This is a genomic window from Pseudomonas sp. 50_B (assembly GCF_017491625.1).
Classification (GTDB): domain Bacteria; phylum Pseudomonadota; class Gammaproteobacteria; order Pseudomonadales; family Pseudomonadaceae; genus Aquipseudomonas; species Aquipseudomonas danubii.
On sequence record NZ_JAFGYX010000007.1, the window covers coordinates 56,492 to 103,095 of the forward strand.

Annotated in this window: 46 protein-coding genes, 1 tRNA gene and 1 pseudogene; 7 read left to right on the forward strand and 41 right to left on the reverse strand. The window is 61.4% G+C overall.

Annotation, left to right across the window (positions count from 1 at the left end):
* Positions 1–39 precede the first annotated feature (39 nt).
* From J5M73_RS11900 to J5M73_RS11995, 20 genes are all read right to left on the reverse strand, one after another.
* Positions 40–957 (reverse strand): PfkB family carbohydrate kinase, encoded by a 918-nt coding sequence (locus J5M73_RS11900; protein ID WP_207815721.1) that lies wholly within the window; start codon positions 955–957, stop codon positions 40–42.
* Complete coding sequence (locus tag J5M73_RS11905) at positions 950–2,416, reverse strand: cytosine permease (protein WP_102863900.1); 1,467 nt, start codon at positions 2,414–2,416, stop codon at positions 950–952. The genes J5M73_RS11900 and J5M73_RS11905 overlap by 8 nt, the downstream gene beginning before the upstream one ends.
* Positions 2,417–2,539: 123 nt before the next feature.
* A complete protein-coding gene (locus tag J5M73_RS11910; RefSeq protein WP_102863901.1) occupies positions 2,540–3,538 on the reverse strand; it encodes an ADP-ribosylglycohydrolase family protein in 999 nt (332 codons plus the stop codon).
* Positions 3,535–4,248, reverse strand: coding sequence for a GntR family transcriptional regulator (locus tag J5M73_RS11915; RefSeq protein ID WP_102864106.1), 714 nt, complete (start codon positions 4,246–4,248; stop codon positions 3,535–3,537). The genes J5M73_RS11910 and J5M73_RS11915 overlap by 4 nt, the downstream gene beginning before the upstream one ends.
* Before the next feature lie 70 nt (positions 4,249–4,318).
* Complete coding sequence (locus J5M73_RS11920) at positions 4,319–4,882, reverse strand: DUF1285 domain-containing protein (protein ID WP_102863902.1); 564 nt, start codon at positions 4,880–4,882, stop codon at positions 4,319–4,321.
* 18 nt (positions 4,883–4,900) lie between these two features.
* On the reverse strand, positions 4,901–5,503 hold the full coding sequence (locus J5M73_RS11925; protein ID WP_102863903.1) for a DUF4823 domain-containing protein: 603 nt from the start codon (positions 5,501–5,503) through the stop codon (positions 4,901–4,903).
* 100 nt (positions 5,504–5,603) lie between these two features.
* Positions 5,604–6,572, reverse strand: coding sequence for a radical SAM protein (locus J5M73_RS11930; RefSeq protein ID WP_102863904.1), 969 nt, complete (start codon positions 6,570–6,572; stop codon positions 5,604–5,606).
* Positions 6,573–6,710: 138 nt separating this feature from the next.
* Entirely contained in the window at positions 6,711–7,349 is a 639-nt protein-coding gene (locus J5M73_RS11935; RefSeq protein WP_011060125.1) for a TetR/AcrR family transcriptional regulator, read from the reverse strand.
* 802 nt (positions 7,350–8,151) lie between these two features.
* Positions 8,152–8,943 carry a TatD family hydrolase gene (locus tag J5M73_RS11940; protein ID WP_102863905.1) on the reverse strand — a complete coding sequence of 264 codons (792 nt, stop codon included), beginning with the start codon at positions 8,941–8,943 and terminating at the stop codon, positions 8,152–8,154.
* Between the two features lie 84 nt (positions 8,944–9,027).
* Positions 9,028–10,014 carry a DNA polymerase III subunit delta' gene (locus tag J5M73_RS11945; RefSeq protein WP_102863906.1) on the reverse strand — a complete coding sequence of 329 codons (987 nt, stop codon included), beginning with the start codon at positions 10,012–10,014 and terminating at the stop codon, positions 9,028–9,030.
* Complete coding sequence (gene tmk, locus J5M73_RS11950; protein WP_102863907.1) at positions 10,007–10,639, reverse strand: dTMP kinase; 633 nt, start codon at positions 10,637–10,639, stop codon at positions 10,007–10,009. The genes J5M73_RS11945 and tmk overlap by 8 nt, the downstream gene beginning before the upstream one ends.
* 19 nt (positions 10,640–10,658) lie before the next feature.
* Complete coding sequence (gene mltG / locus J5M73_RS11955) at positions 10,659–11,834, reverse strand: endolytic transglycosylase MltG (protein ID WP_102863908.1); 1,176 nt, start codon at positions 11,832–11,834, stop codon at positions 10,659–10,661.
* A gap of 3 nt (positions 11,835–11,837) precedes the next feature.
* Positions 11,838–12,653: an aminodeoxychorismate lyase gene (gene pabC / locus J5M73_RS11960; RefSeq protein ID WP_102863909.1), complete on the reverse strand. Its 816-nt coding sequence runs from the start codon at positions 12,651–12,653 to the stop codon at positions 11,838–11,840.
* The gene (fabF, locus tag J5M73_RS11965; RefSeq protein ID WP_102863910.1) at positions 12,653–13,897 is read right to left on the reverse strand and encodes a beta-ketoacyl-ACP synthase II; all 1,245 of its coding nucleotides are present in this window, start codon (positions 13,895–13,897) and stop codon (positions 12,653–12,655) included. Before fabF ends, pabC begins: the two co-directional genes overlap by 1 nt.
* Positions 13,898–14,007: 110 nt before the next feature.
* Positions 14,008–14,244, reverse strand: a complete 237-nt coding sequence (gene acpP / locus J5M73_RS11970; RefSeq protein ID WP_003175607.1) for an acyl carrier protein — start codon at positions 14,242–14,244, stop codon at positions 14,008–14,010.
* Between the two features lie 196 nt (positions 14,245–14,440).
* A complete protein-coding gene (gene fabG / locus J5M73_RS11975) occupies positions 14,441–15,181 on the reverse strand; it encodes a 3-oxoacyl-ACP reductase FabG (protein ID WP_011060118.1) in 741 nt (246 codons plus the stop codon).
* Between the two features lie 16 nt (positions 15,182–15,197).
* Positions 15,198–16,136 (reverse strand): ACP S-malonyltransferase, encoded by a 939-nt coding sequence (gene fabD, locus J5M73_RS11980; protein ID WP_102863911.1) that lies wholly within the window; start codon positions 16,134–16,136, stop codon positions 15,198–15,200.
* A 126-nt stretch (positions 16,137–16,262) separates the two neighbouring features.
* Positions 16,263–17,273 carry a phosphate acyltransferase PlsX gene (gene plsX / locus J5M73_RS11985; RefSeq protein ID WP_102863912.1) on the reverse strand — a complete coding sequence of 337 codons (1,011 nt, stop codon included), beginning with the start codon at positions 17,271–17,273 and terminating at the stop codon, positions 16,263–16,265.
* A gap of 3 nt (positions 17,274–17,276) precedes the next feature.
* Positions 17,277–17,459, reverse strand: coding sequence for a 50S ribosomal protein L32 (rpmF, locus tag J5M73_RS11990; RefSeq protein ID WP_003179396.1), 183 nt, complete (start codon positions 17,457–17,459; stop codon positions 17,277–17,279).
* A gap of 13 nt (positions 17,460–17,472) precedes the next feature.
* Complete coding sequence (locus tag J5M73_RS11995; protein ID WP_011060115.1) at positions 17,473–18,000, reverse strand: YceD family protein; 528 nt, start codon at positions 17,998–18,000, stop codon at positions 17,473–17,475.
* A gap of 105 nt (positions 18,001–18,105) precedes the next feature.
* Between J5M73_RS11995 and J5M73_RS12000 the strand changes: the two genes are divergently transcribed.
* Entirely contained in the window at positions 18,106–18,684 is a 579-nt protein-coding gene (locus J5M73_RS12000) for a nucleoside triphosphate pyrophosphatase (RefSeq protein ID WP_102863913.1), read from the forward strand.
* 49 nt (positions 18,685–18,733) lie between these two features.
* Here J5M73_RS12000 and sppA read toward each other — a convergent pair whose 3' ends face one another.
* Genes sppA through rluC form a run of 3 tightly spaced genes read right to left on the reverse strand, consistent with a single transcriptional unit; the run spans position 18,734 to position 21,353 of the window.
* Positions 18,734–19,723 carry a signal peptide peptidase SppA gene (gene sppA / locus J5M73_RS12005; protein ID WP_102863914.1) on the reverse strand — a complete coding sequence of 330 codons (990 nt, stop codon included), beginning with the start codon at positions 19,721–19,723 and terminating at the stop codon, positions 18,734–18,736.
* A 21-nt stretch (positions 19,724–19,744) separates the two neighbouring features.
* Positions 19,745–20,407 (reverse strand): HAD-IA family hydrolase, encoded by a 663-nt coding sequence (locus tag J5M73_RS12010; protein WP_102863915.1) that lies wholly within the window; start codon positions 20,405–20,407, stop codon positions 19,745–19,747.
* The gene (gene rluC / locus J5M73_RS12015; protein ID WP_102863916.1) at positions 20,397–21,353 is read right to left on the reverse strand and encodes a 23S rRNA pseudouridine(955/2504/2580) synthase RluC; all 957 of its coding nucleotides are present in this window, start codon (positions 21,351–21,353) and stop codon (positions 20,397–20,399) included. The genes J5M73_RS12010 and rluC overlap by 11 nt, the downstream gene beginning before the upstream one ends.
* 715 nt (positions 21,354–22,068) lie before the next feature.
* On the opposite strand from rluC, the gene rne reads away from it, so the two are divergent.
* Positions 22,069–25,308, forward strand: coding sequence for a ribonuclease E (gene rne / locus J5M73_RS12020; protein ID WP_102863917.1), 3,240 nt, complete (start codon positions 22,069–22,071; stop codon positions 25,306–25,308).
* A gap of 62 nt (positions 25,309–25,370) precedes the next feature.
* Here the strand turns inward: rne and J5M73_RS12025 are convergent, their stop codons facing one another.
* The 12 genes from J5M73_RS12025 to J5M73_RS12080 form a co-directional block, all read right to left on the reverse strand.
* Entirely contained in the window at positions 25,371–25,967 is a 597-nt protein-coding gene (locus J5M73_RS12025) for a nucleotidyltransferase family protein (RefSeq protein ID WP_102863918.1), read from the reverse strand.
* Positions 25,964–26,959 carry an XdhC family protein gene (locus J5M73_RS12030; protein WP_207815723.1) on the reverse strand — a complete coding sequence of 332 codons (996 nt, stop codon included), beginning with the start codon at positions 26,957–26,959 and terminating at the stop codon, positions 25,964–25,966. The genes J5M73_RS12025 and J5M73_RS12030 overlap by 4 nt, the downstream gene beginning before the upstream one ends.
* Positions 26,959–29,274, reverse strand: a complete 2,316-nt coding sequence (locus tag J5M73_RS12035) for a xanthine dehydrogenase family protein molybdopterin-binding subunit (RefSeq protein ID WP_207815725.1) — start codon at positions 29,272–29,274, stop codon at positions 26,959–26,961. Before J5M73_RS12035 ends, J5M73_RS12030 begins: the two co-directional genes overlap by 1 nt.
* Positions 29,271–29,741, reverse strand: a complete 471-nt coding sequence (locus J5M73_RS12040; RefSeq protein ID WP_102863921.1) for a (2Fe-2S)-binding protein — start codon at positions 29,739–29,741, stop codon at positions 29,271–29,273. Before J5M73_RS12040 ends, J5M73_RS12035 begins: the two co-directional genes overlap by 4 nt.
* 251 nt (positions 29,742–29,992) lie before the next feature.
* On the reverse strand, positions 29,993–31,012 hold the full coding sequence (gene murB, locus J5M73_RS12045) for a UDP-N-acetylmuramate dehydrogenase (protein WP_102863922.1): 1,020 nt from the start codon (positions 31,010–31,012) through the stop codon (positions 29,993–29,995).
* Positions 31,009–31,473, reverse strand: a complete 465-nt coding sequence (locus J5M73_RS12050; protein ID WP_102863923.1) for a low molecular weight protein-tyrosine-phosphatase — start codon at positions 31,471–31,473, stop codon at positions 31,009–31,011. The genes murB and J5M73_RS12050 overlap by 4 nt, the downstream gene beginning before the upstream one ends.
* The gene (kdsB, locus tag J5M73_RS12055) at positions 31,473–32,237 is read right to left on the reverse strand and encodes a 3-deoxy-manno-octulosonate cytidylyltransferase (protein WP_102863924.1); all 765 of its coding nucleotides are present in this window, start codon (positions 32,235–32,237) and stop codon (positions 31,473–31,475) included. Before kdsB ends, J5M73_RS12050 begins: the two co-directional genes overlap by 1 nt.
* A complete protein-coding gene (locus tag J5M73_RS12060; RefSeq protein WP_011060103.1) occupies positions 32,234–32,419 on the reverse strand; it encodes a Trm112 family protein in 186 nt (61 codons plus the stop codon). Before J5M73_RS12060 ends, kdsB begins: the two co-directional genes overlap by 4 nt.
* 23 nt (positions 32,420–32,442) lie before the next feature.
* Positions 32,443–33,453 carry a tetraacyldisaccharide 4'-kinase gene (gene lpxK / locus J5M73_RS12065; RefSeq protein WP_102863925.1) on the reverse strand — a complete coding sequence of 337 codons (1,011 nt, stop codon included), beginning with the start codon at positions 33,451–33,453 and terminating at the stop codon, positions 32,443–32,445.
* The gene (locus tag J5M73_RS12070) at positions 33,453–33,881 is read right to left on the reverse strand and encodes a biopolymer transporter ExbD (protein ID WP_102863926.1); all 429 of its coding nucleotides are present in this window, start codon (positions 33,879–33,881) and stop codon (positions 33,453–33,455) included. The genes lpxK and J5M73_RS12070 overlap by 1 nt, the downstream gene beginning before the upstream one ends.
* Positions 33,878–34,513, reverse strand: coding sequence for a MotA/TolQ/ExbB proton channel family protein (locus tag J5M73_RS12075; protein ID WP_162884118.1), 636 nt, complete (start codon positions 34,511–34,513; stop codon positions 33,878–33,880). Before J5M73_RS12075 ends, J5M73_RS12070 begins: the two co-directional genes overlap by 4 nt.
* A 102-nt stretch (positions 34,514–34,615) precedes the next feature.
* Positions 34,616–36,847: a DNA internalization-related competence protein ComEC/Rec2 gene (locus J5M73_RS12080; protein ID WP_207815726.1), complete on the reverse strand. Its 2,232-nt coding sequence runs from the start codon at positions 36,845–36,847 to the stop codon at positions 34,616–34,618.
* A 139-nt stretch (positions 36,848–36,986) separates the two neighbouring features.
* Here J5M73_RS12080 and J5M73_RS12085 point away from each other — a divergent pair, with 139 nt between their 5' ends.
* Positions 36,987–37,502, forward strand: coding sequence for a DUF2062 domain-containing protein (locus tag J5M73_RS12085; protein ID WP_102863929.1), 516 nt, complete (start codon positions 36,987–36,989; stop codon positions 37,500–37,502).
* 53 nt (positions 37,503–37,555) lie between these two features.
* Here the strand turns inward: J5M73_RS12085 and J5M73_RS12090 are convergent, their stop codons facing one another.
* The 4 genes and pseudogenes from J5M73_RS12090 to J5M73_RS12105 form a co-directional block, all read right to left on the reverse strand.
* On the reverse strand, positions 37,556–38,335 hold the full coding sequence (locus J5M73_RS12090) for an ABC transporter permease (protein WP_102863930.1): 780 nt from the start codon (positions 38,333–38,335) through the stop codon (positions 37,556–37,558).
* Positions 38,332–39,264 carry an ABC transporter ATP-binding protein gene (locus J5M73_RS12095; protein WP_102863931.1) on the reverse strand — a complete coding sequence of 311 codons (933 nt, stop codon included), beginning with the start codon at positions 39,262–39,264 and terminating at the stop codon, positions 38,332–38,334. Before J5M73_RS12095 ends, J5M73_RS12090 begins: the two co-directional genes overlap by 4 nt.
* A 132-nt stretch (positions 39,265–39,396) precedes the next feature.
* Positions 39,397–40,020, reverse strand: a complete 624-nt coding sequence (locus J5M73_RS12100; protein WP_102863932.1) for a glutathione S-transferase — start codon at positions 40,018–40,020, stop codon at positions 39,397–39,399.
* 73 nt (positions 40,021–40,093) lie between these two features.
* A pseudogene (locus tag J5M73_RS12105) lies at positions 40,094–40,723 on the reverse strand (transglutaminase family protein); the annotation flags it as partial.
* 228 nt (positions 40,724–40,951) lie between these two features.
* Here J5M73_RS12105 and J5M73_RS12110 point away from each other — a divergent pair.
* Positions 40,952–43,399, forward strand: a complete 2,448-nt coding sequence (locus J5M73_RS12110) for an acyl-CoA dehydrogenase (protein ID WP_102863934.1) — start codon at positions 40,952–40,954, stop codon at positions 43,397–43,399.
* Positions 43,400–43,484: 85 nt separating this feature from the next.
* Complete coding sequence (locus J5M73_RS12115; RefSeq protein ID WP_016968255.1) at positions 43,485–43,892, forward strand: PA2817 family protein; 408 nt, start codon at positions 43,485–43,487, stop codon at positions 43,890–43,892.
* Between the two features lie 162 nt (positions 43,893–44,054).
* On the opposite strand, the gene J5M73_RS12120 is transcribed toward J5M73_RS12115, so the two are convergent.
* Entirely contained in the window at positions 44,055–45,008 is a 954-nt protein-coding gene (locus J5M73_RS12120; RefSeq protein WP_102863935.1) for a LysR family transcriptional regulator, read from the reverse strand.
* Positions 45,009–45,097: 89 nt separating this feature from the next.
* On the opposite strand from J5M73_RS12120, the gene J5M73_RS12125 reads away from it, so the two are divergent.
* Positions 45,098–45,724 (forward strand): hypothetical protein, encoded by a 627-nt coding sequence (locus tag J5M73_RS12125; protein ID WP_102863936.1) that lies wholly within the window; start codon positions 45,098–45,100, stop codon positions 45,722–45,724.
* 42 nt (positions 45,725–45,766) lie between these two features.
* On the forward strand, positions 45,767–46,399 hold the full coding sequence (locus tag J5M73_RS12130; protein ID WP_207815728.1) for a LysE family transporter: 633 nt from the start codon (positions 45,767–45,769) through the stop codon (positions 46,397–46,399).
* Positions 46,400–46,522: 123 nt separating this feature from the next.
* Here the strand turns inward: J5M73_RS12130 and J5M73_RS12135 are convergent.
* Positions 46,523–46,598 (reverse strand) — tRNA-Gly (locus tag J5M73_RS12135).
* Positions 46,599–46,604 lie beyond the last annotated feature (6 nt).

The window sequence follows — 46,604 nt, forward strand, 5'->3', positions numbered from 1 at the left end:
TCAATCCAGTTGGCGCTGCGCAAGGCTGGTGACGGTCCATCAGGCCCGCAACATTGCGTCCACTTCCGCGCTGCACGGTGCGGTGGCCGGGCCACGGCGGGTCGCCGCGATGGCCGCCGCCGCATTGGCCCGACGGGCCGCTGCCTGCGGCTCATGACCCGCAGCAAGCGCGGCGACAAAGACACCGGCATGGGCATCACCGGCACCATTGCTGTCCACTGCCTCGACCTTGAATCCCGGCACCAGCACAGCACGCCCCTCTTGATTGATCCAGCAACCTCGGGGACCGTCACGCAGTACCAGCATGGCCTTGGACGACAACATTGAGCCCAGCCGCTGCAAGGCTTCGACCATTTCCGAGCTGGCACTCAAGCGCAGGGCCTCGACCCGGTTACTGCTCCAGATGTCGATACGTGGCAACAAAGCCGCCATCAAGGGAGAATCCAGCGAGCCCACCAGCGGCCCCGGGTCGAACATCAGGGGCACCGAGACTGGCAACGCCAGCACCCAGTCGACCAGGGCCTTGGCCTTGCTCGCCTGAAGCAGGCTGTAGCCACTGACGTAAAGGTAATCCCCCGCTCTCACCTGGACCTGCGCCAAGTCTTCGACCGTCAGTTCGCCCTCGGCACCTATATGGGAAATGAAAGTGCGTTCGGCAGAGGCTTCGGTCAAGGCCACGCATAGACCCGTGTCGGCCCCGAGACTGGGTTCCAGGCTCATCTGGATGCCTTCGGCCTGCATCGCCTGCCGTGCCAGATCACCAAAGCGCCCCTGGCCGTGACGACCGAGATAGACCACCGGCAGGCCATTGCGCGCGGCCGCCGCCATGACATTGAAACCGCCACCCGCCTCGAAACTGGCCGACTGCGCCAGCACATCACCGCCAGACTCCGGCAGTCGATCAACGGCCATCACCAGATCGACGATCACCTGGCCACTGTGGAGCAATCTAGGCATTGGCATTCTCGACAAAAGCCCGACGCCGGTCACGGGCGCCGCCCAGCACGCCATAGACGCCGCCGGCCACCAGGAAGGTGATGATCCAGCCCAGGCCGTTATGCCCGAGCCAGGAATCGGCCAATGGTCCCGTGAACCAGACGTCCTCGACCGTGGTGCCAATGCTGGTGAAACAGAAGCCCAGGACGATGGCCAGCACCCAGGCACCAAAGGCCCGCCATTCGATGCCGCCCTGATACCAGTAGGCGCTGCTCGGGCCCACATTCAATAAATCATCGGCGCTGTAGTAGTGGCGATGGATCAAGTCCACCACGAAGATTCCCACCCAGGCCGTGATCGGCACCGCCAGCAGGGAAATGAAGCTGATGAAGGGGCCGTAGAAACTGTCAGCGATCAACATGAAGTAGATCGACCCCATGAAGATCGCCACGATGTCCACCAGTACTGCGTAGACCCGCTTGACCTTGAGGCCCAGGGTCAGCGCGGTGAGACCGGCGGAATACACCGACAGGTTGTTGGACAACAGCAGACCGCCGAAGGCAGCGATCAGGTAAGGCACGGCCATCCAGGTTGGCAGCATGTCGCGGATCGCAATGATCGGGTCCACCGCTGAGGCCAGATGATCGTTACCGACCGACAGCAAGCCTCCCAGAGTGATCAGCAGCACCAGCGGAATACCGGCACCGAAGGCCGCCGAGGCCACCAGGCGCCCGGCAGTGACCGAACGTTGCTGATAACGGGACATGTCCGCCCCAGAGCTGGCCCAGCCGATCCCGGTGCCTGCGGCCATGGTGCCGACGCCGATGATCATCGCGCTCATGGGCGCAGGGGAGGCATTGAACACTGCGGTCCAGTCGATGGTGGCACAGAGAAAGCCGCCCACCAGGACGTTCAGCGCGCCGAATCCGTAGGTGGCCCACTTCTGGATCACCAGCAACGTGGCGTGGCCCAGACCGGACACACTCAGCGTCATGAGCACAAAGATAGCGATGAACAGCAGGGTCAACAGTGGCGCGTCCTTGGCCGAGGCCGGGGTGTGGAACAGGATCGAACTCAAGGACAGGAGAACAAAGGCTGCGGTGGTGGTATTGACCGTTTCCCAACCGACTCGCGACAGCATGGACACCAGGGTGGGGCCGATATTGCCGCGCACACCGAAAATGGCCCGAGACAGGGTCAGGCTCGGCGCCCGGCCACGACGGCCGGCCACGGATATCAGCCCGACCACGGCGAACGATCCCACCGAGCCCAGGACCGCCACCAGCACCACCTGCCAGATCGACAGGCCGCGAAACGCCACCAGGGTCGCCCCCAGGGGCAACCCGAGGATGCTGATATTGGCCGCAAACCAGACCCAGAACAGCTGCAAAGGATGACCGTTGCACTCCGCTTCCGGGACCGGCTCGATGCCACGGGTTTCCAGTTGTCCGACACCTGACCCGGCGGTCGATGAACTCATGAATAAGGCTCCTGTTGCCATCGTTGTGGTTATTGGCAATTTCGGAAGTCGCTGAACATCCCGGCATTCCTGGCCGTGTTTTTTAGCTTTCCATAGCCATGGGTGTTTTCAGAGCAAGCTGGCTCAGCGCAGAGCCAGCAGCTCTTGTACCAGCGGCTGCAAATCCAGTTCATTGACTTGCTGCACCCGGTCGATCAAATCCCTGGGCCACGCCTCCAGCCCAAGGCAGGCGCCGAGCATGGCCCCGAGAATCGCGGCGATTGTGTCGGTATCGCCCCCCAGGCTGGCAGCCATGCACAAGGCCTCGAAGGCTTCCAGATGACCAAGCGCCACTTGCCAGGCCAGGGCAAAGCTCGTTACCACCGACTCTTGGGATGCCACCGAGGTCCCCACCAGCTCATAGAGCATCCGGGCAAACCCCTGCTTGTCGCCATCCACGCTCAGAGTGGCGGCCCACTCCAGGCGCGCAGCAATACTGGCACCGGCGACCCAGTAACCTTGCGCCTGTGCCTGCCAGGCAACCTGCCTCCCAAGGGGCAAAGCGTCCGCCAGGCAAGCGCCATTGACACCGGCGGACACGACTGCCGCCACCGCTGCCGCACTGGCAATGCCCAGGCTGGTGTTGTGGGTGACCTGGCAGGCCTGGACCACCGCCTGGATGAAACGATCGGGGTGGGCAACATCGCTGGCGATGCCCACTGGCGTGATACGCATCGCGGCGCCATTGGTGGTGCCGTAGCGGCCAGCCTCTTCCACCGAGTGACCGGCGAGGATCAGTTCAATCGCGTGCTTGGTGGAAGGCCCAAGCAGGTCCTGGGAGCCTTTGGCCTGCATCGCGGCCTCCCATTCAATCAGGCTGCTGGCCAGCGCGGTCGGAGCGATACGGCCTTGGCCCTGGACCAGCAGGCGGCCCACCAGGATCGCCTGTTCAGTGTCGTCGGTAATGGAGCCGGCAGGCATGTTCGCCGCGATCGGCTGGTCCGGGCCGGCATCTTCCAGGGTACCGATAGCGCCGAAGCGTTGCTGGATCTGTTCACGACTCAGGGACTGGGTCGGCATGCCCAAGGCGTCGCCCAAGGCCAATCCATAAAAAGCGCCAAGCGCTCGCCGGAGCTGGCTCACCCTGACTCTCCAAATTGCAGGTGCAGGCGAAAATGCTGCGGGTCCAACAGGCTCTCCACCTGTTCCATGAAGCGTCCCTGGCGGTCATAGGTAGTGCGCAGGGCCTTGAGGAACACTTCTCCGGGAGCACGGCCCAGCAGCTCGGCGTCTTCGGCATTCAAGGGTTCGGCGCCGATCCACTGATCGCCACGCTCGCCGATATAGCCGTAGGCGGCCAGGGTAATGGTCAGGGAATCATCGATCAGGCCAACCCGCGGCAGGCCTTCAAGCTCGCCGGATGCAGGGATCAGGGAGCGTTCAAGAGACAGCACCCGCCCCTCGGTGCTGCGGCGACGGCGGTCCAGGGCAATGAATTGGTCAGTGCCCAGGCGGTGCTTGAGCTCGGGACGGCAGATCGCCTCCAGGCGCAACACCTCGGTATTGACCAGCGCTCCACTGTCGGCCAGCGCCTGGGCCCAACCGTGATGCTGGTCCAGGGCCACGCCATCGAAGGTGACAATGGAGCCGACGCCACTCTGTGTGGCGATGTAGTTGCGACGCTTGAGCTCAGCCAGGGCCTCACGCAAGGTGCCGCGACTGACACCGAACTCTTCGGCCAACTGATGCTCCCCCGGAAGCTGGAAGCCGTCTTCCATGAGACCGCTTTCAATGCGCCGGATCAGCTCGTCGACCACTCTTGTTTTCTTATCGAATCGGACATGTTTGATCATGTCCGGTTGATACATGAAAGATCGGATCAAGAGCAAGAAATATCTTTTTACACCGGCTTGAAACGTCCGTCTAAGGCTCAAGACCTATGGGGAAAAACGTTCCGCCGCTCCACACTCCCAGCCAGTTCTGGCCTTCAAGGGTGCGCGTCTGAGCCAGTTCCACCAGTTGGTAGAAGACGTTGCGATGGATCAGCGCCTCAAGATTGTGTCGAACCAGGATATAGGGCGCAGGCTCCTGGGTCTGAGGATCGATCACCACGCGCAGGGGATGTTCAGCGCCGGCAACCACCTGTTCATCGACCTGGGTAGTGAAGCGCAACACCTGGTTTTCGCCCTGCCCTTCGACCTCCAGGGTCACGGCAACGAAAGGTGCGTCATCAACCTTGATCCCCACTTTCTCAACCGGAGTGATGAGAAAGTACTGGTCGCCATCACGGCGGATGATCGTGGAGAACAGCTTGACCATGGGCTTGCGGCCGATGGGTGTGCCCAGGTAATACCAGGTACCGTCACGAGCGATCCGCATGTCGATATCGCCGCAGAAATCGGGGTTCCACAAGTGGACCGGCGGCAGGCCCTTCTCAGCCTTGGGAATCTGCGCCAACAGGTCGTTGGCCTTGCCTGGACCACTCATACCGCTCTCCTCAATCAATCAGTCACTCAAGCCCAGCAAACCGCGCGCGTATTGCTGCAAGGGTGGGCCGAGCAGATCCTGGGGCTTGTTGTCGTGGAACGTCAGTAAACCGCCACGACTGCGAATACGTGCCGAATCGATCAGATACTGGGTACTGGTTTCGATCAGCATGATCTGGATGGTACTGGTATCGACCCCCAGGCGGTCCACGGCTTCCTGATCCAGCCACTCATCGGAGTTGCCGATGCGGTCATCCGCCTTGGCAAAACGGGCGTAAAGCAGATAGTGCGCTCCTAGCTCCCGGGCTTCGGCCATGGCTTCGTTGAGGCCTTCGGCTGCTCGGGCGCGACGCACCATGGGGAAATATTCGATAAAGCCGTTGAAGGCTTCCTCCGCCACCACGTTGGGCCGCGGGTACGCGCTGCCTGGAGGAGCGAAAGGCCCCTGGGCGATGAAAATGAACGAATCCGGCTGAATGCGGAATGAGCTGGTACGGCGGGTATCACTGTGATCGAGCACCCCGGCGTCACTCAGGTGATAACGCACCCCTTCGCCCATATCACTGACATTCATGCAGCCGCCAAGTGCCAAAAAGGCCAGCAGCAAAACCAGGCTACGCATCCTACCCTCCAAAATCCGGTGACGGAAAACCGGCGAATGGCCACGGGATGCAGCTTCCGCGCCAGCTACGCGATTGAAGGAAACTCACGGAAAATCAGCATCAGCCACCGATGATCTTCATCACCGTGGCTCCGCCGGAGAAGGCCACATCCTGCTTGTCTCCCAAGGCCTTGACCAACAGGCGCTGCAGGGCCGGCAAAGCTTGATGGCGCGGCTTGTCCAGCAGATCGCCAACATAGTGACGATTGCTCGAAGACAGGCAGCCGTGCAACCAGCCAGTGGAAGACAGTCGCAGGCGCGAGCAAGTCCGGCAGAACGGCACACTCTCGTTGGCAATCACTCCGAAATGGCCAAGCCCGGGAATCTCGTAGCGTACGGCCGTGGCATCCAGTGGCGCGTCGGCCTGCAGGTAGTCGTAGCGCTGGCCGATCAGGTCCAGCAACTGCTGCAGGCTGACAAACTGCTGCAGGAAAGCATTGCCGTCACTGGCCAGGTGGCCCATGCGCATCAACTCGATGAAACGCAATTCATAGCCCTGCTGCAGACAGTAATCGAGCAACGGCATGACCTGGTCCAGGTTCTGTCCGCGCAACGGCACCATGTTGACCTTGATCTTCAACCCCGCCGCACGGGCTTGCTGCATGCCATCGAGCACAGTGGCCAGATCCCCGCCGCGGGCGATGCTGCGAAAGGCCTTGGCATCCAGAGTGTCGAGAGAAACGTTGATTCGACGGATCCCTGCTTCCAGCAACAATGGCAGCTTGCGCGCCAGCAACTGACCGTTGGTGGTCAGACTGATGTCCTCCAGATCCATCCGCCCCACCGCCGTCATGAAAACTTCCAGCTTGGGGCTGACCAGGGGCTCACCGCCGGTGATGCGCAAACGCTCGATGCCGGCTGCTTCGATCAGATACGCCACGCCCCGGGCCATCGCCTGGGCCGACAACTCATCCTGGGCAGCCACCAGCCGCTTGCCGTTGGGCACGCAGTAGGTACAGGCGTAGTTGCAGGCAGACGTCAGGCTGATCCGCAAGTTGCGAAAGCGCCTGCCTTGACGATCAACGATCATGGATGACTCCGGCGTAAGAAGGGAGAACCGGCAAAACCTGACTCAAAAATCAGGTTTTAGCAAGTCCCATGCCTGAGTATATTCCTCGGACACCGCGCCATACAGTTACCCGATGGCGCAATACAACGGGCGAATGCCTCAGCTGTTGGAAGTGTCGGGGTCGCGCTTGCGCTTGTTGCCCATGCGCACGCCGATGTCCATCAGGAACTGGAAGAAACCTTCCTGATCCTCGAGCACATTGCTCCAGAATGGCGAGTGATAGAGCGCCACGGCACCGTGCACCAGCGCCCAGGAAGCGCAGTAGTGGAAGTAAGGCGGCACGTCTTCCAGCTTGCCTTCGCTGATTCGCCCCTTGATCAGCAGGGTCAGGCGCTCGAAGTTGGAAGCACGGATCTTGTGCAGTTCCTCGACCATCTCCGGCACCTGATTGCCCTTGACCACCTTCTCTTCCAGGCGGTCGAACAACCGGTAGCGCTGCGGATCGCGCATGCGGAACTCGAAGTAGGCCCGAGACAGAGCCTCCTTGTCCTTGTCGACATCGGCAGAGTGCAGCAACTCGTTCAGATCCCGCTCATAGTCGAGCATCAGGCGCAGGTAGATCTCCGCCTTGGACTTGAAATGCTTGTAGATGGTCCCTTTGCCGATACCCACGGCATCCGCAATCATCTCGACGGTGACACTGTCTTCACCTTGTTCGAGGAACAGCTTGAGCGCGGTATCGAGAATTTCTTGCTCACGGCGACGAAACTCACGGACCTTACGAGGTTCTTTTTGCATAAGAAAAGGTCTGTTCGGGGTCAAAATCGAAGCCGCGTATTATGCCTAACTTGCGCCAAAATGCACGGATCATCCGTCGTTGCCACTGTTTCTGACGTAAAAGCCCTCGAGACGAAAAGACACAGATGAGTCGCAAGCGTCCGGAAAATCCAGTGAATACGGGGCCGGCAAGCGGTTCAAATAGAAAACATCGACAGCTGTAAAGCCTCGTATCAGACCGTAAAGTCTCGATTTTTCTGTAATCGGGTCTCGATACCGACCTCAGCCCCACACTCGACGAAAATACCGCAATGAGTCGTAATTGCTTCACTGCTTCGCAGAAGTGTTGCCTTTATCATCATCAGGAAATGTTACCGATAAGCCTTGAAAGCTCCATCCAGGACAGGTGAAAGGTCTGAATGTATCGATACCATTGATGGGGATCAGGCTTCTCGGGAAACAAAACTGCAACAGCTTGTGTGTTTACCGAAGGGTGAAAACCGTCAAATTCGTGCAAATTTTGCGCAAACAGACTGATTTTTTTGGATTTTCAACGAAATAAGCCTCAAAACACCGCAAATGAGAACTCAACCGAAGCGCTCGTATTCCAAATTTGTTTAAAAAACGAACAGGAGCAACTGGACTGAATGCAATAGTGATCAATACTTGAACTGTCGGCGGGACATCTCCCCCAAGTGAAACGCCGATCAAGGTACCGAAGGACCGCGTGCCTTAGTTTTACTCCTAATGGTCTTAACCCGGATTCACCCCCCAGAACCCGGGTTTTTTTTGCCTGAAATTTGCTCTTCCACACACCGGCGACTCAGGCCTCGCCCTTGACTCGCGCCAGGGGAAACAGACGTTTGAAGTTGGCTGTGGTCTGTTCGGCAAAGGCGTCATAGGCTTCGCCCCGCAACATCGCCAGGAACTCCGCCACTTCACGTACGTACTGCGGCAGGTTGGGCTTGCCGCGATAGGGGATAGGCGCCAGATAAGGTGAATCGGTTTCCACCAGCAAGCGATCGGCAGGCACCTGCCGCGCCACATCGCGCAAAGCGTCGGCATTGCGGAAGGTGACAATGCCCGACAGAGAAATATAGAACCCCAGGTCCAGAGCCGCCTTGGCCATGTCCCAGTCCTCGGTGAAGCAATGCAACACGCCGGCATTGGGCAATGCAGCTTCACGCAACAGCTCCAGCGTATCGGCCCGGGCACCGCGGGTATGCACGACCACCGGCTTGCCAGTCTGCTGCGCGGCCTGCAGGTGCAAACGGAAGGACTCCTGCTGCAACTCGGCCGCTTCCGGCTCGTAGTGATAGTCCAGGCCGGTTTCGCCGATAGCCACCACTCGCGGATGGTTCAATTCATCCAGCAACCAGTCCAGCGCCGGAGCCGCCCCCGGCTGCACATCCAGCGGATGCACCCCCACCGAACAATCGACGTCGTCATAACGCTCGGCCAGCGCTTTGACGTCCGCCGCGTTGTCGGCACTGACGCCAATGCACAGAAAATGCCCGACACCGCGCTGACGGGCGGCATCGAGCGCGGCATCCAGTGAGCCGTCGTGGGCGGCAAGGTCGAGACGATCAAGGTGGCAATGGGAATCTACGAGCATAAGAGACTGCAACTACATCCGATAAATGAAAGGGCCGGACTGCACAGTCCGGCCGGATACAGGCTTGATTCTAGGCGCTGCCTGTCAGCGCTGGGTAGGCAACGCCGACCATTGCACCAACAGCGCTTCCAGCAGCAACACGCGATTGAGGTTGGCCTTGCTCAGAACCTTTTGCCGCTGGGCCAGGATCCAGTCCTGGATCGCCAGCACCTTGTCCTGGCCGGACTTTTGCGCCAGGTACTGCAGCACCTTGCGCATGTCCTGCAACCCCAGTCCGTCTTCGTCCTGGGTCAGTTGGTAGCGCAGGATCAGGTTCGACCAGTCACAGAACCAATCGAACAGCAGCAACAAGGGGACGGCATTCCAGGCCTCGGCCAACTGGGTTGGCGACTGTTGCTGCTTGAGCAACTTCTTCACCCCCTCTACCACCAACGCCCGCTGCTCACGCACCCCTTGGGCCTGCAAGCCGACGGCAGCCAGCGGCGATCCCGCCGCGAGGGTCAGCAGCTCCAACCGCTCCTCCTCGGTGCATTCAGGCAAGGCCTGGGACAGCCACTGCTGACTCATTGCCGCGCTGGGCAATGGGCACGCCTGCTGCACACAACGGCTCTTGATGGTCGGCAACAGCCGGCTGGGCTGATGGCTCACCAGCAACAGCACGGTGTCGCCTGAAGGCTCCTCAAGGCTTTTCAACAGGGCGTTGGAGGCGTTGATGTTCATCGACTCCACAGGCTCGATCAGCACCACCTTGCGTCCGCCCAGCTGCGCAGTCTGGACCACGAAACTCACCAGCTCGCGAACCTGGTCGACCTTGATCGCCTTGTCCGCCTCTTCGGGTTCCAGCACGTAATTGTCTGGATGACTACCCGCCTGCAACAACAGACAAGACTTGCACTGACCGCAGGCATCCAGCCCGTCGGGGCGCTGGCACAACAGGCGCGCCATCAGGCGCTCAGCCAGGGCCCGCTTGCCAATTCCCGCCGGGCCGTGCAGCAGGTAGGCGTGAGCATGCTGCGCGCGCCCCGCCAACTGTTGCCAGAGGCCGTCCTGCCAGGGAAAGACCTCAGCCACGGGCGCGCTCCAGCAATTGTGGCAGCAAGGCATCCAGGGACTGCTGGACCTGCGCCAGTGGCTGCGCCGCATCCACCAGGAAATAACGCTGCGGAGCAGCTTCAGCACGCTTCAGGTAAGCCTCACGCACCTTCTGGAAAAACGCCTGGCCTTCCTGCTCGAAGCGATCCAGCCGGCCACGGGCACTGGCCCGGGCCAGGCCAACGTCCACTGGCAGGTCAAACACCAGGGTCAGGTCCGGGCGCAGCTGGCCCTGGACGAAATCCTCAAGGGCAGCGATGCGCGCAAGGCTCAGGCCACGACCGGCCCCCTGATAGGCGTAGGTCGAGTCGGTGAAGCGGTCGCACAACACTACCGCGCCCCGGGCCAGTGCCGGGCGAATTACCGAGGCCAAGTGCTGGGCGCGGGCCGCGAACACCAACAGCAGCTCGGTATCGGCGCTCATGACCTCCTCCCCCGGAGTCAGCAACACTTCGCGAATCCGTTCAGCCAGGGGCGTGCCACCAGGCTCGCGGGTCAACAACACTTCGATGCCTGCAGCGCGCAAACGCTCGGCGAGGTACTCGCGGTTGGTGCTTTTGCCGGCACCTTCCGGGCCTTCCAGGGTAATAAACAAGCCAGTCACAGGCAGTCCTTAATCAAAGTCATTGCGGGCGTTTCGGCGCGGGTTCGGGCTCCACCGGAGCCGCAGCCGGCGCAGGTGACGCTGGTGGCGAGCTGTCCGGCACCGCCTGAGGCGCAACTGCCGGCGCCGAACTCTCGGCTTCGGGAGCGGCCGGAGCAGTTACTGGCGCCGGGCTGGAACGATAGTCGGCGCGACGCTTGAGCTGGAACTCGCGCACGGCGCTGTTATGGGCATCCAGATCATCGGAGAACACATGGCTGCCGTCACCTCGGGCAACAAAATACAGGCTCTTGCCCGGCACCGGATTGAGAGCGGCATGAATCGCCTCGCGCCCGACCATGGCAATCGGCGTGGGTGGCAACCCGGCAATCACATAGGTGTTATAGGGCGTGGCTTCCTTGAGATGTGCCCGGGTCAGCTTGCCGTTGTAGCGCTCACCTAGACCATAGATCACGGTAGGATCGGTCTGCAGCAGCATGCCGATCTGCATGCGCCGTACAAAGACCCCGGCGATCTGTCCACGCTCATGGGGCACGCCGGTTTCCTTTTCCACCAGCGACGCCATGATCAGCGCCTGATAGGGATCACTGTAAGGCGCATCATCAGCCCGCCTGCTCCACTCCTTGGCCAGTACATCGTCCAGGCGGTCATAGGCTTTTTCCAGAAGCTCGGCATCGGTCATGCCGCGCACAAAACGATAGGTATCGGGGAAGAAACGCCCCTCGGGGAACACGCCGCCGTGTCCGAGCTTCTCCATCACCTGGCTGTCGCTGAGACCGGTCAGGGTCTGTTGCAATTTGTCGCTCTTGGCCAGGGCACTGCGCACCTGACGGAAGGTCCAGCCCTCCACCAGGGTCAGGCTGTACTGCACCACCTCGCCTCGCTGCCAGAGACCGATCAGGCCTTCGGCAGTCATGCCCGGTGTCATGCGGTACTCGCCGCTGTGCAAAGGCTGCCCCGGCAAGTTGAAGCGCCAGTAAAGGCGCAGCCAGAACGCGTCCTGGATCACGCCATCAGCCTGCAGACGATTGAAGGTTCCGGTGGGCGTGGAACCGGCGGGAACATCGAGCAGTTGCTCCTGACTCAGGTTCAGCGGTTGTTCCAGGGCCGAGTGCAGTTTCCAGGCACTCGCGCCCAGCAGCAGACCTGCCAGGACCAGTCCGGTTTCCAGCAGGAGCAGTAATTTACGTCTCACGAATCAAGCATCCAGTAGTGCGCGGGTAATGCCCTGCAGTTTACGGGTGAGCGCACCCGCCGACCAGCTCATCCCGGCGCAGCCAAGCACTGGCCAAATGCCGTAGACACTGTTGCAGACGAAGACCTCGTCCGCCTGTTGCAGTTGATCAAGGCTGATATCCGTCACTTCAAAGGGGATGCCTTGTGACTCGGCCTGAAACAAAATTTCAGCGCGCATCACTCCAGCCACACCACAGCGACTCAGATCAGCCGTCAGCAGACGCCCTTGACTGACCAGAAACAGATTGCTGAATACACCTTCGATCACCCGTCCGGCACCGTCGAGCATCAAGCCTTCGGCGTGCTCGGGATCGCGCCATTCAGCGCGAGCCAGAACCTGTTCAAGGCGATTGAGATGCTTGAGGCCGGCCAACAGCGGCTGCTCGGATAAACGCGTGACGCAAGGGAACAGCACAACCCCCTGATCGGCATGAGCCGCCGGATAAGCCGGCAAGGCCCCGCCCTGGAGAATCCGCCGCGCAGCACCTGCAGGATCGGCGGCATATCCTCGCAGGCTGTCGCCCCGGGTCAGGATCAGCTTGAGCACGCCCTCCCCCAGGGCCGCCGCATAGGCCAGCACTTCGTCGCGAATCAGCGCCTGATCCGCGCTCAGCGCCAGACGTCGGCAGCCTTCGGCCAGACGCTGCAAGTGCCGCTCCAGCAGTTGCGGTTGCCCGGCTCGGACAGCGATGGTCTCGAACAGACCATCGCCATAGGCCAGGCCGCGGTCCCTGAGCGACAGCGCGTCAGCTGGCCGACCGTCGACCCAGCTATGCATTACTCGGAGAACCGGCGGAACACCAGGGAGCCATTGGTGCCACCAAAGCCGAAGGAGTTGGACAGCACCACATCGATGTCCATGCTGCGCGCAGTGTGCGGCACGAAATCGAGATCGCAACCCTCATCCGGTTCATCCAGGTTGATGGTGGGCGGCGCGGCCTGACTGTTGATTGCCAGTACGCTGAAGATCGCCTCGATCGCCCCGGCAGCACCCAGCAGGTGACCGGTCATGGACTTGGTGGAACTGACCGCGAGCTTGTAGGCATGGTCGCCGAACACGCTCTTGATCGCTTCGGCTTCCGCCAGGTCACCGGCCGGAGTCGAAGTACCATGGGCGTTGATGTACTGCACTTGATCGACATTGAGCTTGGCGTCACGCAAGGCGTTGGCGATGCAGCGAGCGGCACCGGCGCCATCGGCGGGTGGCGACGTCATGTGATAGGCATCACCGCTCATGCCGAAGCCGATCAGCTCAGCGTAGATGGTGGCGCCACGAGCCTTGGCGTGCTCCAGTTCCTCAAGAACTAGGGCACCCGCACCGTCGGCCAGCACGAAGCCATCACGCCCCTTGTCCCACGGACGGCTGGCACGGGTCGGCTCGTCATTGCGAGTCGACAGCGCACGGGACGCACCGAAGCCCCCCATACCCAGGCCACAGGCGGCCATTTCGGCGCCACCGGCAATCATCACGTCGGCTTCGCCGTAGGCAATGTTGCGCGCGGCCATGCCGATGCAGTGGGTACCAGTGGTACAGGCAGTAGAAATGGCATAGTTCGGCCCCTGGGCACCCAGATGGATGGACAGGAAGCCGGAAATCATATTGATGATCGAACCGGGCACGAAGAACGGAGAAATCCGCCGTGGGCCGGAATCGTGCAGGATGCGGCTGGTTTCTTCGATATTGGTCAAACCGCCAATACCCGACCCCATGGCCACACCGATGCGCTCGCGGTTGGCATCGGTGACTTCCAGGCCGGCGTTACGCACCGCCTGAAACCCGGCCGCCAGACCGTATTGAATGAACAGGTCGAGTTTGCGGGCCTCTTTGGCCGACAGGTACTCCTCGACATTGAAGCCCTTTACCGAGCCGCCAAAACGGGTGGAATAGGCAGAAAGGTCGGTGTGTTCGATCAGACCAATGCCACTTTGGCCAGCCAGAATGCCCTGCCAGCTACTCGGTACATCCGTACCCAGTGGCGACAACATACCCATACCGGTGACTACGACGCGTCTACGCGACACAGCACTCTCCTTTTTCTAATGACGACACTTTGTATCAGGCCTAAAGAAAAAACCGCACGCCGTAACGGCAGTGCGGTTTTTCCATGACAGCAAAAGACGACTACAAACGATTAAGCCTGGTGGCTGGTAACGTAGTCGATAGCTGCTTGAACGGTAGTGATCTTTTCAGCTTCTTCGTCAGGGATTTCGGTCTCGAATTCCTCTTCCAGAGCCATCACCAGCTCAACGGTGTCAAGGGAGTCGGCACCCAGGTCTTCAACGAAGGAAGCGGTGTTCACAACTTCTTCTTCTTTAACGCCCAGTTGCTCAGCAACGATTTTCTTGACGCGCTCTTCGATGGTGCTCATACCTTGTTTTCACTCCTAATGGACAAATTCAGGCAGCTGGCCAGTGGGTAAGTGTATAGAAAGGCTTTTCAGCTTTTCAACTGAAAGCTTCATCCCTCAAACCCTTTGGCCATCTGCCTATAAATTGATTGCAGCTTTATAACGGATTTTAGACAGCTCGTATGACATTTTTTTGAAGCAATCCGTCACATTTGACTCACATATACATCCCGCCGTTGACCGGGATTGTAGCCCCAGTAACGTATGCCGCACCGTCGGATGCCAGAAAAGCGACCACTTGCGCGATCTCTTGAGCCTGACCCAGACGACCCAGCGGAATTTGCGTCAGCAGGGCTTCACGTTGTGCTTCCGGCAACTCGCGGGTCATATCGGTATCGATAAAACCGGGAGCAACCGAGTTCACAGTGATCGACCGCGAACCTACTTCACGCGCCAGGGCACGGCTGAAACCTTCCAGACCGGCTTTGGCGGCGGCGTAGTTTACTTGGCCTGCGTTGCCCATGGCACCCACAACAGAGCCAATACTGATAATTCGACCCCAACGAGCCTTGGTCATGCCACGCAAAACACCCTTGGACAGGCGATACAGACTATTCAAGTTGGTATCGACCACGTCGTACCACTCGTCATCTTTCATGCGCATCATCAGGTTGTCGCGAGTGATACCGGCGTTGTTCACCAGGATCGCCGGCGCACCGAACTGCTCGGTGATGCTGGCCAGAACCGCAGCCACGGACTCGTCGCTGGTGACATTGAGCTCAAGGCCGGTGCCTTGAATGCCGTTTTCCTTGAGGGTAGCGGCGATGCGCTCGGCTCCCGATGCGGAAGTGGCAGTACCCACCACGGTGGCGCCCATACGCCCCAGCTCAAGCGCGATGGCCTGGCCGATCCCACGGCTGGCGCCGGTCACCAGTGCAACTTTACCTTGCAGACTCATGCAAGCTTCTCCTAGTTCAGGCCAACGCTGCACGAGCGGCAGCGAAAGCATCTGGGGTATTCAGGTTAGAGGTCGACACGCCTTCGGCGCAGCGCTTGTTGAGACCGGCCAGGACCTTGCCCGGACCGCATTCCACCAGCTGGGTGGCGCCCTGGTTCGCCAGGGTCTGCACCGACTCGACCCAGCGCACAGGCTTGTACAGCTGTTCCAGCAAGTCGCGCTTGAGAGTATCTAGGTCGGCCGCCACGGCGGCGCTGACATTCTGTACCAGCGGAATCTGCGGTGCCTGCCAGTTGATCGCAGCAATCGATTCAGCGAAACGCTCAGCCGCAGGGCGCATCAGCTCGCAATGGGACGGCACGCTGACCGGCAATGGCATGGCGCGCTTGGCTCCGCGCGCCTTGCAACCCTCGATAGCACGGTCCACCGCCGCCTTGGCACCAGCGATCACCACCTGGCCCGGGGAGTTGTAGTTCACCGCACTAACCACTTCACCTTGCGCAGCTTCTGCACAGGCCGCCACGACATCGGCGTCGTCCAGACCAAGAATGGCCGCCATGCCGCCTTGACCTGCCGGCACGGCTTCCTGCATCAGCTGACCACGACGCTCGACCAGCTTGACCGCTTCGGCCAGAGTCAGACTGCCAGCGGCCACCAGAGCGCTGTATTCACCCAGACTGTGACCCGCGACGAAGGCCGGACGCGCACCACCCTCAGCCAACCAGACACGCCATAGGGCGATGGAGGCGGTGAGGATGGCCGGTTGAGTCTTGTCGGTTTGATTGAGCAGCTCTTCGGGACCTTGCTGGGTCAGAGCCCAGAGGTCGTAGCCCAGAGCATCGGAGGCTTCCTTGAAGGTATCGAGGATCAGTGGGTACTGCGCGCCCAACTCGGCCAACATGCCGAGGGACTGCGAGCCCTGTCCTGGAAAGACGAATGCGAGGGATGCAGACATGTAACAAGCCCCTAATGATCTTGTCGTCGGAGAATTGACGTCACACCGCGGTGGACGCAAGAAACTGACAGTTGGATGGCCAATTGAACTGAGCGGTCACATTTAAGCACTCCACAGGATAAACGCCTAAAGCAACAGATCTTCAAGGCGCCCATGCAGGCGTCGCGGCAGGTCTTCCTGGATTTCGATCAATGCACGCTGAATTGCACTCTGAAACCCCTGAACGCCCGCAGAACCGTGGCTTTTCACCACTATTCCCTGCAACCCGAGAAAGCTCGCACCATTGTGCCGAGCCGGCGCCAGGTCCGCCTGTAATCGCCGCATCAGCGGCAAGGCCAGCACACCTACGGCGCGGGATAGCAGATTGCGCCTGAACAATGCCTCGATACGAGCAGCAATCATGGTGGCCAGCCCCTCGCTGGACTTGAGCAGGATGTTGCCGACAAAACCGTCGCACACCACCACATCCGCCTCGCCGCGATACAACCCGTCACCTTCAACGAAGCCTATGTAGTTCAGCCCTCGCGCCTGCTGAAGCAGACTCGCCGCCAGCTTGACCTGCTGATTACCCTTGATGTCTTCGGTACCGATATTCAGCAAGGCCACTCTTGGCCGCACGATGCCCAGGCTTTGTGCCGCAACCGACCCCATGATTGCGAACTGCAACAGGTGCTCGGCACTGCAATCGACGTTGGCCCCCAGGTCCAGCAACTGGCAATAGCCGCGCTGAGTGGGAATGGCAGCCACCATCGCCGGACGATCGATGCCGGGCAGGGTCTTGAGCACGTAACGCGACAGAGCCATCAGCGCCCCGGTATTACCTGCACTGACACAAGCCTGGACCTTTTCATCCCGCAACAACTCGAGCGCCACCCGCATCGACGAATCAGGCTTGCCACGCAATGCCTGGGCAGGCTTCTCGTCCATGGCAATCACTTCGCTTGCCGGAGTAATCGTCAGGCGTGCGCGATCCACGGCCGAATGACCGGAGAGCAGCTCTTCAAGTAGGGAGGGTTGACCGACCAGGGTCAGGTGCAGCGAGGGGGTAGCAGACAGGCAAGCAATACTGGCCTGAACAATGCTGCGGGGACCGAAGTCCCCGCCCATTGCGTCAATCGCGATGACTTGAGCGGACAAGGATTACTCGTCAGCGCCCTTGTCGATCACTTTACGACCACGGTATACGCCTTCTGGCGATACGTGGTGACGCAGGTGAACTTCACCGGTGGTCTTTTCTACGGACAGGGTGCTAGCCTCGAGAGCATCGTGGGAGCGACGCATGTCACGGGCAGAGCGGGATTTTTTGTTCTGCTGAACAGCCATAATTGATTAACTCCTAAACGTTTGGGTCACGCTTTAACTGCGCCAATACACTGAACGGGTTGGACCGCGTTACCTCGTCCTCGCTCGGTTCGGGCTCATCGAGCCCCGCCGGCTGCTGGCATTCTTCCGGATGATGAGCAGGCACGATAGGCAAGGCAAGCAAAAGCTCTTCCTCGACCAACGCCTGCAGATCCAAAGGATCTTCGCCCAGTTCCAGCACGTCATAACCTTTCGGCAACGACTGGGTATTCGCACCCTCCTTCACCACGGCGTAACTGCACTCGCTGTGGATCGGCAGGGTGACCAGCTCAAGACAACGCTGGCAAACCATTTTGACTTCGACGTCGATGGAGCTGTGGATAACTACAGCCTTACGCTCGTCACGCTCGAAAACGAATTTAGCCTGCACCGTACCGACATTGTCGGAAAGCGGGTCGCAGAGTCTCTCCAAATCGGCCAGCAGCAGTTCACCTTGAAGGGTGGTGCCACGGTCAGCCAATTTGCGCGGGTCAACGTGAGGTGGAATCGGGTCATTCAACATAGGCGCAGCATTATAGGGATGCCCCCGGCCATGTCAAAGGAAATTCAGCCCTGTCCGTCACTTGCGAGCCCCGCTAGAATTCCCGCCCCACCCCAGGAGATGCGCATGCTGCCTTTATTACTAGCTTCGAGCTCGGTGTACCGCCGAGAATTGCTCTCTCGCCTGCAACTCCCCTTCACTTGCAGCTCTCCTGACATTGACGAAAGCCACCGCCCCGGCGAGCACGCCATAGAGCTGGTGAAGCGCCTGGCCGAGGAAAAAGCCCGCGCCCTGGCAACCACCCACCCGGCACACCTGATCATCGGCTCAGATCAGGTGGCGATACTGGGAGAGCGCATCATCGGCAAGCCTCACACCTTCGACAAGGCCCGCCAGCAGTTGCTGGACGCCAGCGGCGCGAGCGTGACCTTCCTCACCGGCCTAGCCCTGCTCAACAGCAAGAGCGGCCAATGCCAGGTGGACTGCATCCCCTTTACGGTCAACATGCGCCACCTCGACAGCGCCCGCATCGAACGCTACCTGCACGCAGAGCAGCCCTTCGACTGCGCTGGCAGCTTCAAGGCCGAAGGCCTGGGTGTCAGCCTGTTCCAGAGCACCGTCGGCAGCGATGCCACCAGCCTCATAGGACTGCCACTGATCCGCCTGGTGGACATGCTACTGGCCGAAGGCGTGGAAGTGCCCTGAGCAGACACTAAAAAGCCGGCACTGCGGCCGGCTTTTTACCCCCCCGAAGTCAACGCAAGGTTGGCCCCTGAAAGCCCATCCACATGGCGATCTGCTCAGCCACGCTGGCGCCCAGCTTCTTCGAGAAACGATCGAAAGGCGACTCCTGAACAGTAAAATCCACCACTTCCTTCTCGCCGATCACATCCCGCGCCACCGAACTGGTGCTGCCCAGGCCGTCAATCAAGCCCAACTGCAGTGCCTGCTCACCAGACCAGACCAGCCCGGAGAACAGCTCAGGATGCTCCTTGTCCTTGAGACGCTCGCCACGCCCCTGCTTGACGCTGGCGATGAACTGACGATGAGTTGTATCCAGCACACCTTGCCAGAACTGGGTCTCTTCAGGCTTTTGCGGCTGAAACGGATCAAGGAACGACTTGTGCTCGCCAGAGGTATAGGTACGGCGCTCGACCCCCAGCTTCTCCATGGCACCGACAAAACCGTAACCGGCAGCCGTAACCCCAATGGAGCCCACCAGACTCGCCTTGTCGGCATAGATCTGATCAGCAGCACTGGCAATGTAATAAGCGCCAGAAGCACCGAGATCAGAAATCACCGCATACACCTTGGTGTCCTTGTGCAGAGCCCGTAAACGGCGAATCTCGTCATAAACATAGCCAGACTGCACCGGACTGCCGCCAGGACTGTTGATACGCAAAACAATGCCCTTGACCTTGGGATCATCAAAGGCCGTGCGCAAGCTACCGACGATATTGTCCGCGCTTGCAGACTCCTTGTCGGCAATCACCCCCGTGACATCGATCACTGCGGTGTAGCTACCACCACGAGCAGCGCTCTTCTCCATGGTCATCAACGGAGTAAACAACGCCAGCGCGACAAACAGGTACACAAAGGTCAGTAGCTTGAAGAAAATCCCCCAACGCCGCGAACGACGCTGCTCCTGAACACTGGCCAGGAGGGTCTTTTCCAACAACTGCCAGCTTTTATCGTCACCACCTTCAGCGCCGGCCTTGCTTGGCGCCTTCCATTCATCAGACATGCTTGCTACCCCAACGAAAACTTAATCGACACCCTGACTGAGCCAGGCGTGCAACTCAGGAAAACGATCGATGGACAGGCGCGGCTCAAACACCTGCAAGGCCTCAATGGACTGAGCACCGTAGCTAACGGCCACCGAATCCATGCCAGCATTACGCGCCATCAACAGATCAAAGGACGAATCCCCGACCATCAATGCCTGCCGAGGCCCAACACCGCAATGAGCAAGAATCTCCTCCAGCATCAAGGGATGGGGCTTGCTGGCAGTCTCATCGGCAGCCCGGGTGATATCGAAATACTCTTCCCAGCCATGAGACTTCAGCACCCGATCCAAGCCCCGGCGCGCCTTGCCCGTAGCGACCGCCAACCGATAACCCTCAGCCCGAAAAGCCTCAAGAGACGACACCACTCCAGCAAACAACGGTGAAGGCTCAGCCTCAAGCGCGATGTAGTGTTCCGCGTAATGCTGACGAAAGGCGACCAACTGGCCGTCGTCGATTTCCGGATACAAGGTACGAATCGCCTCCGGCAACCCAAGCCCAATGATGCCCTTGACGGCAAAATCATCACGCCGAGGAAAACCGGATCGATCGGCAGATACGTGCATCGACTCAACAATCCGACCAATGGAGTCAGCCAGAGTGCCGTCCCAATCGAAGATCAGCAGTTGGTAATCAGGGTGCACTCAAGCGCTCCACGGTTTTGGCCCACATGTCGTCCACTGGGGCCTGCAACTTCAGCTCACCACCATCCGGCAGCGGCACCGTCAACATATAGGCATGGAGAAAGAGGCGCTTGCCGCCCAACTCGCGAATCTCACGAGTGAAATCATCGTCGCCGTATTTGCTGTCGCCAGCGATGCAGTGCCCGGCGTGCAGGGTGTGCACACGAATCTGATGCGTACGCCCGGTGACCGGCTTGGCCTCGACCATAGTGGCGAACTCACCGAAGCGGCGCAGCACCTTGAACACCGTCAAGGCCTCCTTGCCCTCCTCGTTCACCTCCACCATGCGCTCGCCTGAGCGCAGATTGCTCTTGAGCAACGGCGCCCGCACCTGCTTCAGCGCAGTAGCCCAGTGACCACGAACCAGCGCCATATAACGCTTATCCACACCATCACCGCGCAAAGCGGCATGCAGGTGGCGCAACATGCTGCGCTTCTTCGCGATCATCAACAGGCCAGAAGTATCGCGATCGAGGCGATGCACCAGCTCCAGCTCCTTGGCATCCGGGCGCAACTGACGAAAGGCTTCGATTACCCCGAAATTCAGGCCGCTTCCGCCATGCACAGCAATGCCTGCAGGCTTGTTGATCACAATCAGGGCCTTGTCTTCGAAGACGATCGACGCCTCAAGACGCTGCAGCAAACCTTGCGCCAGCGGCACCGGCTCGTCGCGCTCAGGCACGCGCACCGGCGGCACGCGCACCACATCACCCGCCTGCAGCTTGTATTCGGGCTTGATCCGCCCCTTGTTCACCCGCACTTCGCCTTTGCGCAAAATGCGATAAATCAAGGTCTTGGGCACGCCTTTGAGCCGAGCGAGAAGGAAGTTATCAATTCGTTGGCCGGCATATTCCGGCGAGACCTCAAGCATTTGAACGCCTGGGGTCGAGGGGGCAGTAGTCGTCATGGCGCGAATGATAACAATTTTTTATGGATTTGAAGCACTTAATGATTGCTGCTATAGTCGCGAACGCCGCCAAAAGCGGCTGGACAGCGGAACAGCGGCAACTAGCCGGCCCTGACCAACGCAATTCATAAGGACGCAAGGCCGTCCTACGCAGCTCTCGCTACATACCGGAAGAGTCTGACGTTGTAACAAGCGCAGGTGACATGAGGCCTGAAACCCGTAGAAAGCAGAGTTATCACTCGCCTTTTACGCAGCGATTAACGGCCAGTTCACAAAGTGCAGTCGGCGACAGACAACCCCGAGCGAAGGTTACGGAAACAACGCCTTTAGCCATGATGCGTGACCTCCCCTTTCGGAGTTCACGGTAAATGCCAACCCGCTGCGGATTCTGCGCGCGGCAGCACCCGAATTATCAGGGATACGTGTAGGGTGGAGATGCACAACCGTCGGACTGTGTAGCATTAGGCTTTATTCAAGACGCTTCATCTCGTCCACAGTCGCCGGTTGATTCCTCCTCCTGACAGACTTTTGCTTAAGCGGTGCCTTAGTCACCACAGCAAGCAGGACGCGTGAGTCGCGACTTCGTTCTTAGTTATTCGGACGAACCTCGCTAGACACTCGAGTGGTCAACCACTCCTGACGCACCTGACACCGACCGTGAGAAGTCGTGTGTGCCGAACGCCGTTTCCGGCAGCCCGGAAACCGACGGTACTACATGAAAAGAATGCTGATTAACGCAACTCAACCCGAAGAGTTGCGTGTTGCCCTGGTAGACGGCCAGCGCCTCTACGATCTGGACATCGAGTCCGGTGCACGCGAGCAGAAAAAGGCCAACATCTATAAAGGCCGCATCACTCGTATCGAACCAAGCCTTGAGGCTGCCTTTGTCGATTTCGGCTCTGAGCGCCACGGCTTCCTGCCCCTCAAAGAAATCTCCCGCGAATACTTCAAGAAAGCCCCCGAAGGCCGCGTCAACATCAAGGACGTCCTGAGCGAAGGCCAGGAAGTCATCGTCCAGGTCGAAAAAGAAGAGCGTGGCAACAAGGGCGCCGCCCTGACCACCTTCATCAGCCTGGCGGGCCGTTACCTGGTACTGATGCCGAACAACCCACGTGCCGGCGGCATCTCCCGCCGCATCGAAGGCGAAGAGCGCAACGAACTGCGTGAAGCGCTGAACGGCCTGGTAGCTCCTGCCGACATGGGCCTGATCGTGCGCACTGCCGGCCTGGGCCGCAGCAGCGAAGAGATGCAGTGGGACCTCGACTACCTGCTGCAACTCTGGACCGCCATCAAAGAAGCATCGCTGGATCGCTCCGCGCCATTCCTGATCTACCAGGAAAGCAACGTGATCATCCGCGCGATCCGCGACTACCTGCGCCAGGACATCGGCGAAGTGCTGATCGACAGCGTTGAAGCCCAGGACGAAGCCCTGACCTTCATCCGCCAGGTGATGCCGCAGTACGCCAGCAAGATCAAGCTGTACGAAGACAGCGTGCCGCTGTTCAACCGTTTCCAGATCGAAAGCCAGATCGAGACCGCCTTCCAGCGCGTGGTTGAACTGCCTTCCGGCGGCTCCATCGTCATCGACCCGACCGAAGCCCTGGTGTCCATCGACATCAACTCGGCCCGCGCCACCAAAGGCAGCGACATCGAAGAAACCGCCCTGCAGACCAACCTGGAAGCAGCGGAAGAAATCGCTCGCCAACTGCGCCTGCGTGATATCGGCGGCCTGATCGTCATCGACTTCATCGACATGACCCCAGCCAAGAACCAGCGCGCCGTGGAAGAAAAAGTCCGCGAATGCCTGGAAGCCGACCGCGCCCGCGTGCAGATCGGCCGCATCTCGCGCTTTGGCCTGCTGGAAATGTCCCGTCAGCGCCTGCGCCCATCCCTGGGTGAAAGCAGCGGCATCGTCTGCCCACGCTGCAACGGCACCGGCATCATCCGTGACGTCGAGTCGCTGTCCCTGGCGATCCTGCGCCTGATCGAAGAAGAAGCCCTGAAAGACCGCACCGCCGAAGTTCGCGCCCAAGTGCCGATTCCGGTCGCCGCCTTCCTGCTCAACGAAAAACGCAACTCGATCACCAAGATCGAACTGCGCACCCGTGCCCGCATCGTCATCCTGCCGAACGATCACCTCGAAACGCCGCACTTCGAAGTTCAGCGCCTGCGCGATGACAGCCCGGAAGCCAACACCAACCAGTCCAGCTACGAAATCGCCGCTGCCGCTGCCGAAGCCGAAGAAGTTCAGCCAACCGCCGCCACCCGTACCCTGGTTCGCCAGGAAGCCGCAGTGAAGACCGCTCCGGCCCGCGCCAACGCACCAGTGCCAACCGAAGCCCCTGCACCGGTTGCCGCTCCAGCTCCGGTTGTTGCCGAGCCGAGCCTGTTCAAAGGCCTGGTGAAGTCTCTGGTCAGCCTGTTCGCCACCAAGGAAGAGCCAGCGGCTCCAGTTGTGGTCGAGAAGCCAGTGACCGAACGTCCTGCGCGCAGCAACGAAGAACAACGTCGCAACGGCCGCCAACAGAGCCGCAACCGTAACGGTCGCCGCGATGAAGAACGCAAGCCGCGCGAAGAACGTGCTCCGCGTGAAGAACGCGCACCACGGGAAGAGCGTCAGCCACGGGAAGTTCGTGAAGCCCGTGAAGAAGTACAAGGCGTAGCCCGCGAAGAACGCGCTCCACGCGCACCTCGTGAAGAACGTCAACCACGCGCCCCTCGCGAGGACCGCAAGCCACGTGGCGAGCGTGAAGAACGTGTTCGCGAACTGCGTGAACCTCTGGATGCCGCTCCGGCTGCAGCCGCCGCTACCGCCGCTGCTGTGACTGAAGAGCGTCCAGCTCGCCAGCCACGTGAAGAGCGCCAGCCGCGTCAACCACGTGAAGAGCGCCAACCACGCGCCGAGCAGGCTCAAGCCGCTGCCGCCAGCGAAGAAGAAGTGCTGCCGAACGAAGAGCAACTGCAGGAAGAAGGCCAGGACAACGCCGAAGGCGAACGTCCACGTCGTCGCTCCCGCGGCCAGCGTCGTCGCAGCAATCGTCGTGAACGTCAGCGCGATGCCAACGGCAATGTGATCGAAGGCTCGGAAGAGAACGGCGAAGAGCCGAGCAGCGCCGACCTGGCTGCCGGCCTCGCGGTTACCGCTGCCGTTGCCAGCACCGCCATCAGCGCCAACGCTGAAGCCGAAGCGCATCAGCAAGCCGAACGTGCTACGGCCGCGGTTGAAGAAAAGGCTCCGCAAGCGCCTGTTGTTGAAGCCACCACTGCAGTGGAAGCTCCAGCAGCTCCAGCGGTTGAAGTTGCTCCAGTAGCCGAAGCAGCTCCGGTTGTTGCAGAACCCGCCCAGGTTGAAGTCGCTGCCGAACCCGCCGTGGTTGTGGAAGCACAGCCAGTGGTTGCCCAGCAGCCTGTGGCAGAACCTGTAGCCCCAGCGCCAGTGACTGAAGAAAAGGCCATCGAGCCGGCTCAGGAAACTCCAGTGCCTGCAACTGAGCCTGTAGCTGTCGAACAGCCAGTGGTCGCCCAGCAACCAGCCCAGGCCGAAGAGCCTGCTCCGGTTGCCGCCCCTGTGGTTGCCGAAGCACCCGCTCCAGTGATCGAGGCCGCTCCTGCCAGCGCCCTGACCAGCAACGGTCGCGCACCAAACGATCCGCGCGAAGTGCGTCGTCGCAAGCGTGAAGCCGAGCGTCTGCAGAAGGAAGCCGAACTGGCTGCCGCAGCTGCCCCGGTTGAAGCCGTGGTCGCTGCCGAACCCGCTCCGGTAGAAGCGCCAGTGGTCGTCGAGGCCGCTCCAGCGCCTGTCGAAGCAGCCGAAGCAGCACCTGCGCCTGTCGCCGAACCTGCGGTCGAGCAAGCTGCCCCAGCCGTGGAAGAGGCTCCGCACAACGTCGAGCACGCCGTTGAGCACGTAGCCCACACCGAGGAGAAACAGCACGAGCCTAAACCTCTCGTCTGACTCCATCGGCAATGAAAAAGCCCCGCCCGGTTAACCGAGCGGGGCTTTTTCATGCCTGCCATTCAGCGCTCCCGATAGACCAGCGCCTCGGGTCGATCCACATCCCATACCACTCCCGGGTCGGTCACTGACACCTCGACCACCTTGCCCGAGGCAAACAGGCACTTGGCACCGCGATCACCGGACAAGCCTTGCAATGCGGCGCCATAAGCCCGACCAAACCCCACCGGATGCCCCAGATCGTCACCCAGCCGAGGCACGCTGATGGCCTCCTCGGTCAACGCCTCGATTACCCGCGTTATGGTGCCTGGCAAGATAAAGGGCATATCCCCGAGCAAAATCACCCAACCACCGGCATCGGCACTAGCAGCCACTGCCGCCGCCAGACTCTGGCCCATGCCAAGGGAATCCAGCAACAGCACTTGGCAGCCATAAACCTGCGCCAGTTCCGCCACCTGCGGCCGTCCCGGCGTCGTGACCAGCACTCGCCGATGCATTTCCACCGGCAGGTTGACCAGCACCTGTTCCAGCACCGGTCGCAATACACCATCGCGACCTCTGCAAGGTGCCAGCAACTTATCCTGATCGCTCCCTGCCACCTCTCGATAGCGACTGCCCTGCCCCGCCGCCAGGATGACGGCGCAAGGCGGGGCAATCATGTGGTCGCCTCGGCCACTCGGGCCAACGGTTTCTTCTGCAAGGGCTCAATGCCGTTCTTGATCGCCACGATCTCCGCCATCAGCGACAAGGCAATCTCCGCCGGCGTATGACTGCCGATGTGCAACCCCACCGGGCCATGCAAACGCTCGATGGCCGGCGCTGACAATCCCAAGAGCGCCAGGTTGTCCCGACGTTTCTGGCTGTTGACCCGAGACCCCAGGGCTCCGACATAAAACGCCGGGGAATCGAGTGCCGTCAGCAGGGCCATGTCATCCAGACGCGGATCATGAGTCAGCGCCACCACCGCCGTGCGCTCATCGGGCTTGATACTCAGCACTGCATCGTCGGGCATGCCGGCGACAAAGCGCCCATCCTGATCCTCCCACCCTTGCACGAACTCCTGGCGCGGATCACAGACCAGCACCTCGAAGTCCAGCAGACGGGCCATTTGCGCCACATAACGGGAAAGCTGCCCGGCGCCGATCAGCAACAGACGCCAGCGCGGCCCATAGATCGCCCGCAGAGTGAGCCCGTCGAACGCCAGCTCATCCGTCTTGCTCGCCGCCTTGAGCAGCACCTGGCCGCTACTCAGGTTCAATTCCCGAGCCACGATCTGGTGCGCTTCGCAGCGCTCCAGCAACTCGGCGACCCAGGAAGGATCGCCAACCCGCTCCTCGGTCAGGCGCAAGGTGCCGCCACAAGGCAGGCCAAAACGTGCCGCCTCCTCCAGGGTCACACCATAGGTCAGCAACTGCACCGGCGGCCCGGACAGGGACAAGCGCCCATCCGTCAGGCGCGTGATCAAGTCGTCCTCGATACAACCACCGGATACCGAGCCAATCACCACCCCATCGTCGCGCAAGGCCAACATGGCACCCGGCAACCGGGGCGCACTGCCCCAGGTCTGCACCACGCTATAGAGCACCACCGTGCGCCCGGCGCGGCGCCACTCCAGAACACTGCGCAGGACATTCAGGTCGACGCTGTCCATCAGGCACCCGCCTGCTGCCAACCCTGAAGCTGGTAGCGCACGGGCAGATTGCGGATGCGCTTGCCGGTGGCGGCGAAGATGGCGTTGCACAGGGCCGGCGCAATGGGCGGTACACCTGGTTCACCAACGCCTCCCAGCGGCACCTCGCCCGGCGGAGTCAGCAAATGCACCTGCACCTCTTTCGGTGCCAGGGACATGCGTGCCACCTCATACATATGGAAATTGTCCTGCTGCACCTTACCGTCCTTGAAGCTGATCTCTCCCAGCACCGCATTGCCCAGACCCATGACACAAGCCCCCTCGAACTGCGAACGAATACGCTCAGGGTTGATCTGCGGACCGCAATCCACGGCGATATCAGCTTTGTGCACAATCAGCGTGCCGTCCTCCTTCACCTCCACATCGATCACCGCTGCCACATAGGTCACGAAGCTGTAGTGCACCGCCAACCCCAGGCCACGCCCCTTGGGCAGCGAGCGCCCCCACCCGGCGGCCTTGGCCGCGGTTTCCAGCACCGCGCGCATGCGCCCGGTATCGATCGGGTAACGCTCAGGGGACTCGCCGTAATTCCATTCTTCGCTCAGGGTTCGCGGATCGATCTGACGGTCCGGCCCCAACAGCTTGAGCTGGTACTTCAGTGGGTCCTGGCCCGCCTTGTGGGCCAGTTCGTCGACAAAACTCTGAATGGCAAAACCGTGGGGAATGTTCGACACCGAGCGATACCAACCTACCCGGGTATGGGCCGCAGCTTCGGGGTTTTCCAGGCGCACATTGGGGATCGCATAGGCCATGTTGGTGAAGCCCATGCCCAACTCGAAGGCGCCTTCATGGTTCATCCCCGGGGCAAACAACGCGGTAATGCTAGGCGCCACGGTGCGATGCAGCCAGGCGGCAGGCATGCCGTCCTCGCTTAACCCGGCCTTGAGGTACTCCGCCGACACCGTATGGAAGTAGGAGTGGTGGATATCATCCTCCCGGGTCCACTGCACCCGCACCGCCTTGCCGGGAAACGCCTTGGCCAGGATGGCCGCTTCAAGAATGAAGTCCGGCTTGGATTTGCGTCCGAAGCCGCCGCCCAGCAGGGTGACATTGACCGTGACCTGGTCAAAGCCGATGCCCAGGCGCTCGGCAATCCGCTCGCGGGTGACCTGAGGCGCCTGACTCGGCGCCCAGGCCTCGCAACGGCCATCCATGAAGCGCGCCACGGCCACCATCGGCTCCATGGGCGCCTGGGCCAGGTGCGGCAGGTAATAGGTGGCTTCCAGGCTGCTCTGCGCACCACTCAGGGCTTCATCCAGGTTGCCGGTGCTGCGCACCACCTTGCCCGGCTTTTGCGCAGCCGCCTCCAACTCCTTGCGATATTCGATGGAGTTGTACCCGGCATTGACTCCATCGTCCCACTCGATCTTCAAGGCATCGCGGCCCTTGATCGCCGCCCAGGTGTTGCTCGCCACCACCGCCACACCGCCCAGGGGCTGGAACTCGGAAGGCAACGGGCGGCCATCGATGGGCATGACCTTGATCACCCCAGGCACCTTCAGCGCTGCACTGTCATCCACGGACTTGACCTTGCCGCCATAGACTCGGGGCCGCGCAACTGCCGCAAACAGCATGCCTTCAAAGTGCACATCGGCGCCGTACACCGCACGACCATTGACGATGTCCTCGCCGTCGATGGCCCGGGTCGCCTCTTTACCGATATAGCGAAACTCCGACGCCTGCTTCAGCCGCAGGCTGTCCCGGGCCGGCACCGCCAGAGCCCCCGCCGCTGCGGCCAGAGCGCCATAGCCCAGTTCGCGCCCGCTGGGTTGGTGAACCACTTTGTGCAACTGCGCCCGGCACTCGCTCAGCGGTACTTGCCATTGCTCGGCGGCGGCCTGTTCCAGCATGGTTCGCGCAGCGGCGCCGCAACGACGCATGGGCTCGTACCAATGGCGCATGCTGCGCGAACCGTCGGTGTCCTGGTTGCCAAAGCGCGCTTCGTCCCCGGGCGCCTGCTTGACCTTGACCTGAGCCCAATCGGCCTCCAGCTCATCAGCCACCACCATGCTCAGGCTGGTCCGCACCCCCTGGCCCATCTCCGAACGGTTGCAGATCACCGTCACGCTGCCGTCACTGGCGATGCTCACATAGACCTTGGGATCGTCGACCCAGCCATGGGGCATGCCGTCGGCACCGAACTTCTGGTCTTCGGCAAACGCCTGCTGCCAGCCCCAACTGGCCGCCAGCACCAGGGCTCCGGTTGCACCCACGCCCTTGAGAAAACTCCGGCGACTGAGGTTGCTCAGGGCAAAATCACTGGGTAGGTGGTTCATGCCTTGGCCTCCTGCAGATGGTTGGCTGCCTGGCGAATCGCAGTCTTGATCCGGTTGTAGGTGCCGCAGCGACAGATATTGCCGAGCATCGCCTCCTCGATCTGCTCGTCGCTGGGATTGGGATGGATCTTGAGCAATGCAGTGGCGGACATGATCTGTCCGCCCTGGCAATAGCCGCACTGGGCCACCGCTGTATCCAGCCAGGCCTGCTGCACCACCTGCCCGACCGGATCGTTGTGCAGGTTATCGATGGTGCTGATGTTCTTGCCCAGCACCGAGCCGGCCGGGGTGATGCAACTGCGCGCCGGATCACCGTCGATATGAACGGTGCAGGCGCCGCACAGGCCCATGCCGCAGCCGAATTTGGTGCCGCTGTAACCCGCCACATCGCGGATGGCCCACAACAGTGGCATGTCCTCGGTGACGTCCAGTGGATGATCTTGACCGTTGAGCTTCAGGGTAATCATGGGCACGCCCGCATTCTATGAGGTGATGGGGTCGAGCCATCTGCCACGCAGCAGCGCGGCTGCGGTGCGCGCAGATCGGCTCAGGCTAATCGGGCTCTCTTGTGAAGACGGGGCTTCACCGGGCCTTTGGCGACGACAAATACTCACATTGTTAGCAAGCTAAGTTAAGTCGTCATGCATAAAAAAGCCTTGCAGGGTGTAAACCGTGCAAGGCTTTGGACTCAAGCGCTGAGCTTAGTTCAAGAGCTGCCTCAATACAGATTCGGCTCCATCTCCAGCTCGACACCAAAGCGCTCGGCGATATCGCGCTGGATGCGCCGGGCCAACTCCAACAGTTGCAAGCCTGTGGCCGTACCGTAGTTCACCAGCACCAGGGATTGCAGGCGATGCACACCGGCATCGGCATCGCGAAAGCCTTTCCAGCCCGCCTGTTCGATCAGCCAGCCAGCCGCCAGCTTGACCTGCCCGTCGGCCTGGGCATAACCCACCAACCCCGGATGCGACTGCTTGATCTGCGCCGCCAGCACCGCCGATACCACCGGGTTCTTGAAAAAGCTGCCGGCATTGCCAAGCACCGCCGGGTCCGGAAGTTTCTCGCTGCGGATGCTGCAAATCGCCCGGCTGACATCCCTGGCGGTCGGCTGTTCGATGCCCTGCTCACTCAGGCGCTGACGCACCGGACCGTATTCCAGATGCAGGTGATCGACACGATTGAGGGCAAAACGCACCCGCAGAATCAGCCAGCGGCCGGCCTGATGCTTGAACAGGCTGTCGCGGTAGGCGAACTGGCACTGGGCCAGGTCGAAGTCCCGCAGTTCGCCGGTCTGCCGATCCAGGGCGGTGAGACCGACAAACACGTCCTTGATCTCGACACCATAGGCACCGATGTTCTGCATCGGCGCGGCGCCGACGGTGCCGGGGATCAGGCTGAGGTTCTCCAGCCCGGACAAGCCCTGGTCCAGGGTCCATTGCACGAAGGGATGCCAGGTTTCGCCAGCCTCGGCTTCCACCACCACCCGCAGCCCGTCATCGCTAAGCAAGCGAATCCCACGGGTGGCCATGCGCAACACCAGTGCCTGGATATCCGTCGTCAGCAGCAGGTTGCTGCCGCCGCCGATCACCAGCAGTGGCAACTGCTGATCGGCGCAATAGGCCAGGGCCTCGCGTACGTCGTCATCGCTGTGGGCCTGGGCGAACCGCTGCGCCTTGACCTCGACCCCGAAACTGTTGAACGGCTTGAGGGACACATCGGATTGAATGTCCAGGCTCATAACCGCCCCTTCAGTTCGATCACCAACCGATCACAGGCATCCTCGATCAGGTCCAGCACCTGCTCGAAGCCCTGCTCACCGTCGTAATACGGGTCAGGCACTTCATCCAGCGGCGCCTCGTAGCGGCGCAGGAACAGATCCAGCTCGGCCTTGCCCAAAGCCGGCTGCAGAGCCTTGAGGTTGCGCAGGTTGCTCTGGTCCATGGCGAAAATCAGGTCATACACGGCGAAATCGGCACTGCCAACCTGCTGCGCCCGTTGCGCAGAAAGGTCGTAGCCGCGCCGCAAGGCCGCCTGCTGGCTGCGCTTGTCCGGCGCCTTGCCAACGTGCCAGTCGCTGGTGCCGGCAGACGCGACCTGAACCTGATGACCCAGGCCGGCTTCTTGCAACTTATGGCGCAACACGCCTTCGGCGGTGGGCGAGCGGCAAATATTGCCCAGGCAGACGAACAGAACCCGCATCACGCCTCCAGCAGGCGCCGAACGCGCTCAAGGTCTTCGGCGGTATCGACGCCAGTGGGAGGTGCTTCCAGGGCATCGGCAACGTGGATGCGCACGCCGTGCCACAGGGCACGCAACTGCTCCAGGGACTCGGCGTTTTCCAGCCAGCACGGCCCCCAACTGACGAAGTCATGGAGAAAACCTGCACGGTAGGCGTAGATACCGATGTGTCGGCGATAAGGCACGCCTTCCGGCAACTGATCATGACTCTTGGCAAAGGCATCCCGGGCCCACGGCAAGGGGGCGCGACTGAAGGTCAGGGCCAGGCCGTTGAGGTCAGTAACCACCTTGACCACGTTCGGATTGAACAGAGTCTGTGCGTCCTCGATCGGCTCGGCCAGGGTAGCCATGCGCGCTTCGGTATGGGCCGCCAGGTTGGCCGCCACCTGATCGATCACCGAAGGTGGAATCAGCGGCTCATCACCCTGGACGTTGACCACAATGGCATCCGCCGCCAGGCCGAGCTTGCCCGCGACTTCCGCCAAACGATCAGTACCCGAATTGTGGTCTTCCCGCGTCAGCAGCGCTTGCGCGCCAAAGCCCTGGCAGGCCTCGACGATACGCTGATCATCGGTGGCCACCACCACTCGCTCGGCGCTGCTCTTGCAGGCCTGCTCCCAGACCCACTGGATCATCGGCTTGCCGGCGATCAGTTGCAGGGGTTTGCCTGGCAGACGGGTGGAGGCGAAACGCGCCGGGATGACCACGGTGAAAGCGCTGCTCATTTGTCCAGACGCTCTTCGGTGGTCAGGGTACGGGCCTCGCTTTCCAGCATCACCGGGATGCCGTCGCGAATCGGGTAGGCCAGGCCGGCGCCCTTGCTGATCAGCTCGGTCTTGTCGGCGCTGAGTTTGAGAGGGCCTTTGCAGATCGGGCAGGCCAGGATGTCGAGCAGTTTGGTGTCCATGAGGTTTCCCTGGATAAAAGCGATTAAGGCAACAGACGATCAGGCAGCAGGCGCATCAGCTGGGTATCGAACCAGGCGATGAAGGCTGCGGACGGCACGGCGTCCACCGCCAGGTACCACCAGTCGGCTGCCGCGAAGTCACGGCACTTGACCGCATCTTTTTCGGTCATGACCAGCGGCAATGACGGGGTGAAGGCCAAGGCCTGCGCACTGTATTGGGCATGATCGGCAAATGCATGGGGGACAGGCCGCCAGTGTAGCGTTTCAAGGGTGTTGAAGAAACGCTGGGGGTTGCCGATACCGGCCACCGCGTGCACCGCTTGCCCTGGCGCGAAGTGTTCCACCGGGCGACGCTCGCCGCTCTGCAGATTGACCAGCGCCGAAGGCTTGAGATGAAAGGCAAAACCATCGGCGCGATCATCAAAGGCGCCGTTGTAGAGCAGGGCATCGACACTGTGCAGACGCTCCACCGGCTCACGCAGCGGGCCGGCCGGCAAACAGCGACGATTGCCCAGGCCGCGGGCCGCGTCGATCAGCACCAGTTCCAGATCACGGGCCAGGCGGTAATGCTGCAGGCCGTCGTCGGAAAGAATCAGATCCAGCGGTTCGGCAGCCAGCAAGGCCTGCACCGCACGGCTGCGATCCGGGTCGATCATCAGCGGCACGCCACAGCGCTGAACGATCAGCAGCGGTTCATCACCAGCCACGGTGGCGCTGTCGTCGGCCGTCACTCGCCAGGGCAGTTGCGGCGGCTTGGCGCCATAGCCACGGCTGACCACCCCGACCCGCAGGCCAAGGCGCTGGCAGTGCTCCACCAACCACAGGATCAACGGCGTCTTGCCAGTACCTCCGACGGTGATGTTGCCCACCACGATCAAAGGCACCGGCGGTTGATAGATCGCCCCCTCGCCTGCCAGGAAACGCTGGCGCTTGCCCACCACCACACGGCGGTACAGCCATTCCAGGGGCTGCAGCAGTTTCAGCGCAGGATGGCCGTTGTACCAGGCGGCAAGCAGACGATCAGAAAGTGCCATCAGGGTGCCGGCGCCGCCTCGACGGTGGTCATGCGCAAATGGCTGAAGCCGAGCTTGCCGGCCGCGTCCATGGCAGTGATCACCGCTTGATGTTGAGTCTTACCGTCGGCACTGATGGACAGCGGCAGGTTGGTGTCTCCCGCCGACTCTTTCTGCAAGGCGTCCATCAGGGTCGCCAGGTCATTCTTCGGCAGCACCTGATTGTTGACCGAGAACACGCCATCAGCGCTGATGGCGATATCCAGCTGCTTGACCTGCTGGTCTTCGGCGGGCGAGCCGCTGACCGCTTCCGGCAGATCGACCCGCAGTTGGGTCTCCCGGGTAAAGGTGGTGGTAACGACGAAAAACAGCAGCAGGATGAACACCACGTCAATCAACGAAGCAAGGTTGATGTCCACGGTTTCCCGGGGTTTGCGACGGAATTTCACGCTTTGCCCTCAGCCAGGTCGACATCGCGGTCGCCCTGGATCACTTCCACCAGCTTGATCGCTTCCTGTTCCATGCCCACCACCAGCTCATCGACCCGGCGTTGCAGGAAACGGTGGAAGAACACCGAAGGAATACCCACCATCAAACCGGCGGCAGTGGTGATCAGTGCCTTGGAAATACCACCGGCAAGCACTGCAGCGTTGCTGGTCATGCCCGACCCCATGAACGAACTGAAGATATCGATCATGCCCAGCACCGTACCCAGCAGGCCCAGCAAGGGCGCCATGGCGGCGATGGTGCCGAGGGCGTTGAGGTAGCGCTCGAGTTCGTGAATGACCCGGGCCGCCGCCTCCTCGATGCATTCCTTCATGATCTCGCGACCATGCTTGGAGTTGGCCAGGCCCGCTGCCAGGATCTCTCCCAGGGGCGAATCGGCACGCAGTTCCTTGAGTTTCTCCTTATTGAGTTGCTTGTCCTTGATCCAGCGCCAGACCTGGCCCAGCAAATGGGGCGGGGTGACTCGGCTGGCCCGCAGGGTCCACAAACGCTCGGCGATGATGCCCACAGCCGCGATGGAACTCAGAATGATCGGCAACATCATCCAGCCGCCGGATTTGACCAATTCCCACACAGTGACAGTCCCCTCGAAAAAGTGCGCCACTCTAACATAGGGGCTGGACGCACCGAAGACCGTGATGTCGCATGCTCAGGGGCTTTAATAACCCACGGTTATTTAAGGCATTGCTGGCCATTCGCGCCAGAAGCGCCGCTGTTGGCGCAGGCTTTCAGGCTGGCCGAAAGTCCCCAGCCGCAGCTTCAGTGCACCTTGCTCGGCACTGTCATGAATCACCATGCCCAAGTGCCGGTAGCGCGCCACCACCTGGGGATGAGGATGGCCAAAGGCATTGCCCCGCCCCCGGGAAATCAGCACCGCCTTCGGCGCCAGCCGCCGGAGCAAGGCCATGGAGGATGAGGTACGGCTGCCATGATGGGGCGCCTGCAACCAGTGAATGCGAACCGCCAGCGGACTGTCGAGCAAGGCACGCTCAGCATGGACATCGATATCGCCGGTGAGCAGCAGGCGTTCGCCGCCGGCCTCGACCAGCAGCACACAGGAAGCCTGGTTGCCGTCTGCCGCCCCCGCCCACTGCCACAGCGTGAAGCGGGCGCCATTCCAGTGCCAGCTCAGCCCGCTATCACAGGGAGCCGACTGCAGGGCAGCCGGCAAGGCCTCAGGCTCGCCGCTGCGCACCTGGCTCACCGGTATCCCGCGCTGGACTGCCAGGGCGCCTCCGGCATGATCGTTATCGGCGTGGCTGAGCAGCATCAAGTCCAACCGTCGAATGCCAAGTTTATGCAGCGTCGGCAGCACCACTCGCTCCCCCAGGTCGAAATCCGCGACTCGCGCACCGGTGTCATACAACATCGCGTGATCACGGGTACGCAGGATGAACGACAACCCCTGCCCCACATCCAGCTGCCAGATCTCCACCTCGCCCTCGGGTACAGGGTCCTGGGGAGGCCAGACTGCCAACAGCAACAACGGCCAACCCAGCACCCGCAGTGGCACGCCCTTGGGCAACAGCAACAACAGCGCGCCCAAGCTGCTCAGGCCCCAAACCCAAAGGGGGATCAACGGCGCCACCCAGGCTGGCCAAAATCCGGCCATCGCCCCCAGTAAGCGGAACAGCCCATCCAGCAGGCCACCCGCCAGCCATAACAGGCCTTCGCCCACATATGGCACAGGCAACAACAGACAGCCCAGCAAGGCCGGGGGCAGGACCAGCAGACTGATCCAGGGCACCGCCAGCAGGTTGGCCAGCGGACCACTGAGACTGATGGGCAAGCCAAGGGCCAGCAAGGGGGGCAACAGGCCAATACCCATCAACCACTGGGCGCGGGTCCAACTCTGCCACCAACGCCAGGAACCCAGGCGCCCGGCAAAGGTGAAGATGAGCACCGCCACCGCGGCATAGGACAGCCAGAACCCTGGCTGCAAGCTGGCCAGGGGCTCGAACAACAGCACTGCATTCAACGCCAGCAACAAGGGCCACCAAGCCCGCAGGTGACGAAAGCGCCAGCGCCAGAGCAGCACCAGCGCAACCATCACGCAGGCCCTCTGCACCGGCACATCGAACCCTGCCAGCAGGCCGTAGCCCAGCGCCCCGACAAAGGCCAGGGCGCAGGCCCAGGGCAGCCAGGGCCAGCGCGCGGGCCAAAGCCCGTAACGAGCCAGCCCTGCCACTGCAAGGTAGATCACTGCGGCCAGCAGGCTGATGTGCTGTCCGGATATCACCATCAGGTGCACCGTGCCGGTGTCCTGCAACAGTTGCCAATCTTCCCGCGTCAGCCCCGAACCGTCGCCCATCACCAATGCCGCCAGGCCTGCGGCGCGGTCGTGGGCCTCGACCGCGAGTACACGCCGGCGCAGCCCATCACGCCAGGCGTGGCGTGCCGGCGCCAGCAGTTGCCCATCCTTGACTGTGCCGGTGGCCCCAATGCGCCGGGCCAGCAGCCAGGCTTCGTAATCGAAACCGTGAAGATTGAGCAGACCGGCAGGACGCCGCAGCTTGACCGCCAGGCGCCAGCGTTCGCCGCTATTGACAGGTGGCCCACCGTGCCAGGCCAGGCGAATTCGCCGCGGCAGGCGCTCTCGTCGGGACTGGGCATCCCTGAGCTCAAAGCGCACCACGCCCGCCCCCGGTTCCGGCAAGCCGACCACCCGCCCTTCCAGCCAGCGGGTTTGCCCATCCAGGAACTGGGGCAGGCGATCATCCAGCGCCCATTGCCCGGATGCACAGGCCCAGGCCAAACCGAACAAAAAAAATGCCACCGGATGTGTACGAAAAGGCAGCAACATCAGCCCCGCTATCGCCATCAGCAGCAACAACCAGCCGGGCGGCAGCACCGGCATGAAACCCAGCGCCAGCAGTCCTGCGGCCAGGGCCAGCATCCCTGTAACCATCCATCAGCCCATCCTTGGCAGTTCCTAGTCTTGGCTTAGCCGAGGATCGCAGGCGCGGCTTTATCATTTGTCACAATGTCTGAATTTGCGCTGGCTAGAATCCAGTCATAATCCTCGTCTGACCTGACCGAGAAGCCTTATGCCCCGGCACTTATTCAAACGTTACATGCCAGATCCGGTCAGCATCCGGGAACACAAGTCCTTACGCTTTCTTGGCACCCTGTTGCATGACGCCAACCTCTGGCACCTCAATCGGCACTCGGTGGCCCGAGCCATGGCTGTCGGCCTGTTCGCCGCCTTTATCCCGATCCCGATGCAGATGCTGCTGGCTGCGGTACTGGCCATCTGGCTGCGGAGCAACATGCCCATCAGCGTCAGCCTGGTCTGGCTGACCAACCCCATTACCATGCCGCCGGTGTTCTTCTGCACCTATCAACTGGGCGCCTGGCTGATGAATGTGCCGACGCGCACCTTGCCCGACGAACTGACCTGGGAATGGATCAGCAGCCAGCTCAGTACCCTGTGGCAACCCTTCCTTCTCGGCTCGGTGGTGGCCGGATTGGTGCTGGGAGCCCTGGCCTATTGCCTGACCATGCTCTACTGGCGCTGGTGGGTCGGCCGCCAATGGCACAGACGCAAGCAACAGCGGCGATGACAAACGAAAACGGCCTCCCAAAGGAGGCCGTTTTCAGTACACCATCACGGCGTTTACTGACGCATGCCGCGGCCACTGACCAGCAGTCGGGCACAACCGATATAAAGCACCACGGTGGCCACCAGCATGAAGGTGATGGCCACACTGATCTTGATGTCCGAAACCCCGAGAATGCCGAAACGGAAGGCGTTGACCATGTGCAGCACCGGGTTGGCCAGGGACACGGTCTGCCAGAACGGCGGCAGCAGATTGATCGAGTAGAACACTCCGCCCAGGTAGGTCAGGGGCGTCAGCACGAAGGTCGGGATAATCGAGATATCGTCGAAGTTGCGCGCAAACACCGCGTTGATAAAGCCCAGCAGCGAGAAGATGGTTGCCGTCAGCACCACCACCAGCACGGTCACACCCAAGTGATGCACCTGCAGCTTGGTGAAGAACAACGACAACAGGGTCACGATGATTCCCACCATCAAGCCCCGCAGGACCCCACCCAGGGTGTAGCCGATGAGAATGGTGTGGGGCGATACCGGCGACACCATCAATTCCTCGATGGAGCGCTGGAACTTGCTGCCGAAGAAGCTCGACACCACGTTGCCGTAGGAGTTGGTGATCACCGACATCATGATCAGCCCCGGCACGATGTACTCCATGTAGGTGAAACCACCCATATCACCGATCTGCCGACCGATCAGATTACCGAAGATGACAAAGTACAGAACCATGGTAATGGCCGGCGGCAGCAGGGTCTGTGGCCAGATCCGGGTAAAGCGTCGGACCTCGCGATAGACAATGGTGTTGAGCGCCACCAGATTGGGTTTCAACTCAGAACTCATACCGCCACCTTCGACAGATTCTTCTCCACCAAGGACACGAACAACTCCTCAAGTCGGTTGGTTTTGTTACGCAGGCTCAAGACCTCGATGTTCTGCAGGGCCAGTTGACCGAACAGCGCCGTAATCCCCACAGCCTTGTCCACCTGGACTTCCAGGGTGTGGCTGTCCACCAGCCGGGTCGGGTAGCCCGCCAGCTGCGGCGCCACACTGAGATCGTGCTTGAGATCGAGAAGGAAGGTTTCCACATGCAACTGGCCCAGCAACTGCCGCATGCTGGTGTTCTCGACGATGGTGCCGTGGTCGATGATGCCGATGTTGCGGCACAGCTGCTCAGCCTCTTCCAGGTAATGGGTGGTGAGGATGATGGTGATGCCTTTCTGATTAAGCTCGGTGAGGAAGCTCCACATCGAACGGCGCAGCTCGATATCGACCCCGGCAGTGGGTTCGTCGAGGATCAGCAGGCGCGGCTCATGCACCAGCGCACGAGCGATCATCAGGCGGCGCTTCATGCCACCGGACAGGGAACGCGAAGGCACATCGCGCTTGTCCCAGAGGCCGAGCTGGGTCAGGTACTGCTCGGCCCGCTCCTTGGCGATCTTCGCCGGAATGCCGTAATAGCCGGCCTGAGTGACGACGATGTCGAAGGTCTTCTCGAACTGGTTGAAGTTGAACTCCTGCGGCACCACGCCGATGCAGCGCTTGAGCGCCGCAGGCTCACGATCCAAATCGTGACCGAAGACATTCACGGTGCCGCTGGTCTTGTTCACCAGGGTCGAAAGAATGCCGATGGTGGTGGATTTACCGGCCCCGTTAGGACCAAGCAGGGCGAAAAAGTCACCTTCGGCGACATCCAGATCGATACCACTCAGGGCCTGGAAACCGTTGCCGTAGGTTTTGGTTAGCTGCCGGATGGACAGAGCGGAACTCATATCGGATTCATGCACCAAGAAGAGGGAATTGTATAAGTGAGGGCAGCCTGGCTGGATTGCAACGACGCCAGGCGCTCGCCATGTTGCGGGTCGAGGCCACGCAAGTACAGTCACGCGTATCGATAGTGGGTATTAAGTCAACGCGGTCATCACCGCCTGACGATAAGCCGGACGCTGCTTCAAGCGCTGGTACCAGGCCTCAAGATGAGGCATCGAAGGCCGCTCGATGGGCATCTCGAACCAGGCATAGATGAAGCTGCCCAGCGGGATATCGCCCACGCCGATTTCTTCTCCCGACAGATAGGGCTGCCCAGCCAACACCTGATCGACCCGGGCCAGCAACTCGGCGCAAGTGGCCTTGGCGGCATTGATCTGTTGCCAGTCCTGCTGCGCCGCGGGAGTACGCAACACGCCCCAGAACAACTGCCGGAACGGTTCGGCGAAGGTCGAGGTGGTCCAGTCCATCCACTTCTCGGCACTGGCCCGGACCTGCACATCGGCCGGATACCAGTGGCTATTGGCGGCATGCCGGGCCGCCAGGTAACGCACGATGCTGTTGGACTCCCAGAGCACGAAGCCATCGTCTTCAATCATTGGGATGCGCCCATTGGGGTTCAGCGCCCGATATTCCGGGGTGTCCACTACGCCGAAGGCACCGCCGGCATCCAGGGACTCATAGGCCAGCGCCAATTCTTCAGCGCACCACAACGCCTTCCTGACATTCGACGAGTTCTTGCGACCCCAGATCTTCAGCATGACCATCCCTCAGTAATGAATGCCGGGGCAGTCTACGCCTGATCAGCCGCGACTCAAATCGCCGTGCATGCCCCCCCAGCAACCCCGGGCTCTGCTCACTGAACAGATGGGGGTAGCACTTTTCCAGGTGGCCAAAGAACAGGCTCTGCGGCACATCGGCGAAGCGCCCATGGTCCACCAGGTACTCCATGGATTGGTCACCCTGGCGGTTGAAGGGGTGGAAAACACTGTCCTGCACACCGTCAAAATCCAGCGGCGCCACGTCGAACAACTCGCACAGACTCTGATTGAACGCCGGCGTCGCCTTGACCCAGCGTCCGTGCAGGTACAACTCGGTGTAGCCGTGCATGGCGAACACATCGCTGCGCAGCAACTCCAGCAGACGGGGCGTCGACAGATGATTGCGCACATCCGCCAGACCGATACGCGCCGCAATCCCGCAATGCCTTGCGCAGCCGGCGAGCAAAGTGGCCTTGGGCACGCAATAGCTTTCGCCGCTGGCCAGGGCATGGCTGCCTCGCAAGGTCTCGGGATCGCGACTGAAGGAATAGAAGTTGTAGCGCACGGCCTCACGCACGGCGTAGTACAGGCTCACCGCCTGCTGTCGCGGATCACCACTGGCACCGCGATGAGATTCGGCGAACTCCACCACTGCAGGGTGGTCACTATCGATGAAGCGGCTGGGACGCAGGTACTCGTGCATGGGCAAAACCTCCGAGCGAAGCCTGGAGTCTATCGAGGCGTGCGCCCCAGCGATAACGACGTTTCGGCCAAAGGTCAGGGTCGGCTCGATCCAATCGGACCGGGTTTGCCAGCCTTGGCTCGACGGCAAAGCCTAGCGCTGTACTCGCACCGCACCGATCACCCGCTTTGTCGGAGGCCGACTAAGCTCTGAAGGTGATTTGGCCCCTGGTTTCATGGAGGATTGAATATGCTGTTGTTGTGGATACTGGTTCTGCTGGTTGGAGTGGCCTACCTGGCGCACCGCCGCACTGCCCCTCTGCCCGCCCTGGGTGCAGTGGCCGTTTTCCTGCTGGCCATGGGCGCCTTCAGCCGAGCACCCGGCTGGTTGTTGCTGGTTTTCTGGGTAGTGCTGGCGGCCGTCGCCGCGCCTTTGCTGCTACCGGACCTGCGACGCAAGTACTTCAGCGCACCGCTGTTCGCCTGGTTCCAGAAGGTCCTGCCGCCGATGTCGCAGACCGAGCGCGACGCCATCGACGCCGGCACCGTGTGGTGGGACGGCGAGCTGTTCAGCGGCCGCCCGGACTGGAACACCTTGCTGGCCTACCCCAAGGCCCAGTTGACCGATGAAGAACAAGCCTTTATCGACGGCCCCACCGAAGAACTCTGCGCCATGGTCAGTGACTGGCAGATTGGCCAGCACATGGACCTGCCGCCCGCGGCCTGGACCCATATCAAGGAACATGGCTTCTTTGCCCTGATCATTCCCAAGGAGTACGGCGGCAAGGGTTTTTCCGCCTACGCCCACTCTCAGGTAGCGATGAAGCTGGCGACCCGCAGCGGCGACCTGGCCTCCACGGTCATGGTCCCCAACTCCCTGGGCCCGGCGGAACTGCTGCTGCATTACGGCACCGAAGAACAACGCAACCACTACCTGCCGCGCCTGGCTCGTGGTGACGACATCCCCTGCTTCGCCCTCACCGGCCCATTGGCAGGCTCCGACGCAGGAGCCATGCCCGACACCGGCATCATCTGCAAGGGCCAATGGCAAGGCGAGGAAACCCTCGGCCTGCGCCTGAACTGGGAAAAGCGCTACATCACCCTGGGCCCGGTGGCCACCCTGCTGGGGCTGGCCTTCAAGGCCCACGACCCGGATCACCTGCTGGGGGACGAGGAAGACCTGGGCATCAGCCTGGCGCTGATCCCCACCGATACCCCGGGGGTCGAGATCGGCCGCCGCCACCTGCCCCTGGGCGCGGCCTTCATGAACGGCCCCAATTCCGGCAAGGACGTGTTCATTCCCCTGGACTACTTGATCGGCGGCCGGGAAATGCTCGGCAAAGGCTGGATGATGCTGATGAACTGCCTGTCGGTGGGACGCTCGATCTCCCTGCCGGCGGTGGGCACCGGCGCCGCCAAGTTCACCAGCCTGGTGACGGGCCAGTACGCCCAGGTACGGGAGCAGTTCAATGTGCCCCTCAGCGCCTTCGAGGGGATTCAGGAGGCCCTGGCCCGCCTCGGCGGCAATGCCTGGCTGATGGACAGCGCGCGCATGCTGACCGCCAACGCCGTGGACCTGGGAGAGAAACCCTCGGTGCTGTCGGCCATTCTCAAGTACCACCTCACTGAGCGCGGACGCGAGTGCATCAGCCACGCCATGGACGTGCACGGTGGCAAGGGCATCATCATGGGGCCCAACAACTACCTGGGCCGCAGTTGGCAGGGCGCGCCGATCTTCATCACCGTGGAAGGCGCCAATATCCTCTCGCGCAACCTGATGATCTTTGGCCAGGGGGCCATCCGCTGCCATCCGTTCGTGCTCAAGGAAATGGCCCTGGCCGGACGCGAGGACCATGACCAGGCCCTGCAGGAATTCGACGCCCTGCTGCTGCAGCACATTGGTTTTGCCGTGAGCAACGCCGCCAGCACCCTGGTGCTGAACCTGGGCCTGGGCCACTTCGAACAAAACCCGGGAGACAAGCTCAGCCAAGGCTACTTCCGCGCCCTGAACCGCCAGGCTGCGGCCTTCGCCCTGCTGGCCGACGTGTCCATGATGCTCCTGGGGGGCGAGCTCAAGCGCCGCGAGCGCCTGTCGGCGCGCCTGGGCGACGTGCTCAGCCACCTGTACCTGGCCTCGGCGGCGCTCAAGCGCTATCACGATCTGGATTCACCGGAGTACTTGCGGCCCCTGCTGGCCTGGGCCCTGGAAGAAAGCCTTGGCCACTCCGAACGCGCCCTGGACGAGTTGCTCAGCAACTTCCCCAGCCGAGTGTTCGGCTGCCTGCTACGGGTATTGGTGTTCCCCTTCGGCCGTCGCCATACCGGGCCGTCGGACCGCCTGGATGCCGAAGTGGCGGCGATCATTGGCCGCGCCCAAGGCGACCCGGCCCTGGAAGCGGTGCTCGCCGGCTGCTATCGCCCGCAATCGACGGACGATCCGGTAGGCGCCCTGCTGCACGCCTGCGACCTGCTGAGCGCGACCCGTCCGCTGCAGAAAAAACTCCACGAAGCGCTGAAAAGCGGCCAGGTCAAACCGGCGGCGGGCGAGTCGCCCATCGATGCGGCCCTGGACGCCGGCGTGCTGCAAGCGGCCGAAGCCCAGAGCCTGCGAGACGCCGAAGCGGCGCGACGCAAAGTCATCGACGTGGATGATTTCGCCAAGGAGGAACTGACCTTGAGCGAGGGCAAGACCCGCTAAACGGGCCCCTGGGGACAGGTCGATTATGAAACCGGGCGCGAGGGCTATATACTCCCGCGCCCGTTTTGCTCTTGAGGACCCTGTCATGTCCAACGTCGTCGCCGATCATCTCGTCCTCCTGGACCACCTGCGCAGCATCCTGGTGGCGGTGGGAGAAGCCGAACAGGTTCCCGAAGAAAGCCATGCGCTGTTCCTGGAGCGCTTCGATGAACTGCGCGCCTCGCTGCCGATCGACCCGATCGAAAGCCAGTACCTGGGCCAGGACCTGCTGTGCCAGATCATGCAGCGCTATCCGCAGATCGCTCATCTGGTGCCGCGCGACCTGCTGTGGTTCTTCGCCGGTGACTGCCTGCACTACATGCCCGATGAAGAAATCGACCTGTACCAGGCCCTGGAAGAACGCCGCTTCGAAGCCGAGCAGAACGACGAGCCCTTCGACTGGAACCAGGAAAAACAGCTGCTGGCGCTCTCCGCCCAGGACAGCAAGCACTGATTGCCGCGCCTCGCGCAGCCAAGGCCCGCCCGGCTTTTCCGGCGGGCCTTTTTTTATCCCCGCCTTATCGCGTCGTCCTCGTAGGAGCCGGCTTGCCGGCGAAGAGGCCCTTGGGTTTTTGCATCGCCCTCAAAGGCATCTTCACTGGCAAGCCGACAGTTTCTACAAGATGCGTTCGGCTTTGCCGGGGCGGTTCAAGGTCGGCTCCCGAGCCAGGCACTCCACCAGATAGTCGATGAAGACCCGCAGCTTGGGCGGCAGGTAGCGGGTTGGCGAATGCAGGAGCCAGGCACCGCCGTGATAGGACGCAAGAAAGGTCCACTCCGGCAACACCTGGACAATCAGCCCCTGCTCCAGAGCATGACGCGCGGTGAAATACGGCAGGCTGCCAATGCCCAGATGCTGCAGCACCGCATCCAGGCGCACACCCGTGTGGTTGGCGGCATAACGCCCGCGCACACCAACAGTCACCGCCTTGCCGCCTTGGGTGAACTTCCACCGCGCATCGCTGGGGGTTTCCCCGAGATAGATGCAACTGTGCTGGCGCAGGTCCTGAGGATGCTGCGGCGTACCCTGCTGCGCCAGATACTGCGGGGTGGCACACAGCAGGTGATCAATGCGCAACAACTGACGACCAATCAAACCTGGCGGCGGGCGATCGGTGATGCGAATCGCCAGGTCGACATTGTCTTCAATCAGGTCGATATCCCTGTCTTCATGCAGCAGTTCGACATCCACCTTCGGGTAGCGCCGAAGAAACTCCGGCATATGGGGATGCACCACGAAGCGCCCCACTGCCTTGGGCACACTGACCCGCACCACGCCCTCGGCCTCGTGGGTGAACTGTCCGCTGATCTCCATGACCGAACGGGCCGCACTGACCATCTCGCTGCAGCGCTTGAAAACCTCTTCGCCGCCGTCGCTCAAGCGCAACTTGCGGGTGGTGCGTTGCAGCAGGCGCGTGGCCAGGGCCTTCTCCAGCCGCGAGATGCTGCGGCTCACCGCTGACGGCGAGGAACCCAGCTGACGCGCCGCTTCGGAAAAGCTGCCGGTTTCAACGACCCTGACGAAGATGGCCATTTCTGCCAGCAAAGGCAGGGGGAGATTTATGCTCATGACGCAATAGTCCATTGAGTTTTGAACGGATTATCACGCAATTACCCAAGCCTCATAATAAAAAAACACTTGGTTCCAGGGTTTGAGAAATGACGCTTCGCCTGTACTACGAACACGACCTGCTGACTGCCCCAGTAGAACTGCTGACCTGCGTGCCCCGGGACGATCTGTTCGCCGCGACCTTGCGCGCCACACCCTTTCATCCCCAGGGTGGCGGCCAACCCAGCGACACCGGTTGGATTGGCGAGGCCCGCGTGCTGCGAGTCACCCAGGAAGGCGAGCAGATCGTGCATTACCTGACCCAGCCGCTGACGCCGGGAAGCCATGAAGCTCGCGTCGATGAAGAGCAGCGCCTGTTCAACAGCCGCATGCACTCCGCCGGACACTTGATTGGCCACTTCGTACAGAGCCTGGGCTGGATACCGATCAAGGCTCATCACTGGCCGAACGAGGGACGGGTGTCGTTCAAGCCCGGCGAACAACCTCGGCCAATCGACTGCGCCCGGGTGCAGAACGCCCTCGCACAATGGATCAGCGAGGATTTTCCAAGGCATATTTCCCTGGCCGCCGGATCGCGCCAGATCAGCTTCGGCCAGTTGCCCGCCTACGGTTGCGGCGGCACTCACGTCCGGCACCTGCAACAGCTGGGACGGGTGATCATCGACTCGGTCGCGGAGAAGAAAGGCACCCTTTCAGTCAGCTACAGCCTCGGCTGAGCCACCCACGCTTTACCCACCTTCCTGCCTTGCGGAGTCCGCATGCTGTCCAATTATCTTGGGGAATTTCTTGCCCTGGCCGTCGTTCACTTTCTTGCCGTGGTCGCCCCGGGCCCGGACTTTGCCGTCACCATTCGCCAGAGCGTGCGCTTTGGCCGAATGACCGGTGTCTGTACCGCCCTGGGAATCGGCGCCGGCATTTCGGTGCATGTGCTCTACACCCTGCTGGGGGTCGGCGCACTGATGCACGCTACGCCCTGGCTGCTGAGCGCCGCCAAGCTGCTGGGCGCGGCCTACATTCTGTACCTGGGCGTCAGCCTGTTGCGCAGCAAGGCCAAGACCAGCATCCCAGGCGACACCGCGCCGGATGAGCCGCAGCAGACGTTGCTGCGAGCCTTTATCACCGGTTTCCTGACCAACGCCACCAACCCCAAGGCGACCCTGTTTTTCCTGGCGATCTTCACCACCCTGGTCAGCGCCACCACGCCGTTGAGCATTCAGGCGCTGTATGGCGTCTGGATGTGCCTGGTGAACGCCCTGTGGTTCGTCATCGTCGCGCTGTTCTTTTCCAGCACCCGGGTCCGCCTGCTGTTCATGCGCCTGGGGCACTGGTTCGAGCGCTGTATGGGGCTGATCCTGCTGCTGTTCGCCGGACGCCTGCTGCTGTCGCTGTAAGCGACCCACGACAAAGGCCCGCACAGTCGTCTGACTGGCGGGCCTTTTTTGTCCACGGCTGGACGAAGCGTTGAATCGCAGACAAACAAAAACGCCGCTCAGTGAGCGGCGTTTTTGTGAAATTGGAGCGGGAAACGAGACTCGAACTCGCGACCCCGACCTTGGCAAGGTCGTGCTCTACCAACTGAGCTATTCCCGCAAGTGG

Coding starts and splice junctions, on each gene's coding strand:
- lpxK (WP_102863925.1), bottom strand. CDS start 33,453: ATGGCACTTTCTGATCGTCTGCTTGCCGCCTGGTACAACGGCCATCCT.
- J5M73_RS11900 (WP_207815721.1), bottom strand. CDS start 957: ATGCCTAGATTGCTCCACAGTGGCCAGGTGATCGTCGATCTGGTGATG.
- J5M73_RS11995 (WP_011060115.1), bottom strand. CDS start 18,000: ATGTTGAATGACCCGATTCCACCTCACGTTGACCCGCGCAAATTGGCT.
- J5M73_RS12050 (WP_102863923.1), bottom strand. CDS start 31,473: ATGCGGGTTCTGTTCGTCTGCCTGGGCAATATTTGCCGCTCGCCCACC.
- murB (WP_102863922.1), bottom strand. CDS start 31,012: ATGAGCCTGGACATTCAATCCGATGTGTCCCTCAAGCCGTTCAACAGT.
- sppA (WP_102863914.1), bottom strand. CDS start 19,723: ATGTCTGATGAATGGAAGGCGCCAAGCAAGGCCGGCGCTGAAGGTGGT.
- J5M73_RS12130 (WP_207815728.1), top strand. CDS start 45,767: ATGCTGTCCAATTATCTTGGGGAATTTCTTGCCCTGGCCGTCGTTCAC.
- J5M73_RS12085 (WP_102863929.1), top strand. CDS start 36,987: ATGCCCCGGCACTTATTCAAACGTTACATGCCAGATCCGGTCAGCATC.
- rluC (WP_102863916.1), bottom strand. CDS start 21,353: ATGACGACTACTGCCCCCTCGACCCCAGGCGTTCAAATGCTTGAGGTC.
- fabG (WP_011060118.1), bottom strand. CDS start 15,181: ATGAGTCTGCAAGGTAAAGTTGCACTGGTGACCGGCGCCAGCCGTGGG.
- J5M73_RS12110 (WP_102863934.1), top strand. CDS start 40,952: ATGCTGTTGTTGTGGATACTGGTTCTGCTGGTTGGAGTGGCCTACCTG.
- J5M73_RS12115 (WP_016968255.1), top strand. CDS start 43,485: ATGTCCAACGTCGTCGCCGATCATCTCGTCCTCCTGGACCACCTGCGC.
- rpmF (WP_003179396.1), bottom strand. CDS start 17,459: ATGGCTGTTCAGCAGAACAAAAAATCCCGCTCTGCCCGTGACATGCGT.
- J5M73_RS11930 (WP_102863904.1), bottom strand. CDS start 6,572: ATGATCGTTGATCGTCAAGGCAGGCGCTTTCGCAACTTGCGGATCAGC.
- J5M73_RS12040 (WP_102863921.1), bottom strand. CDS start 29,741: ATGATTACCCTGAAGCTCAACGGTCAAGATCATCCACTGGACGTCACC.
- J5M73_RS12100 (WP_102863932.1), bottom strand. CDS start 40,020: ATGCTGAAGATCTGGGGTCGCAAGAACTCGTCGAATGTCAGGAAGGCG.
- J5M73_RS11925 (WP_102863903.1), bottom strand. CDS start 5,503: ATGCGTAGCCTGGTTTTGCTGCTGGCCTTTTTGGCACTTGGCGGCTGC.
- fabD (WP_102863911.1), bottom strand. CDS start 16,136: ATGTCTGCATCCCTCGCATTCGTCTTTCCAGGACAGGGCTCGCAGTCC.
- kdsB (WP_102863924.1), bottom strand. CDS start 32,237: ATGAGCAGCGCTTTCACCGTGGTCATCCCGGCGCGTTTCGCCTCCACC.
- J5M73_RS12125 (WP_102863936.1), top strand. CDS start 45,098: ATGACGCTTCGCCTGTACTACGAACACGACCTGCTGACTGCCCCAGTA.
- J5M73_RS12090 (WP_102863930.1), bottom strand. CDS start 38,335: ATGAGTTCTGAGTTGAAACCCAATCTGGTGGCGCTCAACACCATTGTC.
- J5M73_RS11920 (WP_102863902.1), bottom strand. CDS start 4,882: ATGAGTGGTCCAGGCAAGGCCAACGACCTGTTGGCGCAGATTCCCAAG.
- J5M73_RS11940 (WP_102863905.1), bottom strand. CDS start 8,943: ATGCTCGTAGATTCCCATTGCCACCTTGATCGTCTCGACCTTGCCGCC.
- J5M73_RS12000 (WP_102863913.1), top strand. CDS start 18,106: ATGCTGCCTTTATTACTAGCTTCGAGCTCGGTGTACCGCCGAGAATTG.
- J5M73_RS12120 (WP_102863935.1), bottom strand. CDS start 45,008: ATGAGCATAAATCTCCCCCTGCCTTTGCTGGCAGAAATGGCCATCTTC.
- J5M73_RS11915 (WP_102864106.1), bottom strand. CDS start 4,248: ATGATCAAACATGTCCGATTCGATAAGAAAACAAGAGTGGTCGACGAG.
- J5M73_RS12035 (WP_207815725.1), bottom strand. CDS start 29,274: ATGAACCACCTACCCAGTGATTTTGCCCTGAGCAACCTCAGTCGCCGG.
- acpP (WP_003175607.1), bottom strand. CDS start 14,244: ATGAGCACCATCGAAGAGCGCGTCAAGAAAATCGTTGCTGAGCAACTG.
- J5M73_RS12025 (WP_102863918.1), bottom strand. CDS start 25,967: ATGATTGCCCCGCCTTGCGCCGTCATCCTGGCGGCGGGGCAGGGCAGT.
- J5M73_RS12095 (WP_102863931.1), bottom strand. CDS start 39,264: ATGAGTTCCGCTCTGTCCATCCGGCAGCTAACCAAAACCTACGGCAAC.
- rne (WP_102863917.1), top strand. CDS start 22,069: ATGAAAAGAATGCTGATTAACGCAACTCAACCCGAAGAGTTGCGTGTT.
- pabC (WP_102863909.1), bottom strand. CDS start 12,653: ATGCATAGCTGGGTCGACGGTCGGCCAGCTGACGCGCTGTCGCTCAGG.
- J5M73_RS12060 (WP_011060103.1), bottom strand. CDS start 32,419: ATGGACACCAAACTGCTCGACATCCTGGCCTGCCCGATCTGCAAAGGC.
- J5M73_RS12080 (WP_207815726.1), bottom strand. CDS start 36,847: ATGGTTACAGGGATGCTGGCCCTGGCCGCAGGACTGCTGGCGCTGGGT.
- J5M73_RS12030 (WP_207815723.1), bottom strand. CDS start 26,959: ATGGACAGCGTCGACCTGAATGTCCTGCGCAGTGTTCTGGAGTGGCGC.
- J5M73_RS11905 (WP_102863900.1), bottom strand. CDS start 2,416: ATGAGTTCATCGACCGCCGGGTCAGGTGTCGGACAACTGGAAACCCGT.
- J5M73_RS11935 (WP_011060125.1), bottom strand. CDS start 7,349: ATGCAAAAAGAACCTCGTAAGGTCCGTGAGTTTCGTCGCCGTGAGCAA.